The organism is Pedobacter sp. NJ-S-72 (genome assembly GCF_053890575.1).
Window position 1 is genome coordinate 787,209 of record NZ_CM132681.1, and the last position, 57,179, is coordinate 844,387.

Annotated in this window: 66 protein-coding genes and 6 pseudogenes (1 of these 72 only partly in view); 46 read left to right on the forward strand and 26 right to left on the reverse strand. The window is 37.4% G+C overall.

Annotated features, from left to right (window positions below; genetic code table 11):
* The first annotated feature begins 176 nt into the window (after nucleotides 1-176).
* From ACWYN3_RS05205 to ACWYN3_RS05255, 11 genes and pseudogenes are all read left to right on the forward strand, one after another.
* Nucleotides 177-641: a M16 family metallopeptidase gene (locus ACWYN3_RS05205; protein WP_456220190.1), complete on the forward strand. Its 465-nt coding sequence runs from the start codon at nucleotides 177-179 to the stop codon at nucleotides 639-641.
* 43 nt (nucleotides 642-684) lie between these two features.
* The gene (locus ACWYN3_RS05210) at nucleotides 685-1,137 is read left to right on the forward strand and encodes a M16 family metallopeptidase (protein WP_456220191.1); all 453 of its coding nucleotides are present in this window, start codon (nucleotides 685-687) and stop codon (nucleotides 1,135-1,137) included.
* On the forward strand, nucleotides 1,113-1,493 hold the full coding sequence (locus ACWYN3_RS05215) for a M16 family metallopeptidase (RefSeq protein ID WP_456220192.1): 381 nt from the start codon (nucleotides 1,113-1,115) through the stop codon (nucleotides 1,491-1,493). The genes ACWYN3_RS05210 and ACWYN3_RS05215 overlap by 25 nt, the downstream gene beginning before the upstream one ends.
* Nucleotides 1,494-1,624: 131 nt before the next feature.
* Nucleotides 1,625-2,626 carry a M16 family metallopeptidase gene (locus ACWYN3_RS05220; protein ID WP_456220193.1) on the forward strand — a complete coding sequence of 334 codons (1,002 nt, stop codon included), beginning with the start codon at nucleotides 1,625-1,627 and terminating at the stop codon, nucleotides 2,624-2,626.
* The gene (locus ACWYN3_RS05225; RefSeq protein WP_456220194.1) at nucleotides 2,619-2,969 is read left to right on the forward strand and encodes a hypothetical protein; all 351 of its coding nucleotides are present in this window, start codon (nucleotides 2,619-2,621) and stop codon (nucleotides 2,967-2,969) included. Before ACWYN3_RS05220 ends, ACWYN3_RS05225 begins: the two co-directional genes overlap by 8 nt.
* A 129-nt stretch (nucleotides 2,970-3,098) precedes the next feature.
* The gene (locus ACWYN3_RS05230; protein WP_456220195.1) at nucleotides 3,099-3,644 is read left to right on the forward strand and encodes an AraC family ligand binding domain-containing protein; all 546 of its coding nucleotides are present in this window, start codon (nucleotides 3,099-3,101) and stop codon (nucleotides 3,642-3,644) included.
* 8 nt (nucleotides 3,645-3,652) lie between these two features.
* A complete protein-coding gene (locus ACWYN3_RS05235; protein WP_456220196.1) occupies nucleotides 3,653-3,970 on the forward strand; it encodes a helix-turn-helix domain-containing protein in 318 nt (105 codons plus the stop codon).
* A gap of 71 nt (nucleotides 3,971-4,041) precedes the next feature.
* On the forward strand, nucleotides 4,042-4,620 hold the full coding sequence (locus ACWYN3_RS05240) for a hypothetical protein (protein ID WP_456220197.1): 579 nt from the start codon (nucleotides 4,042-4,044) through the stop codon (nucleotides 4,618-4,620).
* A 241-nt stretch (nucleotides 4,621-4,861) separates the two neighbouring features.
* Nucleotides 4,862-5,283, forward strand: a pseudogene (locus ACWYN3_RS05245) (DUF1572 family protein); the annotation flags it as partial.
* Between the two features lie 15 nt (nucleotides 5,284-5,298).
* Nucleotides 5,299-5,439: a hypothetical protein gene (locus ACWYN3_RS05250; protein WP_456223353.1), complete on the forward strand. Its 141-nt coding sequence runs from the start codon at nucleotides 5,299-5,301 to the stop codon at nucleotides 5,437-5,439.
* A 277-nt stretch (nucleotides 5,440-5,716) separates the two neighbouring features.
* Entirely contained in the window at nucleotides 5,717-6,601 is an 885-nt protein-coding gene (locus ACWYN3_RS05255) for an AraC family transcriptional regulator (protein ID WP_456220198.1), read from the forward strand.
* Between the two features lie 108 nt (nucleotides 6,602-6,709).
* Here ACWYN3_RS05255 and ACWYN3_RS05260 read toward each other — a convergent pair whose 3' ends face one another.
* The gene (locus ACWYN3_RS05260) at nucleotides 6,710-7,840 is read right to left on the reverse strand and encodes a peptide-N-glycosidase F-related protein (protein WP_456220199.1); all 1,131 of its coding nucleotides are present in this window, start codon (nucleotides 7,838-7,840) and stop codon (nucleotides 6,710-6,712) included.
* Nucleotides 7,841-7,974: 134 nt separating this feature from the next.
* Nucleotides 7,975-8,868, reverse strand: a complete 894-nt coding sequence (locus ACWYN3_RS05265) for a M57 family metalloprotease (RefSeq protein ID WP_456220200.1) — start codon at nucleotides 8,866-8,868, stop codon at nucleotides 7,975-7,977.
* Nucleotides 8,869-9,240: 372 nt separating this feature from the next.
* On the opposite strand from ACWYN3_RS05265, the gene ACWYN3_RS05270 reads away from it, so the two are divergent.
* The 5 genes and pseudogenes from ACWYN3_RS05270 to ACWYN3_RS05290 all read left to right on the forward strand — a co-directional run bounded on the left by ACWYN3_RS05270 (nucleotide 9,241) and on the right by ACWYN3_RS05290 (nucleotide 13,383).
* Complete coding sequence (locus ACWYN3_RS05270; protein WP_456220201.1) at nucleotides 9,241-10,644, forward strand: beta-N-acetylhexosaminidase; 1,404 nt, start codon at nucleotides 9,241-9,243, stop codon at nucleotides 10,642-10,644.
* A gap of 20 nt (nucleotides 10,645-10,664) precedes the next feature.
* A complete protein-coding gene (locus ACWYN3_RS05275) occupies nucleotides 10,665-11,168 on the forward strand; it encodes an FN3 associated domain-containing protein (RefSeq protein WP_456220202.1) in 504 nt (167 codons plus the stop codon).
* A gap of 325 nt (nucleotides 11,169-11,493) precedes the next feature.
* The gene (locus ACWYN3_RS05280) at nucleotides 11,494-11,688 is read left to right on the forward strand and encodes a hypothetical protein (RefSeq protein ID WP_456220203.1); all 195 of its coding nucleotides are present in this window, start codon (nucleotides 11,494-11,496) and stop codon (nucleotides 11,686-11,688) included.
* Nucleotides 11,681-12,198, forward strand: a pseudogene (locus ACWYN3_RS05285) (MASE3 domain-containing protein); the annotation flags it as partial. The gene ACWYN3_RS05280 and the pseudogene ACWYN3_RS05285, both read left to right, overlap by 8 nt.
* 81 nt (nucleotides 12,199-12,279) lie before the next feature.
* Nucleotides 12,280-13,383, forward strand: coding sequence for an ATP-binding protein (locus ACWYN3_RS05290; RefSeq protein WP_456222890.1), 1,104 nt, complete (start codon nucleotides 12,280-12,282; stop codon nucleotides 13,381-13,383).
* Nucleotides 13,384-13,417: 34 nt separating this feature from the next.
* Here ACWYN3_RS05290 and ACWYN3_RS05295 read toward each other — a convergent pair.
* Nucleotides 13,418-14,177 (reverse strand): annotated as a pseudogene (locus ACWYN3_RS05295) (N-acetylmuramoyl-L-alanine amidase family protein).
* Between the two features lie 251 nt (nucleotides 14,178-14,428).
* On the opposite strand from ACWYN3_RS05295, the gene ACWYN3_RS05300 reads away from it, so the two are divergent.
* Nucleotides 14,429-14,956 carry a molybdopterin-dependent oxidoreductase gene (locus tag ACWYN3_RS05300; protein WP_456220204.1) on the forward strand — a complete coding sequence of 176 codons (528 nt, stop codon included), beginning with the start codon at nucleotides 14,429-14,431 and terminating at the stop codon, nucleotides 14,954-14,956.
* A gap of 194 nt (nucleotides 14,957-15,150) precedes the next feature.
* On the forward strand, nucleotides 15,151-15,606 hold the full coding sequence (locus ACWYN3_RS05305; protein ID WP_456220205.1) for an ExbD/TolR family protein: 456 nt from the start codon (nucleotides 15,151-15,153) through the stop codon (nucleotides 15,604-15,606).
* Nucleotides 15,607-15,754: 148 nt separating this feature from the next.
* Here ACWYN3_RS05305 and ACWYN3_RS05310 read toward each other — a convergent pair whose 3' ends face one another.
* From ACWYN3_RS05310 to ACWYN3_RS05320, 3 genes are read right to left on the reverse strand one after another with little or no spacing between them, the layout of a single operon-like run.
* The gene (locus ACWYN3_RS05310) at nucleotides 15,755-16,129 is read right to left on the reverse strand and encodes an EamA family transporter (protein WP_456220206.1); all 375 of its coding nucleotides are present in this window, start codon (nucleotides 16,127-16,129) and stop codon (nucleotides 15,755-15,757) included.
* Complete coding sequence (locus ACWYN3_RS05315; RefSeq protein WP_456220207.1) at nucleotides 16,018-16,722, reverse strand: EamA family transporter; 705 nt, start codon at nucleotides 16,720-16,722, stop codon at nucleotides 16,018-16,020. Before ACWYN3_RS05315 ends, ACWYN3_RS05310 begins: the two co-directional genes overlap by 112 nt.
* Nucleotides 16,719-17,210: an Lrp/AsnC family transcriptional regulator gene (locus ACWYN3_RS05320; protein ID WP_456220208.1), complete on the reverse strand. Its 492-nt coding sequence runs from the start codon at nucleotides 17,208-17,210 to the stop codon at nucleotides 16,719-16,721. The genes ACWYN3_RS05315 and ACWYN3_RS05320 overlap by 4 nt, the downstream gene beginning before the upstream one ends.
* Before the next feature lie 160 nt (nucleotides 17,211-17,370).
* Here ACWYN3_RS05320 and ACWYN3_RS05325 point away from each other — a divergent pair, with 160 nt between their 5' ends.
* Nucleotides 17,371-18,156, forward strand: a complete 786-nt coding sequence (locus ACWYN3_RS05325; protein WP_456220209.1) for a PhzF family phenazine biosynthesis protein — start codon at nucleotides 17,371-17,373, stop codon at nucleotides 18,154-18,156.
* Between the two features lie 6 nt (nucleotides 18,157-18,162).
* On the opposite strand, the pseudogene ACWYN3_RS05330 reads toward ACWYN3_RS05325, so the two are convergent.
* Nucleotides 18,163-20,645: pseudogene (locus ACWYN3_RS05330) on the reverse strand (TonB-dependent receptor domain-containing protein).
* A 201-nt stretch (nucleotides 20,646-20,846) separates the two neighbouring features.
* Here ACWYN3_RS05330 and sph point away from each other — a divergent pair.
* Complete coding sequence (gene sph / locus ACWYN3_RS05335) at nucleotides 20,847-22,481, forward strand: sphingomyelin phosphodiesterase (protein ID WP_456220210.1); 1,635 nt, start codon at nucleotides 20,847-20,849, stop codon at nucleotides 22,479-22,481.
* Nucleotides 22,482-22,588: 107 nt separating this feature from the next.
* On the opposite strand, the gene ACWYN3_RS05340 is transcribed toward sph, so the two are convergent.
* Nucleotides 22,589-23,128, reverse strand: a complete 540-nt coding sequence (locus ACWYN3_RS05340) for a hypothetical protein (protein WP_456220211.1) — start codon at nucleotides 23,126-23,128, stop codon at nucleotides 22,589-22,591.
* A gap of 93 nt (nucleotides 23,129-23,221) precedes the next feature.
* Nucleotides 23,222-23,889, reverse strand: a pseudogene (locus ACWYN3_RS05345) (HAD family hydrolase).
* Between the two features lie 76 nt (nucleotides 23,890-23,965).
* Here ACWYN3_RS05345 and ACWYN3_RS05350 point away from each other — a divergent pair.
* From ACWYN3_RS05350 to ACWYN3_RS05360, 3 genes are read left to right on the forward strand one after another with little or no spacing between them, the layout of a single operon-like run.
* Nucleotides 23,966-24,241 (forward strand): hypothetical protein, encoded by a 276-nt coding sequence (locus ACWYN3_RS05350; protein WP_456220212.1) that lies wholly within the window; start codon nucleotides 23,966-23,968, stop codon nucleotides 24,239-24,241.
* Entirely contained in the window at nucleotides 24,157-24,573 is a 417-nt protein-coding gene (locus ACWYN3_RS05355) for an RNA polymerase sigma factor (protein ID WP_456220213.1), read from the forward strand. The genes ACWYN3_RS05350 and ACWYN3_RS05355 overlap by 85 nt, the downstream gene beginning before the upstream one ends.
* Nucleotides 24,574-24,577: 4 nt before the next feature.
* The gene (locus tag ACWYN3_RS05360) at nucleotides 24,578-25,198 is read left to right on the forward strand and encodes a hypothetical protein (protein ID WP_456220214.1); all 621 of its coding nucleotides are present in this window, start codon (nucleotides 24,578-24,580) and stop codon (nucleotides 25,196-25,198) included.
* Nucleotides 25,199-25,257: 59 nt separating this feature from the next.
* Here ACWYN3_RS05360 and ACWYN3_RS05365 read toward each other — a convergent pair whose 3' ends face one another.
* From ACWYN3_RS05365 to ACWYN3_RS05405, 9 genes are all read right to left on the reverse strand, one after another.
* Complete coding sequence (locus ACWYN3_RS05365; protein ID WP_456220215.1) at nucleotides 25,258-28,143, reverse strand: TonB-dependent receptor; 2,886 nt, start codon at nucleotides 28,141-28,143, stop codon at nucleotides 25,258-25,260.
* 505 nt (nucleotides 28,144-28,648) lie between these two features.
* A complete protein-coding gene (locus ACWYN3_RS05370) occupies nucleotides 28,649-29,107 on the reverse strand; it encodes a thiol-activated cytolysin family protein (RefSeq protein WP_456222891.1) in 459 nt (152 codons plus the stop codon).
* A gap of 23 nt (nucleotides 29,108-29,130) precedes the next feature.
* Nucleotides 29,131-29,625, reverse strand: a complete 495-nt coding sequence (locus ACWYN3_RS05375; protein WP_456220216.1) for a hypothetical protein — start codon at nucleotides 29,623-29,625, stop codon at nucleotides 29,131-29,133.
* Between the two features lie 29 nt (nucleotides 29,626-29,654).
* On the reverse strand, nucleotides 29,655-29,843 hold the full coding sequence (locus tag ACWYN3_RS05380; RefSeq protein ID WP_456220217.1) for a hypothetical protein: 189 nt from the start codon (nucleotides 29,841-29,843) through the stop codon (nucleotides 29,655-29,657).
* Nucleotides 29,844-30,071: 228 nt separating this feature from the next.
* Nucleotides 30,072-30,128, reverse strand: coding sequence for a hypothetical protein (locus ACWYN3_RS05385; protein ID WP_456222892.1), 57 nt, complete (start codon nucleotides 30,126-30,128; stop codon nucleotides 30,072-30,074).
* Entirely contained in the window at nucleotides 30,103-31,176 is a 1,074-nt protein-coding gene (locus ACWYN3_RS05390; RefSeq protein ID WP_456222893.1) for a RagB/SusD family nutrient uptake outer membrane protein, read from the reverse strand. The genes ACWYN3_RS05385 and ACWYN3_RS05390 overlap by 26 nt, the downstream gene beginning before the upstream one ends.
* On the reverse strand, nucleotides 31,152-31,421 hold the full coding sequence (locus ACWYN3_RS05395) for a hypothetical protein (RefSeq protein ID WP_456220218.1): 270 nt from the start codon (nucleotides 31,419-31,421) through the stop codon (nucleotides 31,152-31,154). The genes ACWYN3_RS05390 and ACWYN3_RS05395 overlap by 25 nt, the downstream gene beginning before the upstream one ends.
* Before the next feature lie 208 nt (nucleotides 31,422-31,629).
* On the reverse strand, nucleotides 31,630-34,176 hold the full coding sequence (locus tag ACWYN3_RS05400) for a SusC/RagA family TonB-linked outer membrane protein (protein ID WP_456222894.1): 2,547 nt from the start codon (nucleotides 34,174-34,176) through the stop codon (nucleotides 31,630-31,632).
* A gap of 90 nt (nucleotides 34,177-34,266) precedes the next feature.
* On the reverse strand, nucleotides 34,267-34,500 hold the full coding sequence (locus tag ACWYN3_RS05405; protein WP_456220219.1) for a carboxypeptidase-like regulatory domain-containing protein: 234 nt from the start codon (nucleotides 34,498-34,500) through the stop codon (nucleotides 34,267-34,269).
* Nucleotides 34,501-34,937: 437 nt separating this feature from the next.
* On the opposite strand from ACWYN3_RS05405, the gene ACWYN3_RS05410 reads away from it, so the two are divergent.
* Nucleotides 34,938-36,014, forward strand: a complete 1,077-nt coding sequence (locus ACWYN3_RS05410) for a serine hydrolase domain-containing protein (RefSeq protein ID WP_456220220.1) — start codon at nucleotides 34,938-34,940, stop codon at nucleotides 36,012-36,014.
* 24 nt (nucleotides 36,015-36,038) lie between these two features.
* Here ACWYN3_RS05410 and ACWYN3_RS05415 read toward each other — a convergent pair whose 3' ends face one another.
* Complete coding sequence (locus tag ACWYN3_RS05415; protein ID WP_456220221.1) at nucleotides 36,039-36,662, reverse strand: CatA-like O-acetyltransferase; 624 nt, start codon at nucleotides 36,660-36,662, stop codon at nucleotides 36,039-36,041.
* Nucleotides 36,663-36,720: 58 nt separating this feature from the next.
* Nucleotides 36,721-37,422, reverse strand: coding sequence for an HAD family hydrolase (locus ACWYN3_RS05420; protein WP_456220222.1), 702 nt, complete (start codon nucleotides 37,420-37,422; stop codon nucleotides 36,721-36,723).
* 74 nt (nucleotides 37,423-37,496) lie between these two features.
* On the opposite strand from ACWYN3_RS05420, the gene ACWYN3_RS05425 reads away from it, so the two are divergent.
* The gene (locus tag ACWYN3_RS05425) at nucleotides 37,497-38,066 is read left to right on the forward strand and encodes a Crp/Fnr family transcriptional regulator (protein WP_456220223.1); all 570 of its coding nucleotides are present in this window, start codon (nucleotides 37,497-37,499) and stop codon (nucleotides 38,064-38,066) included.
* Between the two features lie 2 nt (nucleotides 38,067-38,068).
* Here ACWYN3_RS05425 and ACWYN3_RS05430 read toward each other — a convergent pair whose 3' ends face one another.
* Both ACWYN3_RS05430 and ACWYN3_RS05435 read right to left on the reverse strand, forming a co-directional pair.
* Entirely contained in the window at nucleotides 38,069-39,139 is a 1,071-nt protein-coding gene (locus ACWYN3_RS05430) for a hypothetical protein (RefSeq protein WP_456220224.1), read from the reverse strand.
* A gap of 64 nt (nucleotides 39,140-39,203) precedes the next feature.
* Nucleotides 39,204-40,607, reverse strand: a complete 1,404-nt coding sequence (locus ACWYN3_RS05435) for an alpha-amylase (RefSeq protein WP_456220225.1) — start codon at nucleotides 40,605-40,607, stop codon at nucleotides 39,204-39,206.
* Between the two features lie 327 nt (nucleotides 40,608-40,934).
* Between ACWYN3_RS05435 and ACWYN3_RS05440 the strand changes: the two genes are divergently transcribed.
* The 7 genes from ACWYN3_RS05440 to ACWYN3_RS05470 all read left to right on the forward strand — a co-directional run bounded on the left by ACWYN3_RS05440 (nucleotide 40,935) and on the right by ACWYN3_RS05470 (nucleotide 43,476).
* Entirely contained in the window at nucleotides 40,935-41,210 is a 276-nt protein-coding gene (locus ACWYN3_RS05440) for a hypothetical protein (protein ID WP_456220226.1), read from the forward strand.
* Nucleotides 41,158-41,445, forward strand: a complete 288-nt coding sequence (locus ACWYN3_RS05445; protein WP_456220227.1) for a hypothetical protein — start codon at nucleotides 41,158-41,160, stop codon at nucleotides 41,443-41,445. The genes ACWYN3_RS05440 and ACWYN3_RS05445 overlap by 53 nt, the downstream gene beginning before the upstream one ends.
* A 2-nt stretch (nucleotides 41,446-41,447) precedes the next feature.
* Nucleotides 41,448-41,708 (forward strand): ankyrin repeat domain-containing protein, encoded by a 261-nt coding sequence (locus ACWYN3_RS05450; protein ID WP_456220228.1) that lies wholly within the window; start codon nucleotides 41,448-41,450, stop codon nucleotides 41,706-41,708.
* A 17-nt stretch (nucleotides 41,709-41,725) separates the two neighbouring features.
* Nucleotides 41,726-42,211, forward strand: a complete 486-nt coding sequence (locus tag ACWYN3_RS05455; protein ID WP_456222895.1) for an ankyrin repeat domain-containing protein — start codon at nucleotides 41,726-41,728, stop codon at nucleotides 42,209-42,211.
* Nucleotides 42,212-42,283: 72 nt separating this feature from the next.
* Entirely contained in the window at nucleotides 42,284-42,709 is a 426-nt protein-coding gene (locus ACWYN3_RS05460; RefSeq protein ID WP_456220229.1) for an ankyrin repeat domain-containing protein, read from the forward strand.
* A gap of 2 nt (nucleotides 42,710-42,711) precedes the next feature.
* Complete coding sequence (locus ACWYN3_RS05465) at nucleotides 42,712-43,095, forward strand: DUF6891 domain-containing protein (RefSeq protein WP_456220230.1); 384 nt, start codon at nucleotides 42,712-42,714, stop codon at nucleotides 43,093-43,095.
* A gap of 234 nt (nucleotides 43,096-43,329) precedes the next feature.
* A complete protein-coding gene (locus tag ACWYN3_RS05470; RefSeq protein ID WP_456220231.1) occupies nucleotides 43,330-43,476 on the forward strand; it encodes a hypothetical protein in 147 nt (48 codons plus the stop codon).
* A 67-nt stretch (nucleotides 43,477-43,543) separates the two neighbouring features.
* Here ACWYN3_RS05470 and ACWYN3_RS05475 read toward each other — a convergent pair whose 3' ends face one another.
* On the reverse strand, nucleotides 43,544-43,726 hold the full coding sequence (locus tag ACWYN3_RS05475) for a DUF6496 domain-containing protein (protein WP_456220232.1): 183 nt from the start codon (nucleotides 43,724-43,726) through the stop codon (nucleotides 43,544-43,546).
* A 237-nt stretch (nucleotides 43,727-43,963) separates the two neighbouring features.
* On the opposite strand from ACWYN3_RS05475, the gene ACWYN3_RS05480 reads away from it, so the two are divergent.
* From ACWYN3_RS05480 to ACWYN3_RS05545, 14 genes and pseudogenes are all read left to right on the forward strand, one after another.
* Complete coding sequence (locus ACWYN3_RS05480) at nucleotides 43,964-44,734, forward strand: ROK family transcriptional regulator (RefSeq protein ID WP_456220233.1); 771 nt, start codon at nucleotides 43,964-43,966, stop codon at nucleotides 44,732-44,734.
* 1 nt (nucleotide 44,735) lies between these two features.
* Nucleotides 44,736-45,149: an ROK family protein gene (locus ACWYN3_RS05485; RefSeq protein ID WP_456220234.1), complete on the forward strand. Its 414-nt coding sequence runs from the start codon at nucleotides 44,736-44,738 to the stop codon at nucleotides 45,147-45,149.
* A gap of 84 nt (nucleotides 45,150-45,233) precedes the next feature.
* Entirely contained in the window at nucleotides 45,234-45,800 is a 567-nt protein-coding gene (locus ACWYN3_RS05490) for a carboxypeptidase-like regulatory domain-containing protein (RefSeq protein WP_456220235.1), read from the forward strand.
* A complete protein-coding gene (locus tag ACWYN3_RS05495; protein WP_456222896.1) occupies nucleotides 45,781-47,241 on the forward strand; it encodes a TonB-dependent receptor plug domain-containing protein in 1,461 nt (486 codons plus the stop codon). Before ACWYN3_RS05490 ends, ACWYN3_RS05495 begins: the two co-directional genes overlap by 20 nt.
* Before the next feature lie 26 nt (nucleotides 47,242-47,267).
* Complete coding sequence (locus ACWYN3_RS05500; RefSeq protein WP_456220236.1) at nucleotides 47,268-47,726, forward strand: TonB-dependent receptor domain-containing protein; 459 nt, start codon at nucleotides 47,268-47,270, stop codon at nucleotides 47,724-47,726.
* Complete coding sequence (locus tag ACWYN3_RS05505) at nucleotides 47,726-48,502, forward strand: hypothetical protein (RefSeq protein ID WP_456220237.1); 777 nt, start codon at nucleotides 47,726-47,728, stop codon at nucleotides 48,500-48,502. Before ACWYN3_RS05500 ends, ACWYN3_RS05505 begins: the two co-directional genes overlap by 1 nt.
* Before the next feature lie 19 nt (nucleotides 48,503-48,521).
* Nucleotides 48,522-49,454, forward strand: coding sequence for a SusD/RagB family nutrient-binding outer membrane lipoprotein (locus ACWYN3_RS05510; RefSeq protein ID WP_456220238.1), 933 nt, complete (start codon nucleotides 48,522-48,524; stop codon nucleotides 49,452-49,454).
* Nucleotides 49,423-49,731 (forward strand): SusD/RagB family nutrient-binding outer membrane lipoprotein, encoded by a 309-nt coding sequence (locus ACWYN3_RS05515; RefSeq protein WP_456220239.1) that lies wholly within the window; start codon nucleotides 49,423-49,425, stop codon nucleotides 49,729-49,731. The genes ACWYN3_RS05510 and ACWYN3_RS05515 overlap by 32 nt, the downstream gene beginning before the upstream one ends.
* A complete protein-coding gene (locus ACWYN3_RS05520; RefSeq protein WP_456220240.1) occupies nucleotides 49,686-50,120 on the forward strand; it encodes a SusD/RagB family nutrient-binding outer membrane lipoprotein in 435 nt (144 codons plus the stop codon). Before ACWYN3_RS05515 ends, ACWYN3_RS05520 begins: the two co-directional genes overlap by 46 nt.
* Nucleotides 50,121-50,239: 119 nt before the next feature.
* Entirely contained in the window at nucleotides 50,240-50,728 is a 489-nt protein-coding gene (locus ACWYN3_RS05525; protein ID WP_456220241.1) for an alpha-L-fucosidase, read from the forward strand.
* Entirely contained in the window at nucleotides 50,725-51,648 is a 924-nt protein-coding gene (locus ACWYN3_RS05530) for an alpha-L-fucosidase (protein WP_456220242.1), read from the forward strand. The genes ACWYN3_RS05525 and ACWYN3_RS05530 overlap by 4 nt, the downstream gene beginning before the upstream one ends.
* A gap of 62 nt (nucleotides 51,649-51,710) precedes the next feature.
* Complete coding sequence (locus ACWYN3_RS05535; RefSeq protein ID WP_456220243.1) at nucleotides 51,711-53,111, forward strand: glycoside hydrolase family 3 protein; 1,401 nt, start codon at nucleotides 51,711-51,713, stop codon at nucleotides 53,109-53,111.
* Between the two features lie 99 nt (nucleotides 53,112-53,210).
* Complete coding sequence (locus ACWYN3_RS05540; protein ID WP_456220244.1) at nucleotides 53,211-53,768, forward strand: PA14 domain-containing protein; 558 nt, start codon at nucleotides 53,211-53,213, stop codon at nucleotides 53,766-53,768.
* Between the two features lie 10 nt (nucleotides 53,769-53,778).
* A pseudogene (locus ACWYN3_RS05545) lies at nucleotides 53,779-54,383 on the forward strand (fibronectin type III-like domain-contianing protein).
* Between the two features lie 97 nt (nucleotides 54,384-54,480).
* Here the strand turns inward: ACWYN3_RS05545 and ACWYN3_RS05550 are convergent.
* The 3 genes in view from ACWYN3_RS05550 to ACWYN3_RS05560 are tightly spaced (at most 2 nt apart) and all read right to left on the reverse strand, a layout consistent with a single transcriptional unit that may run on beyond the window.
* Entirely contained in the window at nucleotides 54,481-55,239 is a 759-nt protein-coding gene (locus tag ACWYN3_RS05550; protein WP_456222897.1) for a S41 family peptidase, read from the reverse strand.
* Entirely contained in the window at nucleotides 55,140-56,036 is an 897-nt protein-coding gene (locus tag ACWYN3_RS05555; RefSeq protein WP_456220245.1) for a hypothetical protein, read from the reverse strand. Before ACWYN3_RS05555 ends, ACWYN3_RS05550 begins: the two co-directional genes overlap by 100 nt.
* Before the next feature lie 2 nt (nucleotides 56,037-56,038).
* Nucleotides 56,039-57,179, reverse strand: partial view of a thiol-activated cytolysin family protein gene (locus tag ACWYN3_RS05560; protein ID WP_456220246.1) — the 3' portion only. The gene runs 404 nt beyond the window's last position; the window shows 1,141 of its 1,545 coding nt (coding positions 405-1,545); its start codon lies beyond the right edge, outside the window; the stop codon is at nucleotides 56,039-56,041.

Below are 57,179 nucleotides of genomic sequence, written 5' to 3' on the forward strand. Positions count from 1 at the left end.
ATAATTATTGTAATTTTAAGCTATTACCGGAGTCATAGAACTAATTTATTCAATTGTTCTACTCCCTTGGGCTCTTTCACCTGTTTTAAATATAAATGGGACGACGAAATGACTGGTGTTGAAAAAAAATTGACTAAAAAAATAATATAAAAAAAAACATCGAATTAAATTAAGGTATGAAGCAAAAATTATTATTAACAATGGCCATTTCGGGTTTGTTCCTGAGTGCTTCGGCACAAAAGGTGAAATTCACCGAGTATGATATGGACAATGGCCTGCATGTTATTCTGCATCAGGATAAAACAGCACCTGTAGTTGCGGTATCGGTAATGTACCATGTAGGTTCAAAAGATGAGGAAACACAAAGAACTGGTTTTGCGCATTTCTTTGAGCACCTTTTATTTGAAGGCAGCGACAATATGAAACGCGGCGAGTTCATGAAAATTGTAAGTAGTAATGGAGGTCAGAACAATGCCAATACCTCGCAGGACAGAACATTTTATTACGAAGTATTTCCTTCCAATCAGTTAGAACTTGGTTTATGGCTGGAAAGTGAACGTATGTTACATCCAAAGATTGATGAAGCTGGTGTTAAAACGCAAAATGAGGTTGTAAAAAGAAGAGAAAAGATTACGTATTGACAATTCTCCTTATGGGAAATTCACAGAAAAGATATTTACCCGTTTGTTTGAAGGACATCCATACCGCTGGCAGCCAATTGGCTCTATGGAACATTTGGATGCAGCAAAGCTGAGTGAATTCATCGCTTTCTTTAAAAAATATTATGTTCCGAACAATGCCGTATTAACAATTGCTGGTGACCTGGATATCGAAAAAACAAAGTCTTTAGTTAAGAAATATTTTGATGAAGTTCCAAAAGGTGCTCCGGTTGTAAAGTCAGTTTATGAGCCACGACCGATTGAAAAGGAAATCATTGATACTGCTTATGATGCAAATATCCAGATCCCTGCGATATTCGCGGCTTACCGTGTTCCGGGTATGAAAAGCCATGACAGTAAAGTTTTAGGAATGATCAGCACATTACTTTCTGGTGGCGGAAGTTCAAGATTAAGTACTAAAATGGTTGATGAGAAGAAAACAGCGCTTCAGGTGTGGCAGCTTTCAACTATAGTTTAGAAGATTACGGAGCTTATATCACCTTAGCTTTACCAAATAACAATACACCATTAAATGATCTTTTAAAAGATATTGATGCTGAAGTTACACGTTTACAGACCGATCTGATCAGTGAATCAGAACTGACTAAACTACAGAACCAGTTTGAAAACAGCTACGTCAGTGCGAACAGTAAAATGATTGGCCTTGCTGAAAATCTTGCCAATGGATATACTTTTCACAATAAGGACACCAACGATATCAACGAAAAATTAGATAAAGTAAGGTCCATAACCCGTGAAGAAATCAGAGAAGTAGCACGTAAATATTTGAATAAAGATCAGCGTATTGTTCTTTACTACTTACCTAAGAAATAGTATAATTCTAATCAAGATTAAAATTAAGAAATGAAGAAGATATTCATATTTGCCATTGCAGCACTGTTTGTACAGGTTGCCGTAGCGCAAAAATTAGACAGAAGCCAGAAACCGAACCAGGTCCTGCACCTGTGCTTACCTTTGCTGATCCTGTTGTTTATAAACTTCCTAACGGAATTACAGTTCTGGTAGTTGAAAACCACAAACTGCCAAAGGTATCTGCTACTTTTAGTATAGATGCAGGGCCGGTTACTGAAGGTTCGAAAGCTGGAGTCATATCCCTTTTAAGTGGATTAATGAATGAAGGAACAACTACTAAATCTAAAATTCAGTTTGATGAAGCTGTTGATCAGTTAGGTGCAAATGTAGGGGTTTCTGCTGGTGGTGGAAGTACTTCTGCGCTGACCCGTTATTTTGACAATGCTTTTATTTTAATGGCTGACGCTTTACGTCATCCGGCTTTTCCGGAGGCTTCATTTGAGAAATTAAGATCGCAGGCCATTACAGGATTGAAATCCAGTGAACGTAGTGCTAAATCTATTTCCGGACGCGTTGTAAATGCGCTTGCTTATGGTGTTAATCATCCTTCTGGCGAATTTGAAACTGAAAAAAGTATCAATTCAATTACTTTAAGTGATGTGAAAGCAGCTTATGGCCAATATGTTACGCCATCCAGAGGATATCTTACTTTTGTTGGAGACATTAAACCTGAGACAGCAAAAGCATTAGCGATTAAAGCATTAGGCGATTGGAAAGGTGCTTCTTTAACCCTTCCAGTATTGGCAAAAGTGAATAATCCGGCTAAAACAGAGGTTGACGTCATTGATGTGCCAAATGCGGTGCAATCGGAAATTACGGTGACTAACCTGATTGATCTGCCATTAAACAGTCCTGATTATCATGCTGTTTTACTGGCTAACGAAATCCTGGGTGGTGGAGCAGATGCTAAACTTTTCAGAAACCTGAGAGAGAAACACGGATTTACTTATGGTGCTTATTCATCAACAGGTGCGGGCCGTTTCCAATCAGAATTCCGCGCTAATGCCGCAGTAAGAAATGAAAAGGTTGATAGTGCCGTAGTAGAATTTTTGAATGAAATCAAAGTGATGCGTACAGAAAAAGTAAGTGAGTGATGCTGATCTCCAGAATGCCAAGAACCTGTATAATGGATCTTTTGCATTAGGCTTGGAAAATCCTGCACGCATGGCCAGTTTCGCCAGTAATATTCTAATCAACAATCTTCCAAAAGACTTTTACCGTACTTATCTTCAAAAGATAAATGCTGTTACAGCAGATGATATCCTGCGTGTCAGCAAGAAATATTTTGGTTATGATGATGCACGTATTGTAATCGTTGGTAAACAAGAACAGTTTGTTCCGGGCTTAACAAAAATGGGATTTGTTGTCAAATCATATGATAAGTATGCAGCTCCGGTAACGGCAGCCCCTGCAACAGTCAAAAAGACAGCTGAATAAGCTGGTTTTTTAATTGGCTAAAAGCCCTGATTTATAGCTGAACTGTGATTTTTGGTTATAAATCAGGGCTTTTTTATTATCCAGCCAGAATTTATCATCTTTGAACACAGGAATTCTATAATTTTAATTTTGAAAAGAGTAAAGAGCAAGCGGACCACCATACCTATTCATAAACTCCAGGAACGTACAGCACTGGGGATACAGCTCCGTTATTTTACTGGTTTTCAGAAAGAAGACCTGAAACACCTTGGTGCACATAGAGATGATCATTACATTTTTATTCTGCAAAAACAAGGAAAGAGTAATCTAAATCTGGACTTTAGAAATATAACTGTTGAAGGCAGTGCTGTTTTTTTTATTTTACCGGGACAAGTACATTATGTGCCTGAATCACAGCAAACAGCTGGCTGGTTTATGGCTATAGATTCCTCTTTGGTAGAAAAAAGCTATAACCAGGTTTTTGAAGAACAGGCACTTCATCAGCAAAGTCTGGAAGTCGGCCCGGAAAAGCTCGATCAGTTAGTGAAGTGTATGGAGCTTTTATCAGGTATGTTTGACGATTCTGATCAGCCATCAATGCCCAGTACACTAATTCACTCTTTAGCTTCTGTGTATGTTGGTTTATTTGCAGATCTTTATAGTCCAGTGCACCAGAAAAAGATAAACAAAACTTAAGACCGGAAGTGATTACGAGAGAATTCAGGGCAATGTTATGCCGTCAATTTAAAACCATCAAAAATCCAAGCCAGTATGCTGATGCACTTTCGTTATCCTTATCTTATTTAAATGAGGTGGTTAAAGCGGTAACTGGTTCTCCAGTGAGTTACTGGATTCACCATGAAGTGATTCTGGAAGCTAAAAGGATGTTGTATTACAGTGATTTAAGTGTAAAACAAATTGCTTTTTCGCTGGGCTATGATGATCATGCTTATTTTTCAAGACTTTTTACCAAAGTATCGGGTATTTCAGCCGTCAAATTCCGGAAAGACTACCGCGAATAATCCAATTCAAACCTTGGATAGTCTCTTGAATGGGCTTTTGTTTTATCGTTGTTTTGTATAAAATAAAGCTTATGAATATTATCAAAAAGAAATTCTTGTCAATCTTTGAAAACCAGGTTTTAAAACAAGGCTGTGTTTTGGAAGTAAGAGCATGGGATCCTGCCACTTTTTTTGAAGTTGATTTACATCTTCCAGGGGTGGACATGGAAAAATGGACAAGTGTGCAACACATGAAAGTTAAAGTTTCTGAATATACCTACCGTGATTATACACCTGCATTATGGGATGCTGAAACTCATACTTGTACACTTTGCCTCAGTTCTGATCATGACGGACCCGGTAGTAAATGGGTGTCATCCTTAAAAAGAGGGGATACTGTTTCTTATATCGGCATCGGGTCTACTTTTCACAAACCAGTTGCTGACAGCAAATTATTATGTTTAGGGGATAGCAGCAGCATCGGTCATTTTCTTGCTTTGAAGCAGCTGGCCTTAGGTATAGGGGAGGTCTACGGAGCGATAAGTTTTAATATGGAATCGCATGCAAGGGAATTCTCAAATTATTTTGACACTTACTTGCAGCCAATACCAGAGAAGAAATGGGATATCTCTCTTTTATCCTGGCTGGATCAACAGGAGTTAAGTAAATGAGACTATTTATATTGCTGGTCATATTCCAACGGCTATGCAGCTTCGTAAACACTTAAGACAACGTGATGATTTTAATGGAAGTATTAAACTTCAGGGATTCTGGCACTAAAAAAAATGGTTAAAGAAATAAGATCAGACATTTTATTAGGGCTCTGGTGCCTGGCTGTAGCCATAGATTGCCTGGTAATTCTGATATATATGATGTAAATTAGTGTAATCATTATATATAATGAGATGGATTATGATAAATAACTATCTGGAAAGTGTATTCAAACAGTTTGAATACTATAAAATACTTGGAGAGAAGACTTTTGATCAGGTTACCGATACACATCTTTTTTATCAATATAATGAAGATAGTAACAGTATAGCTACTATTGTAAAGCATATTGCCGGTAACATGTTATCCCGCTGGACGGATTTTTTAACTACCGATGGTGAAAAAGAATGGCGTGACAGGGAAGCTGAGTTTGATAACAATTTGAATAGCGTGCAGAACTACTGAGTAGATGGAATGAAGGCTGGGCTTGTTTATTTAGCGCATTAAATTCGATTAAAGAAGGTAATTTTGAACAAATCATTTATATTAGAAATCAAGGCCACTCTATTACTGAGGCCATTAACAGACAGCTGGCTCATTATCCATATCACATAGGCCAGATCGTTTTTATTGGAAAAATGTTAGCAGGTAAAGACTGGAATTCTTTATCAATACCCCGCGGGGATTCTCAGAAGTTTAACGGAGAGAAGTTCTCTCAGCCAAAAACTAAAGCACATTTTACAGATGAATTTTTAAAGAAAGGAAAAGATCAGGATTGAGAATTTCCATTTGAATCCTGAAATCACACCTGTTGCTGATTTTGTGGTAAGATTATCTGCCATGTCTGGTATATTATTGCGGAAGTTAATTCCTGATAAAATAATTTAATTCTGGTTATTAGAAAATTTATTTAGTATGAATTTACTCTATTGCTTTTGTAGGGTAGGGTAAGTAATTATAGCTAGCTTTTTTAGACTATAATTACCTCTCAAAAAACTGTTAACTAGTGCTTTGGCTAAATCAAAGTACTAAATGCACTACCATGCAAAACAACAAATGAGAGCTCAACTACTTAAAATTCCAACCCCGACTGTTAATTCTTTCAATATCCGGAGAGATACAGTCCCGCATGTCAACAACCATTGGCATTACCATCGTGAAATAGAATTGATCTATTTCAAAAATGGTTCAGGCACCCAATTTATTGGGGATAGCACTATCCCATTTAAATCAGGTAACATCGTTCTGGTGGGCAGTCATCTGCCTCATTACTGGAAACTCGATGATGCTTATTTTTCTTCCGATAATAAGATGAATACTGACGTGATTGTCATTCATTTTTGTGAAGATTTTCTTGGGGAATGTTTTTTGAACCTTCCTGAAAATAAGATCATCCGGAAAATTCTTCAGGAATCTAAAAAAGGAATCCAGGTCCAGGATAATAACAGCCCCGCAAATAGTGCTGTGCTGATGGAGCAGATATTTCTTAGTGCAGGCACAAAACGACTAATCTTGCTGCTCGAAATTTTAGCGGTCATTGGGAATGATCTTAAAGGATCTACTTTGTTGTCTGCTGATTTTCTGAATAATACTTCAATAAAGGACAATAGCCCGATTAGTAATATTTATAATTATATCCTCCTTAATTTTAATAAAAAGATAAGTATTGCAGAACTGGCCGATTTTGCAAATATCAGTGTGCCTTCATTTAGCAGGTATTTTAAAACCCATATTGGAATGACCTATAAACAGTTTTTATTGGATGTCCGTGTCGGGCAAGCCTGCAAACTGCTTATTGAAGGCCATATGAATGTGAAGCAAATAAGATATGAATGCGGTTTTCAAAATGTAGTCAGCTTTCATAAGCAATTCAAAGAGGTGACGGGGAAAAGTCCATTGGAGTATCAGAAATTTTATTTGCAACCGGTGGCGGAATTATAGTCAGGCTATTAAATTATAAATATAAAAGATGTTGCCTAAAATGAAGAGTCCCCAAATTTGCCTGAATTTTGGTGGTTCTTCATTTTAGGCAACATCTTTTATTAAATATTATTTTTCTCCCTGAAGATATACAGATAGCGGAATATATCCCTGCTTGTCTTTGAAAACAGCATCAGGAACTTCTATTTTAAAAGTATGCGTACCAGCAGTCAGGTTTCCAAGATCAATAACACGGATAGGAATAGCATCACCAGGGCACCAGTTACTAAACGATGCCCACTGAGCTTCAGTTTTTGGTGAAGATCCGTAAATGCCGTTACCTTGAGTATTGGCCGGGCGATAGGGTTCACATGATTTGCCACCTGGTTTATAAGTTAATTTTTGTGTATTATCAAAATATACAAAATGATCACGTCTGTTATATTCTTCTCCACCAGAATTGGCGCCATGATTAGAAGTAATCAAATATAATTTAGCAGCTTTAACAGCACTGGCCAGGTTAACTGTAATTGATTTGACTGTTTTACCAGCTACATCAGTGTTATCATAATTGTTTATGTTTTGATTGAATGACATTGGCTCTAAGGCAACTGCGGGGGCAGTGGCAGTAGTGCTGCTGTTAGTGCTGATCAAATCAACAGTCCCGAAGAAAACGTCGTTCCTGCCTGCACATCCGGCTATTTCCTTATTGGCAGCATAAGGGACACCAAATACACTTAGTTCAAGGTATATATCATAATCAGCATTGATTGCAGGATCTTTTAAGATCGCGGCTACATTATTCACACTGAATAAATAAGGGACCTCATCTGGTTTCTTATTTTTATTCATAAAAGGGGTGATGAAACGGCCTATTTCCAGATGCTTGGCTTCAGCGTCGTTGTAAGCCGTGTTTTTCTTAACTAAGGCAAGCGCTGCATAAGCAATACGGTCATAATTATCACAAGAAGCCTTAATGGTAACTTTCATTTGTAAAACATTACCCAGGCTTTCCAGTTGTGCCGGACTTAGTTTTTTTACATATTTTGAATTACTCACTCTTGTAACACCTTCTGGCACAGGCTCTGAAACTGTTGCGGCATAACCATCATAGAATAATATCTGGTCGAAGATTCTTAATGTACCACCTGTAGCAGCGTCAGTCCCGGTTGTTTTTCCACCGGAAGGGACAATGTCGTTCTGCTTACAAGAAGAAAAGAGGATAGAAATACAACAAATTGCGAATAGTAAATTTTTCATAAGGGTATATGTTTTGATAAGGTTTGATTACAGAAATTGATAGTTTTGCTATTGTGGTGTTTTGTTAAAAAGAAGATGTCTTGAAAAAGACATCTTCTTAGTCAACCAATAGATATTAATTATTTGGGTTTTTATTATTTTACAGGATACAAATCTTTGATAGCTATAATATCGCTATTTGTAAAAGGACGGTTTGTTCCATCAGAACAAGCCAGCATCCATGATCCGGGTTCGCCGCCTTCAGGAGTACCAGGAATATGGATAGCACCTATACCAGCTCCGCCATCACCTTCATTAGCCGCACGGAAATAATCTAAAAATGACTGGTAACCACAGCTATAGCGTCTATCTGCATAATCAGTATGTCTGAATCCAATTGCATGACCTATTTCGTGTGCGACTACGGTAGCAAGCAGGTTATTGTCTTTGTAATCTTTATCATAAACTGTGTTGCTCAATTTAATAGGTGTAGCAGGTTTTCCGTCAGCTGATGGGAATCCGGCAGACTGGCCCAATATTCTCGGATCATCAAATTTCTGACCGGCGATAAGGATATCCTCTTTAACCACAGAGCTGGAATCCAATAAGGTAAAGATGACTTTAAGACCCAGAGCATTGTAGCGTTTTACGGCTTCGGTCGTTGCTTTTGTAAATACGGACTGAGCAGTACCAGCACTAACTTTTAATTTAATTGTGTCCAGTGTTACTTTATAAACAGTTTTATATTGTTCTGTTTTTGGACCATTACCTGAGAGTCCGGCAACAAAAACCTTTTGAACCTGCAAATCATTCGGAGTCAGGAAAATATCCCCTTCAACGATATAACCGCCTTGTGTTTTAAAGGCATTTGTCGGTGAAAATCCCGCGTGGGCTATTGCATCTTGCTCTCCCTTAGATAATTCTGAGGTTGAATTCTGTCCTGCTGGCGGAACATCATTGTTGCTCTTTTTACAGCTGATCACTACAGCTACGGTCATTAAAAGAGCGATGGAGATTGTTTTTGGGTTTAATAAGATGTTGTTTTTCATGTTTTTAGATAGGTTTTTTAGGTTGACTTAAACAATAATAATTAATCAATGTGATGAAAAACGGAAAAAACAGCATTGCGTATAAAAGGCGTATTCTTTTGTAATGAAAACACACAATATCTGTTTCAGGGTTGTTTATTCGATTTAGTATCTGTTTGAGAAATTTATTTTTTTTTACGCAAACGGTTTAACTATGCAATGCAAACGTTTGCGTAGCTTGCCTTAAAAAACACCATTGTTTTCTGCCTGATGATTGATTACTATTGTGTTAACCAAATGATAGCTATAATGAATAGAATAAATAAATTGATAATGGTTTGCTTCTTATTATTGAGTTCTTTATCAATATCGGCGCAATTTAATATCATACCATTGCCTGGAAGTATTAAAGAAAACGGAGATACATTTACGGTTACAAATCAAACTAAAATCTATTATGAGAAAGGACTGAAGCAACAGGCCGAACTTCTTTCTGCTGCTTTATCACCAGCTACGGGATTCGATTTTGAAATCTCTGAAGGCAAAAACACATTGAAAAATGTCATTCTGTTAAAGTTAGCCGCACAGAAGTCCCCGAATAATGAAAGTTATAAGTTAAGCGTTAAGAACGATCAGATCATCATTGAAGGTAATACATCTGCTGGCGTATTTTACGGCACTCGAACTTTATTGCAAATGCTTCCTGCCGGGATTTATAATAAGGAACGCCAAAAAGCAGCGGCATGGAAAATTAAAGGTGCAACTATTGAAGATGCACCTTTGTACCCGTGGCGCGGAATGATGCTGGATGTTGCCCGGTATTTTTTTGAAAAAGAATACGTACTCAGGTTCATTGATATGATGGCGATGTATAAAATGAATACACTTCACCTCCATCTGGTAGATGATGCAGGATGGCGCATAGAGATTAAAAAATATCCAAAACTAACTTCAATTGGTGGATGGCGCGGTGAAGGAGCAAATCGTGTCGGAGGATATTATACACAAGCAGATATTAAAGAAATGGTTGCTTATGCTACCGCCAGAAATGTCGATATTATCCCTGAAATTGAACTTCCTGCACATGCACTTGCATCCATTGCCGCATATCCATATTTATCTTGCACCGGAGAGCAGTATATCGTACAGACACAACATTCCATCAGTCATGAAATATACTGCGTAGGGCAGGAGTCCACCTTTGATTTTCTGCAGGATGTATTTGCGGAAACTTTCGCTCTTTTTCCTTCAAAATATGTCCACATTGGCGGAGATGATGAAGCCAATTACGACAGATGGAAAGCGTGCCCTCATTGTCAGAAAAGGAAAGCGGATCTGGGGCTGAAAACCGAGAAAGAATTACAGGTCTATTTCAACAAACGTGTACAGAAAATGGTTAAGAAATATGGAAAAACCATAGTAGGCTGGGATGAAATCATTGAAGATGGATTAGAAGATAAAGCAGTCGGTATGATCTGGCACGATCAGCAAAAAGCCTTTAAAGCCTCGCAGGCAGGTCACTATTCAGTGATGTCATTAACAGGTTATTGCTATTTTGATGTTGCGGAGAGCAGTATTCCAGGTGAACTCAAAGCTGCAACATGGCTACCTCCAATTTCATTGGAAAAAGTATATCAGCTCAACCCAATGCTGAAAGGGCTGGATGAAAAATACCGTCCACTGATATTGGGTGCGAGTGCAACGCTATGGTCTGATCAGTTTATTCATGGAACTGTACTTCAGGAGCTCCCCCTGATTAATGAAAACAGGTCGGAGAAAAATTTTTCGACTATTTAACATTTCCCCGTTTATCGGCATTGGCCGAAGTTTGCTGGACACCTTTGGAAAAACAAAGCTGGACAAGTTTTGAAAAACGGATGAGCAGTCATTATAAGCGTTACGACAATGCAGGATTTGGTTATCGCGTACCGCAGCCTAAACTGGTTAGTCAGGAGAAAAGTGGAAATATGTATGTGTTAAAGCTTGAAAACGTAGTTGAAGGTGCTCAAATCAGGTATACTACTGATGGGACTTATCCAAATGTTTTCTCAGCAGTATATACTCAGCCTGTTCAAGTTGAAAAACTGACAGATTTTAAGGCTATTACAGTAGTAAACCGCAGCATATATTCGTTGCCGTTTTACTTCCCTGAGAAATATGAGAAATTCCAGAAACATGGACAATTTATTGCCGAGTGGAAACCAACCGCTATAAAAGGAAAAGATTATACAACTTTTGAAATGAATGGATCAGGAAAAATTACTGCAAATGGTGAGTACTGCTGCTTTCTTTCTGGTATACTGAAGGTGAATCGCGTTTAGTTATAAAAACAATTGAAGTCTATAAAAATGGCGTTAAAATAGCCGAAGATATTCACAATGGATATACGGGCAAAGAACAGAAAGATAATAGTTATAAGTTTAAAATAAGCGATTATGAAACAGGAGCAGCCTTTACGATCAGGGCTATTGTTCGTGGCGAGATAAGCAATGATTCAAACGGAGCTGTTTTTGTCAGAAAACTATAATATGACAGCAGATATTTTTTGTTTATGTTTTTTATCAAAAAGGATAATCAGTTTTGTTCTTTTTTATGAAAACAATTAGCTTAAATTTATGTAAGTAAAAATATCTAACCAGTTGTAAGTTGAAAGCTTATCTGCATAGTTTTATCAAAGCTAATTACAGAACCATTTTTACAGTGGCTTTGCTGGTATTGATATTTAAGGTAAGTGTGAAGCAAAATTTCCTGTTATTCCATACTATTGTAGAGTTATCATCTATTGTTTGTTATTGCATTTGCTGTTTTCATAGTTACCTGGAATACCAGGAAGATGCTTGATAATAATTATCTGTATTTCGTAGGGATGGCCTATATCTTTATAGGGGCGCTTGATTTGCTGCATACCATTACTTATCCCGGTATGAATATTATTCCGGGAACTATTTATTATACTAATCAATTTTGGATAGCGACGAGGTTCCTGGAGGCTTTTAGCCTGATTATGGGGTTTTGGTTTTTGAAAAGGAAAAAAATACTGAATGGTGATATTACAATTTTATCTTATTGTATTGTAAGTCTGCTGATTATATTGTCAATTCTATACTGGCAGATATTTCCAATATGTTACATCGAAGGAAAAGGGCAGACCTCTTTCAAGATAACTACAGAATATGTGATTATAGGCATGCTTTTCTTCGCAGGGTTTTTGCTTTACAGTTCGAAAAATAGCTTTATTCCATCAGTATTCCGGCTTTTAATGCTATCGTTGTTTTTTGCCATTTAAGTGAATTCTGTTTTACATTATACGTTACAATTTTTAGCTTTCCAACTGAAATCGGACATTATGCAAAGCTGATTTCCTTCTTTCTAATCTATAAAGCCAATGTCGAAACAGGATTCACCAGACCTGCAGAAGTCATTTTTAAAGATTTGAAAGATAATGGAGAGAAGTACAGAACGCTCACAGAAAATCTTCCGGAGCTGATCTTTCGGTTTGACAGGAGCTTCAGGTGTTTATATGCTAATCATGCGTTAGCAAATTTTCTACTACATAAACATGAATTTTATACTGGTAAAAAATTAAGCCATCTGGGATTTCCGGCATCTTTTGAAAATTTGCTGATTAAAATGTTAATAGAAGTGAAGCAAACAAAAGCGACCCTGGAGATTAATTTTGATCTGAATGAAGATAATTATGATAATTCTTTCTCTATACAGGTCATTCCTGAATATGGGATTGAACATCATATGGATACCTATCTGGTCATTTGCTATGATATAACCGATTTAAGGGTTACGGAAAAGAGATTACAGGAGTTAAATGCTACAAAGGATAAGTTCTTTTCCATAATTGCGCATGATCTGAGAAATCCTTTTACTTCTTTGATCTCTTTCAGTGAGCTGATCTATAAGAATGCAAACAGGTTGAGTACTGAAAAAATTGAAAGTCTGGCCTTTAGAATGAATGATTCTGCTAAGCAGGCCTATACTTTGCTGGAAAATCTGTTACACTGGTCTAAAATGCAGACCGGAATATTGCAGCCTGACCCGCAGGAGCTTAGTGTGGAAGATTTGTTAGCTGAGATAAAAAGGGTTTCCTCTTCTATCGCAATAGCGAAAGGAATAGAGATTAAAATTGAAGAGACCTGTTCAGGTAAAATTGTTGCTGACCAGCAAATGATGAATACGGTACTGAGAAATATCATCGCCAATGCGATAAAATTTAGCCATGCAAACAGCACTATTATACTCAAGGCACATTACCGTCAGGATACTATATTGTTTTCTGTTACGGATTCAGGTATAGGTATTGAAAAGGAGAATATAGAACGGCTGTTTAAAATGGATAGCAGTTTCTCTACACCTGGCACACAGAATGAGATGGGAACAGGTCTTGGTTTAAGACTTTGCCGGGAATTCGTAGAAATAAGTGGTGGTCGTATCTGGCTGGAAAGTGAATTAGGTTTAGGTACAACCATTTATTTCACTATTCCATCATTAAATAGTGTTCCTGCCGGAAAGAATAATAATTAAATGATAAAGGCCTCTTTTTAGAGGCCTTTATCATTTAATTTGGAAACAATTGCTTCTTATATTCCTGAATCGCATTTTTGATATTCTGAACTATTTCCTGTCTGCCGCTTAAAGAGTTGATGTACTCTTCTTCTTCCGGATTACTGATAAAACCTATTTCAGTTAACACCGCAGGCATACCTGCTCTTGCCAATACGGCAAGACTTTGTTCTTTTACCCCACGGTTAACGCGGCCAGCTTTGATATATTGCTGCTGAATGAATTAAAGTAGCAAGTTTAATACTTTGAATACGGTAAGCATTTTTCATAAGAGAAAGTACAATAAAACTCTCCGGATCATTAGGGTTATATCCATCGTAATTGTCCTTGTAATCCTTCTCTAATAAGATTACGGCATTTTCCCTGGCAGCTGTCTCCTGTTCGCCTAATCTTCCTGAACCAGAAACAAAGGTTTCAACACCAGAAGTTTCTGTTCTGCCCCTCATGCTTGAAGGCATTGAATTACAATGGATAGAGATAAACAGATCAGCATGTGCCTTATTTGCTATATCAATCCGTTCATAAAGAGGAATAAACACATCTTCAGTACGTGTGTAAATAACCTTAGTATTCTCAATTTCTTTCTCAATAGTTTGTCCCAGCAGCATCGCAACATCTAAAGCAACATCTTTTTCTTTAGAAAACAGCCCTCTTGTAGACCCGTCTCTTCCTCCATGACCAGCATCAAGAACGATGATCATAGGCTTAAGAGGTTGTGCCGGCTTAATTTGCTGGATAGGGGTGGTTGGTTGTATTTGTTGTACTTGCTGAGGCGTTTGTGCGTATATATAAGAAGAACTAAGCAGGAAAAGAACAGTAAAAGCAGTTCTGAAGGCTGTTTTGTTTTTAATGTTTTCAGACATTATTTTTTGCAGGTTTATTTTAATGGTTGTGTTAATCTCCCGAAGGGTTTAATTTACAAATTTACAAAGATAACGTGGAATTTCTAAACTTAGTTCGAATTCATTAACAGATTTGTATAATTTGCACTTATTAAATTTACGTCATGAAGAAACAACTGTTCGCCTTTCTATTTGCTCTTGGTTTAATGTGGGCTCCGGGTTTAACAAAGGCACAAGACATTGCACAAGTAAAAATCAACAGAAAAGCAGCATTGGTCAGAATTGGGGGCGAAGTAACACAGCCATTCACACTTAGTGACGCCCAGTTCAGTGCATTCAAAAAAAATACTGTCAATAGAAAAGACAAAGATGGGAACAATCATGTGTATTCGGGAGCCGTTTTGTCTGATATCCTGTTAAAAGCCGGAGCAGCTTTAGGAAAAGATCTAAGAGGGGGGAACCTTAATAAGTGCCTGCTGGTTGAGGCTATAGATGGTTATCAGGTAGCTTTTGCTTTGGCAGAATTAGACCAGGCATTTACAGACCGGATTATTATCCTTGCCAATGAAATGGATGGAAAACCATTACCAGCAGCAGATGGACCGTTCAGAATAATCGTTCAGGACGAAAAGAAACCTGCAAGATGTATCAAACAGGTTGTTGGTATGTATGTTAAAAGCACTGTTCGGTAATCCGGTTAATAAGGATTAAGGAGAGTTATATTTTTAGATGATGCCCCGGTATGGAAACCGGCTTTAAGTTGCATCATCTATTAAAATCACCTTAACCCATTCGCTCAGGGCGATATTAAACCAAACGATTATGGCCGAATTAAACACCTCCTCCCGAAACAGAAAAGGCACTCCAAAAGTTTGATCTGACCGCAATGGTAGACTTGGCCTTTTTACTAATTACCTTTTTTATGCTGACCACTACGCTTTCTAAGCCAGTGGCGATGGATATTGCCAAACCAGATGAGAGTAATCTGACTGCTGCTCTTGAGCTGGCAGCCACCCGAACCATGACGATTTTATTAGGCAAAGACAATAAAGTTGCCTGGTACATGGGGGTTGCTGGTGAGAGCAGGCCAAAAATTGAAGGGTTCAGTGAAATCAGGCATTCTATTCTGAACAATAAAACGAATGTAGCCTTTCACAATGCTAATGATCCGGGAAAATCACTGGTAGTCATTATCAAACCTACATCAGGTGCTACCTATAAAAACTTTGTAGACATTATGGATGAATTAGCTGTTACTAAGATCACTAATGCACCCGCAATTGATGATGATCATATTACTGATGCAGAGAAGGACTTTATGAAACAAAACAAAATTCTATAAAATTGTCACGTTTTGGTTCCCTTTTTGTCTTCACGGTAATAATCTTAAAAATTTACTCATAAAACCCATAAAAGATCATTAGGTTCTGCTCAGGAAATCTTTAGTTAATCAGCAATGCTGAGGGATATTCCCTCAGCATTGCTGATGTTTATTTATTTTCAGTACATAATACCGGTGCAGCTGCGATTACCTTATCTTTTCTATATTTAACAAGGTTGATCAACAGTACACTTCCAAGAATTACAAATAGTCCAACAATCTGGATCAAGCTTACCTTTTCATTTGTAAAACAGACACTTAATAAAATTGCTACCACAGGGTTGACGTAAGCATAAGTACTTACCTGTGTTGCCGGACGGACTTTCAGTAACCATACATAAGCACTAAATGCGGCAATAGAACCAAATATAATCAGGTAAATAATAGACAGCCAGGCATCAAGAGGTACACTGTTCCAGTGAAAATGGTTGTATTCAGAACTAAGTATGCTACCTGGAATGAATGCAATAGCAGCAGCAAGCATTTGCCATGCTGTGTATTTACAGATACAGAACTGTCTGGTGCTGAATGATATTTTGAGTATAATGATCCTCCTGCCCAGGCGACAGGTCCAAGAACCAGTAGTGCCATGCCCAATATTTGATTATTACTTTGCTGAGTATTTACGGCCTGAATGACTTGCTCTGAAAACAATAATATAACGCCTATAAAGCCAATAATCAGCCCTGCAATTGTCGATTTACTGTTTAAATTCTCTTTCCATTTAGGTTTATCCAATATAACAAACCAAATTGCAGCTGATGCGACCATAATTGCTACCAGACCGCTGGGAATGAATTGTTCTACCCAGATCACTGTTCCGTTGGCAACACCAAGCATCAGGATACCACTTACAACGGCATATTTAATGTTTTTCCAGTCGAATATTCTCTCCCCATTAAACTTACACCAGGTCATTAGCAGGGTGCCTGCAACGATAAAGCGGAAAGTTCCAAGAATAAATGGCGGGAAACCTGCAAGTGCTTTCTGAATAAAAAAGTAAGTGGATCCCCATACAATATATACGATAGCAAAGGCAAGATAGACGAGGAGCGGAGAAGCGGTTTTGTTTGTCATGGCGTTTTTTTATTTTCAGGGATTACTAATTGTTGCTGTTCTTTTACAGTTTCCAGAACGATAGTGGTACGGATAGATACAATTGTTGTGATTTTACTGAAAGAGGTTCTCATTAATTCCATTAAGGAAGCAGAATCGGCTGTTCTGACTTTAACTAAATAACAGTCTTCACCAGCTATAATATGTACTTCCTGTACTTCTTCGATCTTGGAAAGTTCAAGAGCGGTAGTCGTACAGCCAAGACTATGGGATGCTTTCATAGAAATGAATGCCAGTAATTTTAAACCTACAGCTGCGGGATTAATTCTCGTCGTATACTGCTGGATGACTTTCTTTTGTTCCAGTTTTTTTACCCGTTCCAAAACAGCTGAAGGGGCCATCTCAAGTTCCTTTGCCATATGGACGTTAGAGATTCTGGAATTATCCTGCATTAACCTTAATATCGCAAGATCGATGTGATCTAAATTAATGTTGTTTTCGACTATCATTCTATAAATATATGATAAATCAGAATTATATTCATATTTATTTAAAATAAAATATATTAAATTCGGAATGTGTATTTGATAACTCTTTTATTAATGCGTTTGTCCTGAAATAATTATTATACTTATATTGGGCAAGCAGCAGCCCAATAATAAAAAAATAATGAAATTAGACCTTTTTCAAATTGATAGTTTTACTAATCAGATTTTTCATGGAAACCCGGCATGTATTGTTCCGCTGCAAACCTGGTTACCAGATAGCTTACTTTTGAAAATCGCGAAAGAAAATGCTGTAGCAGAAACTGCCTTTTTCATTGATCAGGGTGATAAAATTCATTTGAGATGGTTTACACCAGAGATCGAAATGGATCTATGCGGACATGCTACACTTGCAGCAGCCCATGCGCTTAAACAAATCCTGGGCTATACTAAAGACACGATCATATTTGATACACTTAGCGGCGATTTAATAGTCACTGTTAAAGACGAACTATATCAGCTGAACTTTCCTTCCAGAAAACCAGTAGAAGCCCAGCTTCCTGAAATCATTAAAAATGCATTGAATATTCAACCAATGCTAACTTTAAAATCCAGAGATTTTGTGCTTGTTTATGAAAGCGAAAATGATATCAGGAATATAGAGATTGACAGACAGCTGTTTGATCAGATCAATCTTGATCCGGGTGGGGTAGTAGTTACTGCAAGGGGAACGAATTGCGATTTTGTTTCCCGGTTTTTCACTCCTCAATCTTCTATATTGGAAGATCCTGTGACTGGTTCATCCCATTGCTCATTAATTCCTTACTGGTCTGAGCAACTTGGCAAAAAAGAAATGAAGGCAGTTCAGTTATCAGAAAGAACCGGAGAGCTATTATGTATTGATAATGGTGACAGGGTGATCATTGGCGGAAATGCCAGGACTTTCTCTACAGGCTCTTTTGTGGACTGATTAATTTTAGTTACCTACTCTTTTTTCTTCAGATTGAATACTGTTTTTCCGGTTACGGGAAGCACCAGATAATCCAAATTGATAGGTGAAAGTCAGATTAATCTGCTGTGTATCGTTAATATTTGAAGAGATAATTTGTGCGTGATTTAGCCCGATATTACGCTTAATGTCCCAGGTATGAAAAATGTCATTTGCGATTAAACCCAATGTGCCTTTGTTCTTAAGTATTTTTTTCTGTACCCCGGCATTAAATCTTCCAAGAGGTAAAAATACACCTTGTCCATAGGTTATTTTTGTTCGGTACGATCCACTTATTTCTGCATTCCAGCCCTTGCCTAATTTAAATTGATTGCTCCCGTTAATTTTGAATGTGGATAGACTGTTATTTAAATATTCTTTGTTCAGGATTATACCTTTATAAGCTGAATGAGAAAGTTCACTATAAATATTCAACAACCACCAGCTAGTAAAGGGGATAGAGGAATTTATATAAATGCCATAAGTTTTAACCTCAGGAATGTTTACATTGGTTGCAATTAAGGCAGCTTGTTCTAAGCTGTAATGCTGAGAGATCATATTATTTATTGAACTATAAGTTACACCTGCTATCACGATGCTCTTATAATTATAAGCCAGTTCTAAACTCGTAGATGTTTCTGGTACTAATAAAGGATTTCCATAACTCAAAGAGTATTTGTCAAAGAAAAAAATAGAATAGTTCAGATCTGCATAATTTGGTCTGGTTATCCGTCTGCCAGCCGAAAATGTAAGCAGATTATTTGAATTTGTGTCTACTTTGTAAGTTAAATAGGCAGTTGGGAACAGGTCATTATAATTAAATTTTTGATGTGGAGTAGTTGAAGATACAGACGTATTTCCCCGACTGGTTTCTGCATTTGTATTTTCAAAACGTAATCCAGCCTGAAAAGAGAACCTTTTGAATAAGCCCCTTTGATAGCTTGCGTAAGCAGCGTTTATATTTCTTTATATCCAAAAGTATTATTTAAGCTATCAATTGAATAATTTGTGCCATTTAGCCTGTTCGCGTATGCACCGCTGCTATTGCGTGTGGAGAATACTATTTGTGCACCCATTGATAATTTTCCTCCCCATAGAGGATTGTCATAATCAACTTTAGTTCCATATACTTTAGTCTTGAATTTATTATCAGAAATTAGCGTGTAGTTATTGTTCAGAGCTGTTTGGCCAGTGATCAGGGTATTACTTTGTAAATTCTGATTCGTTTTGTCATTATAATTTAAATAATCAAAATTGAAATTTATTTCTCTGGATGGGTTTGAGAACTGATGGCGGAAGTTTAAGTTTAGCGTATTATTCGTGGTAAGCTCCATCATATCACTAGCAGTGGTAATTGTAGAATCTGATAAGCCATTTTTGATAAAATTGACGTTGTAAGCTCCCTTTTCTTTGTATTTAGTACTAAAGCCACTATATAAGAATCCCAATGTTGTATTTTTATTTAAGTCATAATCGAAGCCAGCTTTGTAAAGTATATTCTTTCTGGTATTCTTCTCATAATTGTATTGTAACATGTCAAAATCAGGAGTATCATCCGGGAAATTGAAATACCGGTCACGGTGTACTTTGAAGTAATTGGTTGTAGCCGAATAACCAGTACTGCCGAATATATTTAATCTGTTAATTTTGTAATTCAAATTAATACTGTTGTTGGATTTAGCATAAATACCCTGTCCATAATTTAATGTCAAATTTGCATTCAATCCATTATTTGCAAGCTTTTTAGTTTTAATATTAATAATCCCACCGGTACCTTCTGCATTATATCTTGCAGGGGGATTAGGCATAATCTCAATCTTATCAACTGTACCAGATGGGAGCGATTTCAGATAACCCATTAAATCTTTACCGCTTATATAAGCCGGCTTATCATCAATATAGACTGTAACCCCTGGTTTTCCGCGTAAACTTATTCCATCATCAGTTACCTCAATACCCGGAGAATTACTGAGAACTTCGAGAGTATTTGTACCCGAATTAGCCATTAATGAGCCAACGTTAATCACTAGTCTGTCTATTTTTTGTTCAATCAATGGTTTAGGAGCAGCTTGAATAGCTACTTCCTTTAGTTGAGTCGCTTTTACCTGGAAATAGATGGGAGGTAAAATCGTATTGCTATGATTAACTATTAATTTATTACTTACGATTTGTCTTTTTCCTGCATAAGAAATGGTTAAAGTATAATTGCCCTTCATTATCCTGGAGAATTTAAACACGCCATCCTGATTACTGATTGCAGCAAGGTATTTGGTACTGTCTGCCAGATTTTTCAATACAGCTGTTGCCCCTTCAATTGGTAAAAAACTACGGTGGTCTTTAATTAGCCCTTTGATTATTCCTCCTTCAGCATCATTCGTCCTGTTATGGATTGCATTTGTTGCCGGACTTTGTGAAAAGGATAACTTAACAAAGCAGAAAGATAATAGTAATAGGATTGGTAATCTAATCATAATATAGAGTACTTACTTAAAGATGTATTTGAATTCACTGATTAGTTGCTTATTAATTAATTTCTAAGTTATAATTAATTAACAGAAATTAATGTGAAATATTTAATCAATGTAATTTTGATGATTTGATAATGTTTAGTTAATTCCATTTGACTGTGTTTGAGGTAGTTTTGAATTGAAAAACCAGCTGACATCTTACCAATGAAAACGCAATTAAAAATGATCAACAAAATTATTACCCAGGCTAAATGGCTTGTTATTATCGCCATATTATTGCTCAATGCCTCCTGCAGAAAGGAAATTGTTTTGTCAGAAGAGAAGTCTTCAAAGGCTTTGTCAGCTATTAACCAGATCAATAATGATCCTAATGGTGTAGCATCAATCAAAGTCCTGACACATAATCTGTTCCTTTTGCCAGATGTAATCGTTTCATCAACCACACAATGGTCGCAGGCTGCTCGTGGAGCTGTAATTGGATCTGCAAGCTATCTGAAAGACTATGATGTGTTATTATTAGAAGAGTGTTTTGATAACAATGCAAGTAAAGCATTAAAAGATAACCTGACTCCTGGGTTCCCTTACCAGACTCCAGTACTTGGCAGGTCTAAAACCGGATGGGATAAAACAAGTGGATCATGGCGTGAATTATTACAGGGCGGAGGGACTAATGGGGGTGTGATGATTGCCAGTAAATGGCCAATAGAAAAAATGATGCAGCATGTTTATCCTGCTGGTTGTGATGCCGACGCATTTGCACTTAAAGGATTTGTATATGCTGTGATCGTTAAAGATGGTAAACGGATTCATTTTGTTGCCAGTCATACACAATCAACTCAGCCATCTTGTGGAGGCAATGACGTTTCAGTACGTAAAACTCAGTTTGAAACTATGAAAGCATATGTAGATAGTTTACATATTCCAAAAAATGAAATGGTGATTTTTGGAGGTGATTTTAATGTCATTAAAGGGACGCCAGAATATAGTGCAATGCTGAAATATCTTAATGTCGGAGAACCACATTATGCAGGTGTTCCCTATACATGGGATACAAAAACCAATGTAATGGCATCCTATCACTATCCTTATCCTGCAAATAACAGGGAATATATTGATTATGTTTTTGTATCAAAAGATCATTTAGTGCCTGCAAAATGGCAGAATCTGGCCATTGATCCTGTGAGCTCATCTTTAATGAGTTATACAAATCTATTAGGTGAAAAAAGCTATTGGACAGATTACTCAGACCATTATCCTGTTGCCGCTTTTATCAATGCTGATGCGACAGTCCCAACCAGTAGCATAAAATACAGGAAATATGATAATGTATCATTCCAGTCTGTGAAAACCGGTAAATACATTAATTATAACCTTGCTAAACCTAATGACTGGCTGACGGTAAACGGAATCACATCAAAAGAGTTGTCCGCTCATTTTAACCTCGTCAATATTGATCGTCCGGACAATTACAATGAGCTGGTTAATGGTAAAATTCGGGTAGAATTGAGCGAAAGACTGAATAACTTCTGGTACTGGAATATTCTTAATGGTGGAGACTATTATTATTATCCAAAGAATGGGACTGCGTTAAAGTCTCTGGAACTGGAGATTGTGAAAAAGATGAATGGTAATTCAGCGAATCTGGAAGACGGAGATACAGTTGTATTTAAAGATTATAATTCTTATAATTTTAATAAGCGCTATTATTTGCAGGTAAACAATGTAAATGGGGTAGACAAAATTTATCTGAACGGAACCTCAATTGGTGATCGTGAAAAATTTGTAGTGAAACTGAATACTGATGCTGCGCTGAATTGGGGAGGTCAATTGATTTACTAATTTCATACGAAAGCCTGTTAAAATAAATTAACAGGCTTTCGTGTATTGATCAGATCTTTAATAATGGGTGCCGGACACTAAATCTCAGGAGAAAATACTAATAAAAACTAGTCTTTGCCTCTGCCATTTCCGTTATTTCCTTTTCCATTGCCACGTCCGTTGTTGTCATCGCCATGGTCTTTCCATTTACCGTTGCCGTTACCATGATCATCGTTTTTCCACTTATCTTTTCCTTTATCATTTGAATTGTATTTCTTCGCTTGTCCAGGAGGCATTCCGTGTGGATGTCCTTTAACCACATAATATCTTGGATCATCACTGTATTTAATAGCTTTTTGGGTACGTACTTTTTTGTATTTCGCATACTTTACTCTATCGTTATCAAAATTACGGTAAGGGTTACTTGAATTGACAACTACTTTATACCCATTGTACAAATCATAACCACTATATCTTGAAGGTAATGAAGAAGAGAAAATCCACCTGTTTCCTTCGCGATAAGAAAACTGTTTTTTAGGTACATTATAATAACTTTCAATATCAGGCAGGTAATAATTATCTACATGATCATAACCTACCGGCCCCCATAAAGGCTGTGATCCGATATTAATGTTTACATTAATTTGTGCTGCCGCGTGATATGGCAAAAAGCCGATAACTCAGCAGCAGCAGACTAAGTAATAATAGCTTTTTCATTTTTGTGATTTTAAATCTACAGTTCGAAAAATGATGCCATGTTTTTATGCTTTAAGAAACAATGCTTTAATTTTATCATATGATAATTCTGTGTAATTATCTATATATAAATTACACTTTGGCAACTCTTCTGCGCTGTGTGAGCTCAAAACACCTACTACGCGCATTCCTGCATTAAGTGCGGCTGATATGCCAGAAAAGGAGTCCTCAAAGACCAGGCACTGTTCGGGTGAAACGCCCAGGTTTTTTGCAGAGGTAAGATATACTTCAGGATCAGGCTTGTGTTTTTTAACATCCTCACTAGCCATTATAGAGCCTAGTTTTTCACGGATAGGCACTTCGCTTAAAATCAAATCCAGATTAGCACAAGGAGCAGAGGTAGCTACACCCAATTTGACTCCATTGCTTTTCAGATCAGCAATGAACCCCAGTATACCTTCAATTGGTTCAATGTGTGGTGCATATATTTCCCCCGGAAAAGACTTTCCTTCTCCTCCTCCATTTGAAATAACTCTTCACCTGCAATAGGTCTTTTTAAAAAATGAGATAGGATATAGCTATTACTTTTTCCAAACATATGCTCAGCAAAGTCTTCATCAGTAGGATTTAGGTTCCGGGATGAGAAAAACTCACGAAAAGCCAGAGAGTGATATGGATTGGTATGACAGATAACTCCATCCATGTCAAAAATGACTGCAATTTCTTTATTCATCCTGCAAAGTTAAGATGATTTTATTATCGATAAATACCTTGTCAATTTTTGTTTAAACATTTTAATTTCCGGAACTGTGACATTTTGCTGTTTCCAGCGATTAATTGCTGGATTAAGAATTAACTTTAATAGTAGTATAGGCACAGCCATGAATACAGTCAGCCAGCAGGAAGCTTTTCTATCTATCATTGAGAAGAACAAAGGGATCATCTATAAGATTGCCAATTCATTTAATAAAGATGAAGAGGAAGAGGAAAAAAAAGACTTGTGCAGGAAATTACCCTGCAATTATGGCGAGCCTATCCAGGTTACAATCAACAAAGCAAACTTTCAACCTGGATGTATCGTGTAGCTCTAAATGTAGCGATTAGCTTTTACAGAAGAGAGAAAAAGAAAAATGACCTGATTATACCCGATTCGGGGACGATGATTGAGTTTATTGGTGAAGAAGAACAGAGAGATAATCAGTTTGAGCTGATGCTGCTCCAGCAGTTTATTAATGAATTAAAAGAGCTGGACAGGGCCTTGATGTTACTTTATCTGGAAGAAAAGAGTCAGAAGGAAATGTCCGAAATATTAGGTTTATCAGAATCAAATATTGGCACTAAAATCAACAGGATCAAAGAGAAATTAAAACAAAGATTCTCGAAAATTAACAAAAATGGATCTGAAATTAACAGTTAACATAATGGAAGAGCAGGATATTAAACAATTGTGGCAGAGCTACGATAGAAAACTAGAAAAATCATTAGCATTAAATTATAGGATAATAAGAGAAATGCAGACTGATAAAGCGGTTGCTAAAATTAACTTATTTCAAAGAAACCAGGTATTGGGTGTCATATTTGGGATACTGTGGATTGCTATTTTAGGATTTTTAGTATATTATGGACGGAGTAATCCTTATTTCACTATCTCAATAGGGCTAATTATGCTGTTCAATATTTTTGCTGTTGCGGCTTATATCAGGCATCTTGCTTTACTTGATCAGATTAATATTGCAGATAGTATTACCCAGGCTCAGCAAAAACTGAGCAGGATACAAGCTTCATTAAACAATGTAGGAAGGATATTAATTCTACAAGCCCCGCTTTACTGTACATTTTATTATTCAGATGAGATGGTTGCCCATGCAGGTACACTATTCTGGGGGATTCAACTCGTTGTCGTTACCTTTTTCGTTGTTGTATCTGTTTATCTGTACAGAACTTTAACCATGAAAAATATGCACAGGAAATGGGTAAGACGTATTATGGAAAGGAAAGTTTGGGGGGAAAACTTTAATGAAAGCAATGGAGTTTGTCAATGAAATAGAAGAATATAAAATGGAAAAGGCTGATTAACCTTTTCCATTTTACAAGATCTGATTTAGAAAGTACAGGCAAGTTTAGCATATACATATCGGCCGCTAAAGCCAAACTGACTCACCGCTCTTGGATATAAAAACCTTCCGTTTGATGTATTATCAAGACTGCCTGAATAATTCTGAGTAGAAATGCCACTTAAATTGTTCTGATTGTTCCTTGGATCGATATACAATTTATCAGGATATACATCAAAAAGATTATTTGCTCCTATAGTTAAGGTCACCGTTTTATTTGCTGCATAACTTACTGAGAAGTCCGAAACCCATTTTGGCGTAAATGTCTGATCCAGTTGTACAGGCAGATTATTCGCTGCAACATTTGGATCTATTGCATTCAGATAAGTTACTTCTCCAAAACGAACTGTTCTGGCTACAAAACTCAATTTGTCGATAGTTAAGTTCGCAGTAATATTAAGTTTGTTTTTTGGAACAGAACTCTCATAGCGTGAACGTTCCAAACGGTCAAATAATTTGGCTTTCAAAGTCGGGTCACTTTCTATTTTGTCTGATCCGTTAATGCTCCTTACAATTGTTTTATTCAGATTACCAGCTATGCTCAATAATAAATTGCTTTTGGTACCTAAATAAAATTTATTGGTCAGCACTACATCTAAACCAGCCGTATTTGTGGTAATTGCATTTGTAAAAAACTGCACGCTATTAACCTGTGCATTTGGATCTACGGTATTTAAGATCTGGTTCACTACACCAGTTGGAATTAATACGCCTGCACTTGTTCTCTCCCGTGCATATTGACTCGAAAAAACAATACGATCTTTAATGTCAATGTTATAAGCGTCAATAGTGAAAGTAAAAGTCTTCGCAATTTTTCCTGCAAGACCTAAGCTTCCAGATCTGGATATCTCAGGTTTTAATGAACCTACACCAAATTGAGAAACGATCGCATTGTCATTGTTAACCGTTAGTACCTGTGTTGGGTTACCGGCCACAAACTGTGTACTCTCGTTGTTGAAATAACGCTGGTGTAAAGATGGAGCTCTAAAGCCTGTTGCATAGGCCCCACGCAGCGAAATGTCTCCGAATAATTTTACTTTACCAGTGAATTTATAAGAGAAATTAGAGCCGAAATCACTGTAATTCTCATAACGTCCAGCAGCTTCCAATAAGACTCTTGGGCCAAATTCGGCTTCAAAATCTGCATATGCACTCACATTGTGTCTTGATTTATCAATTGCATTACTGGGTTTAAAACCAGGAAATACTTGTGCACCTGCCGCAGTAAATGAAGTGCCAACCATTCTTCCCGGAATACCGGCAGAAGGCTGACCATAAGAATAGGATAGTTCATCACCAGCTTTAATCTGATAATTATCAATTCTGAACTCCCCGCCAAAAGCAGTATTCAATGAAGTAATGAATCCACCATCAAATTCATGTTTCTTATTCAAATCCAGGTTACTTGTGTTTTGTCTGAACAACAATTCACCTGCATAAAATGAAGTCGGGCTTGTGCCTAGCGGGAGGGAAGCATTTACCGTATTATTGATATTGAATTTAATATTGTTCTCGCCACTGGTATTACTGATATCATAATCCCAGGTTCCTATTTTACCTTTTGAACCAATAGAGAATGAAAGATCATTGATTTTGGTATCTATAAATGGAAGAAATCCATTGGGGAATAAAGTCAGGTCAATCTGAGTGGTTTGCGTTGGTAAACGAAAGAATCCGGCGGCACTACCAGTTTTATGCGTATATCCTGCTGCAAAATACAGATTAGATTTTTGGGTGAAATTATACTGTCCGTTTAAAAAGAAACCTGCATTTTTTGAGTCAGAATTACCCACACGCATGTTGTTTCTGTCCAGTCCATTCGCTGTCGCTCTGGCATCATCAGCAGCTTTTAAATTTGCATATCTGGCTTCAAATGCAGCCTCAGTTTCTAAAGCTCCTTTTGTTGGTGCAGCAGAATATAAAAGCGGACGTGTATCTAAACCACCGCGATTGGTATAATCACGTTTGATATACTGACCTGCAAAATTGATAAAGCCTTTATCATTGTTGAATGCCCATCCTTTACTGAAATCAGCCTGAAATGTACGGCCATCACTAAAATTAGTTCCCAGAGCTTTAGAATCTGACTGCCCGAAGGAAGTAGAAAAACTATATGGAGTTATCTTTTTAAGCACGATATTGATCACACCAGCAATTGCATCAGAACCATACTGGGCTGCGGCACCATCGCGCAAGACCTCAATACGCTCAATTGCGGACACAGGAATTGAGTTTAAGTCAGTTCCTACCGAACCACGTCCAAATGTACCATTGATGTTGACCAGTGCTGTAGTATGTCTGCGTTTTCCATTGACTAAAACGAGTACCTGATCGGGGCCTAGACCACGTAAAGAAGCAGGGTCAATGTGGTCCGTACCATCAGCGACTGTTTGTCTGTTTGAGCTAAAAGACGGAGCTACATAGTTTAAAATCTGTGTCAGATCTACTTGTGCAAAGGTTTTGACATCTTTACTGGTAATCAAGTCTACAGGAACCACACTTTCGATGTTTGTTCTTGGGACGGATGATCTGGAGCCAATAACCACAACATTCTGTAATAACGTTTTAGTGTCCAGCAATGCAAAATCCATTGTTTTTGCATTGCTGTCCATCTGGATCTCAGTTTCAGTGTTTTGATAACCTGTAAAAGATACGCGAAGTTTATAAGCGCCTGTTTTTGGAAATTTTATCGCATATTTTCCATTGGAATCTGTAGAAGTGCCCAGTTTTAAGCCGATCACCTGAATGGTGGCACCCGGAATGGCCAGTCCGGCAGAATCAGTGACTTTTCCTTTTAATACTTGTGCAAATAAATGGCTCGAAAGCACGGAGAAGAAGAAGATTAGTGTGATTTTTGGTAAGATTTTCATCATAGTCTGGTTTGTTTAGACTGTAATCTAACGAAAATATTACAATAAATTCTTTGTTACAATGCGAAACCTCCATAAAAAAGGGATTAAGATACGATCTCATTTATACGACCGTATCTTAATCCCTTTGTAAATGCAATTATATAGATCGTTTAACGACTAACAGTTCTATTTTAGAAGGGAATAAAATTGGTTCGGGACAACATCATTAATGCGTAAAAACACATTGTTTATGATTAATTCATTTCCTTGATCTGTATTGTAATGTGGCTCGCTGCCATATATTCTGGTCATAGTGAAACCCTCTCTGGGACTACCGGTTCGTTCAGTTCTTAAATACTTCGTATTTGCGTAAATGGGAATACCGTTTTGAAGTTTTATAGGAATAGTTCCTCTTTCATCTGCAAAGAAGGTTAAATGCAGGTCATGACAAGGACAACTCGCTGGCCTCGGGTTTTTCTCCACGAAATCAGCTTTAACATAAAACGGCTTAATTGGCACATCAATTTTAAAGTTTGTTTTTCAATGGTTTATTATCTGGTAATACATTCATCTTGAAGGATATAGGTACACCTGGAGTCTGAGGGGCAAATGTAGAACCTCTTTTTATATAAGCAGAAAGCTCATCATAAGAAAAAATACTTTTAACTGCTTCCGCTCCGTTTACTCCTACAAAGTAAATCTTCATAGATGAATTGTTGATCACGCCCTGTTCGGCTGAAGTAAGATTTGATCCTCCGGAAACTAAGCCACCAAGAACATTAAATGCTTTTTCATAAGTACTTTTAATAGTCTCACTGCTTTCATCGCTTTCTATAGCCAAAACGCCTATTGATCCGTATGTAATACTGCTGATGTAAGTTGGCCAAATTCCACCCAGTGCGTTTATGTTTAAATTAGTATACAGTTCCCCGGGTTCTGGTGTGTCCATAAGAAGCGAAAAGTTTTTTTGTGTAAACTTAATCACAAGCCCATGTTTTTTGTTAATCTTCAATACTTCATTGTTGGATGATGAATAGAGAGAAAAAAGATTGCGCCAACCTTTGCATTGGTACCAAAAACCATTTTTAATTCATCATAGTAGGAAAACTCCTGCATTCCAAAGCTAAAAGTCGCCTTTTGCAGCGTATTCATGCCATTCGCTAAGAGTAGTTTACTATAAAATTCTGATGTTCTTAGTTCGGTAGGGTTATACGTTCCCGTGACCTCTTTTAGGGGTAAAGAAATAGAAGCACTAATAGGTCTGGATTCATATTCCCCTAAACGTTCAGATAATGGGATCATCTCAAGAGTGGAAATAGTATTTCCTTTAATCAGTGATCCAAGATAGAAATTATCTTGTTGCCCCAGCCACTCAGGTAACATGGAAAATTCATCTGCATAGCCTGTAAAAGTCATGCCTACCTGATCTCCAGTCCACTGTGTTACAGGATTAAGGTGGACGGACATAATTGTGTTGGGGCGGTCAATTGGGTCGAAACCCATAACGCCAGTCGTGCTGGTTTTTTCAGAATTCAATGTAATTTAGTACTTAAAATGCCACGGAATGTCGTGATGGTAGCATTATTAATACTTATCTCTCCGGCATTAGGCGATTTTAAACCGCCATATTTATCCGTGTTTTCGAGAGCTGTATAGTCCTTTTTTGAACAACCAAGCAAAACAATAATTAATAATAAGAAACTAAGGGTAGATGTTCTCATTTTAGAATAGGATTTAAATAGGTAAGATTAATAGGTTTAGTTTATTGCTTATAAAGCTAAAAAAAAAAAGCATATCAAATCTAGTGTTTTTTATTATAATGAACTATAATTGAGCTTGGAAGCAAAGAAGAGATAACTGGAATGGTGGATTTTCGTGAAAAGACTTCTGAGGGGGATTTGGTTGAACAAGATACGATCCTATTTATAGGATCGTATCTTGATTCAGAATTAATAACCCGGATTTTGTGTTACATCAGGATCAGAAAGTATATCTGAGTAAGGAATAGGAAATAACCAATAATTTGTATTGTGGTAAGCCGAGTACTTTACCTGCTTGTTTTGTCCTGACAAGGTCAAACCAGCGATGTGCTTCAAAAGCAAATTCAACACTATTCTCATCGGCAATTGCCTGTAATATATCTGTCTGTGTACCAGAGGTGACAGGAGAAACACCAGCTCTTTTACGGATAATATTCAGGTCGGCCAGCGCTCCATCCAGATCGTTCAGATGTGCTTTTGCTTCTGCCCTGATCAGGTAAAGTTCAGAGATCCGGATGAGATAAGAAGGGTCAATATTTGCACCGGCAGTATTATATAATGCTCCGTAAATACTATTTCCAGTACCACCGATAAGGCTTATCCTTGAGCCTCCAATTGCGGGGTCATTAATTTTGCTGATCAGAGAAGCGGAAGGTTTCAATTGATATGAACCACCTAAAGCACTTGGGTACCATAAAGACCAGTAATTATTTTGATCGTTTGCCGAAAAAGTCAATTCAAAAACTGATTCAGTACTTAAAAAGGGTGCGGTGAAAAATGATTTAAAATTGTTAACCAGTGTGAATTTGGGATTGCCAATTACCTGTGAAGCATAGGTTACTGCGTCAGCCCAGTTTTCGCGGTATAGATTTAACCTTGCACGTAATGCCTTTGCTGTACTTTTTTGCGCTCTGTTCCTGGTATTTGAATCGTCTTCAGGCAATAACTGTTCTGCCTGAACCAAATCAGCCAATACCTGATCGTAAGTTTGAACTAATGTACTTCTTTTAACACCTCTTATTCCATTGATATCGACAGTAGGTTTAAGTTGTAATTGTACACCTCCCCAGCCTCTGGCTAAATCAAAATAACCCAGTGCTCTGATGAAATAAGCTTCTCCAAGGATTTTATTTTTCTCTGCCTGGTTCAACAATGGATCTGTAACAGCTGGTAAACCTGCTATTACACTATTTGCTGAATTGATAGTACGGTATATCTTTTGATAAACCGATACTGTAATTACGTTATCAGTAGGGATTGCATTCTGATCTAATTGCAGATACTCACACTTAATGTACCGTTAAAAACCACGTTATCTGCCGTAATGGTACCTAAAGTAATGTAATCTGAGCTGTAGTAACTTTGTAATCCATCATAAGCACCTAGAATAGCTGCTCTTGCTGTTCCTGCATCCGTAATGGCCGTAGTTGAAGGTATAGCATTATTTGGTACTTCCTCCAGATATTTTTTGCATGAACCAAAAAGCAGTGGTAAAATCAGCAGATAAATTGCAGGGATATATTTATGTAGATATTTCATATTGATCGTTTTGAAAATTAAAATGTTACGCTTACACCTGCCTGGATCGTTCTTGGCTGTGGCACTGTAGCCCAGTCATAACCCGCAGTATTTTGGTTGCTGCTTTGTGAACTTACTTCCGGGTCTAACCCTTTGTATTTGGTGAAAGTGAGCAGATTTGTACCAGAGACATAGATTCTGGCTTTACTTACTCCCCATTTGTTAGTGATTAAAGCAGGAATGGTATAGCCCAGAGTGACAGAGTGACTTTCTTCAGCCTGATAAATGAGCCATCTTCAAGATAACGTGTACTTAGCCTTGCTACATTTCCACCATAGTTATTAGCAGAACCTCCGTTGGCTGTAGGGTCACCACTATAAGTAGTTAATCTTGGAATATCAGTGATATCACCCGGTTTTTGCCATCTGTCCAATTGTCTTGGATCAAATCCGATATTGTTCTGTGTACCGCCATGAACAAGGAAGAAATCATGCATGTTCATAATCTTGTTTCCTTGCTGAAAAAAAAAGAAGAAATTAAAATCAAAGTTTTTATAGGTTAACGTATTGGTTAATCCCCCTGTATATTTTGGAATAGCACTGCCAACAATTTGTCTGTCTGCGGTATTGATCTGGCCATCTTTATTTACATCGTTATAAACGGCATTACCAGTATTTGGATCAACATATAATTGTTTGTAGAGTTGAAAAGAATTTACAGCATAACCTTCTCTTAGAATTGAAATATTTCTTCCAGAAGCACCAAGGGAGATGTCAGAAGCCAATTTTTCAATACGGTTAGTATTTTGTGAAACATTAAAATCAGTTGTCCAGCTAAAATCCTTTGTCTCTATATTGACCGAATGAATGCTGAGTTCAAGTCCTTTATTTCTTATCGATCCGTAATTTTGAAGTTGCGAGATAAACCCTGAGCGGTAGGGTACAGGCACATCCAGTAATAAGTTGTAGGTGTATTTATTATAATAATCGAAGGTAAAACTCAGCCTGTTTTTCAAGATGGAGAATTCTGTACCTATATCTATCTGACGGGTGGTTTCCCATGTTAAATCGGGATTAGCTAATTGTGAAGGTGCTGTACCTGCATTCTCCAGATAGTTATAACCTGCATTCCATAAACCAAGGGCAGCATAATCACCAATTCCATTCTGGTTTCCTGACAGGCCTGCACTTGCTCTGAATTTCAGTTCATCAAAAATTCCCAGTTTAGAGATAAACTCTTCCTGACCTGCTCTCCAGGTTAGTCCACCGGAAGGGAAATATCCCCATTGTTTGTTTTTACCGAATTTAGAAGAAGCATCTGCCCGCAAACTTCCGTCGATGGTGTATTTTTGATTAAAAGTATAACTTGCTTTACCAAAAAATGATACTAACTTATTTTGTGATCGTTCGGATGAACCTGAACGGATAGCTGCTTCTTTAATTGCGGTTAATGCATTAGTCGCAAATCCGGTTCCTGTAGCGCTTGTGTTTTGTGAAAGGTTAGTACTTAGCGTATTTCCGATCAAAGCATTAATATTGTGTTTTTTATCTGCGCCAAATGATTTGATATAGGTTAGTACCTGTTCATTAGTCAGTACGAGGTTTTTACCTTCATAAGAAGAAGCAGAGCCATTGGATGCGATTCCGGCACTGATTAATGTGTTACTGTAATTATTCTCATAAACGCTGTTATTGTCTATGCTCCAGCTGCTTTTTAGTTTTAGTTCAGGTAGGATTGTATACTCAGCAAATAAATTACCTATCGTGCGCCATCCAACCGCAGAGTTATTCAGGTTTTCGATCAGGGCGATATGATTATCAAAACTTCCGTATCTGGCAAAAGTGCCGTCTTCATTGTATACAGGAAGATATGATCGTGGAAAGATAGCAGAGTTGATCACACCAGTAGCATCATTATCATTACTGCTGACGTTTCTGAATGTGCGGGTAAAATTGAAACTGGTTCCTGCTTTTAATTTGTCCGTTAGATTATTATCATAGTTAAACCGGCCTGTATATCTTTCAAAACCTGATGGTTTAACGATAGACTCTTGTTTCAAATAGCTTAATCCTGTGTAATAAGTACTTGTTGCAGTTCCTCCCTGTGCAGAAAGTTCATAGTTAGAGGTTCTGGCTGTTCTGAATAAATCACTGATTCTGTCATAAGTAGGCAGGGCAGAGGGATTTGGAAAAGGCAGTACAACGGTAGCAGGATCTGTTCCCCGGTCTTTAGCAGTATTGACAATAGCTTCATTTGCCAGTTCTGCCTGCCGTTGTGGCCCTGTTGCGGTTTTGAATTTCTTGTTTGCATTTGACCAGCCCTGATAAGTGCTCAAGTTAATTTTTGCTTTAGTATTTAGTTTTCCACGTTTAGTGGTGACAAGTACTACACCATTAGCACCCAGCGACCCATAAATAGCTGTCGAATTTGCATCCTTCAAAATCACGAGTGACTCAATATCTGCCGGATTAATGTCAGACAATGGATTAGAACCTGCCTGCTGGCCTAAACTGGTTGTAATCGGATCTTTACTGTTCACGAAAACTCCGTCAATTACATAAAGTGGCTCTACTGAGGCATTAATCGAGTTATTACCCCTGATCCGGAAAGTAATCCCTCCACCGGGTACACCATTGTCTGAGGATATCTGTACTCCGGTCGCTTTACCCTGTATCAGCTGGTTAAAGCTTGATCCGGCAACATCTTTTAGCTGATCGCCTTTGATGGTAGATATAGAGCCAGAAATGAACTTGCGTTCCTGTGTACCATAACCCAGTTACAACCACTTCGCTGAGTTGCTGTAAATCGGGTGCAAGCTGTACGGTAATCGTGTTTGTGCCTACTTTGATACTTTGTGAAAGATAACCTATATAGCTGAAATCAAGGTTTTTTTTTCGTCATCAGACAGGCTTATTGTAAACTCTCCCTGTGCGTTGGTGATGGTGCCGGAATTTTTGTTGTGTAAGCGTACGCTTACTCCAGGGACAGGCTGATGATCGGTTTGATCAACGACTTTACCGGTAATTGTTCTATTCTGCGCAAAAGTCGGAACAGACAGCAGAATCAACAGCGAAAGGAGTTGTAGTAATTTTAGTTTCATATTGAAAATTTGAAAAGATGGAGGCATAGTTTTCCCTTGTCCCCAAAATTGGAACGGTAAAAAAGGCCGGAAGAAAATAATTGATTAAGAGACGGTATGTATACCGGGATATGGCAAATTATGCCATGAGACAACATCGCATGGAAGGCATGCGGATAGCATAAATTAACTCGTTTGAATTAGAGTTGATCAGAGGCAATTGAGGTTCAGTTTTTTTTTTTGATACAGCATTCATCTTATAATTGGCATTTGTGTATGATGGGTCAAATATACAATGAATAAATTAAATACTACTACTTTGGTAGTATTTAATTTATCTGTTACAATTGATAATCCGGATTACCTGATAAGAGCCGGTTTTGAAAAGCTATTGAGAATAATAAGCTGATTTTGTAACTCATACTCCTAATCGTTGTCTCATATGAAAACTAATCTGCATGAGATATCTTTATTTAATCATTTATTTATTAAGCCTGAACTCAGATTTGTTTGCACAATCAGCCAGTCTACAGCATTTTATTGTCGATTATGCAAATGAACATCAGTTCAATGGTACTATTTTGGTAAAAGAAGATTCTAAATTGTTATATCATCAAAGTTTTGGTATAGCTGACCGCAGATTTAATATTCCCATAGTCAACGAGACTGAATATAAGGTCGCTTCAATTACTAAAGCTTTCACTGCTGCTGTTCTAATACTTCAACTCTCACAAGAGGGAAAATTAGATTTAAATCGGACTATAAAAACATATTTACCCGATTATAAAGGGGAGGCGGGAACAAAAGTTACGATTCATCAACTCCTGAACCACACATCCGGGATGCGTAATCTGGATACGCTGCATAGTATCAGCAGTGCTTTAAAAAATGGTTTGGGATACTATCAGAAATTTTATACACCCGATCAGATCGTGAATGATTTTTATAGTGATTCATTAGTGAATATTCCCGGTAAAAAGTTTGATTATAACAATGGTGAATATATTATTTTGGGTAAGGTCATCGAAGCAATTGATAAGAAATCGTATGAAGAGGTTTTAAAAGACCGGATTTTAAAACCTTTAAAGATGAATAATACAGGTATGCTAAGTCATCAGGACATAGTACCGAACCTGTCAAGCACTTATTTCTTCAGGAAAGATATCAATAGATTAGTTAGCGATTTACCTTATTTTATTGACGACTATTATGCTGCGGGTGCTATATATTCCAATGCTTCTGATTTAATCAGATTCTCTGATGCATTATTCGGCCTGAAATTGATTAATAAGCAAATGCTGGGATTAATGATTCATCCCGGATTAGATGATTATGGCTATGGTGTTTGGATCAGAGATATAAAAGGGGGTAATGATAAATACGCAAGAGTAGAACGATATGGAAGTATTATGGGGGCAAATGTATTGTTAATGCACTTTTTGAAGAAAAATGTTACGGTAATTATGCTAAGTAATACCAATTTAACAGACTTGGGTGATTATGCGTTAAAAGTAGGTAAGGAAGTGATCCATTAAAAAAGACTTTGGCTAATTGATGACCTATTGGTTCATCAATTTCTGAAATGTTTCTATAAACTTACCTACTTGAACACCATCCATTAAAGCATGGTGCACATGAACAGAAACACTTATTGTCCTTTTTGTTTCTGTTTCTACCATCTTGCCAAAAGATATTTTTGGTGAGCTGTCCTCAAAGGAGAAAGATCTTGCATGTGATATAGAAGTAAAATCTATCCAGGGCAGAGCAGAGTAATGAATGACATTTTCGCCAGATACAGCTGGAAAAAGTCCGGTGCTTTTTGATACCCGGTCTATTTCTTGCTCGGCGAGTTTATAAAACTGGTTGTAATCTTCATGAAAATCCATATAAGAGAAACCAAAAGTTCCATTAGGACGATTGATTGTTGGTGAAGCATTTACCTGATCATATATAATTACTTTGTCGCCCTTTATTCTGTATTTAAATTCTTCAATAGTATTGGCTGCTTTTAAAGATTGATATAAATAATAGAGAAAAAAGGATTTTCCGGATTTCTTCGCATGAAGATAAGCCTTCGTACAATCAATTTTTACGGTTATGCCAAAGAAAGGTTCTTCGAATTTCCTGAAAAAGTGAAAATGTTCTTTTCTGTTCCATTGTTTTATGTCTAGCTCTTTTTGCATGGTTCTATTTTATATGATGATATAGCTGTATATCATGATTTGGCTGATTATCCTTATGTTAGTTTTGTAATATCCTGATAATCTCAGTCATTGTATTTAATGGCATAAAATTCTGGTGTTCTAAAGTTTCGGCTATCTGTTCATGTGCCCAGGTTGTATGAAAGGGGATATGAGCTGCATAACCGCCTATTTCCAATACCGGAAGAATATCTGATTTAACAGAGTTGCCAAGCATTAAGAAATTCTCAGGATGGCAATCCAAATGTTTAATCAATTTTTGATAATCGCCAGTCTGCTTATCACTCATAATTTCAATATGATGAAAATAGTCCTGTAACCCTGATTTCTTCAATTTCCTTTCCTGATCAAGAAGATCTCCTTTAGTAGCCATTACTAATCTGTAATCTTTTTTCAGATGCTTTAAAACTTCTTCCACACCATCAAGTAGAACCACTGGCTTTTGTAAAAGCAAATGGCCCAGATCCATGATTTTATCTACCATCCCAATAGGAGCCCTGCCATCATTAGAAATACGGCTTAAGGTTTCTATCATGCACAGCATAAATCCTTTGACTCCATATCCATAGAGAGACAGATTATCCATTTCCGTTTTGAATAATTCTTTTGAGAGTTCATCATGCGGCATATATTCTTCCAGTAACTGGCAGAACGCAACTTCTGTTTCCAGGAAGTAAGGTTCATTGACCCAAAGGGTATCATCTGCATCGAAGGCTATTACCTGAATTTGATTTGTGATCATTACTTTTGTTTTGAATACCTGCAAAAATAAAAGATTATACCGCTACAAAAAGGACAATTGTCCCGCGTCTTTCTATGTTAAGAACCAATACCAATTTATTAGCCTTCATTGAAAAGCTTTATGCAGATCAGCCAAAGAAAGAGGATGTCATTCTGAGATCTTTCAGTACAGGAGAAAGAATACTGGAACAGGACGTTAAAATCGGCAAAGTATTTATTATCAGGGAAGGGGTGACTAAATGTTATCTGACTGAAGAAAATGATAAAGCTTATATATTTGAGTTTTTAGGCAAGGGTGAGATTATAGGTGAAATAGAGGCAATAAAAATGAAGGAATGTCTTTGTACTGTAGAAGCAATTAGCCCTGTAACTGCCTATTGTATGTCTGCGGTGTTTTTCCTTTCTTTAATTGATAACATTCTGGATATTAATAAAATATTGCTGCATGAACTGACAGACCGTCTGCTGAATACCAGTCGCAGATCTTCTTTTCAGCAGCTGTATTCTCTGGAATATGGTTTGTCTAAATTGCTACAGCTTCAGGAGAAAGAGAAAATCAGTCTTTCAAAGGATGATATGGCGGCTTATTTAGGCATTACAATCAGGAGCTTAAACAGAACAATGAAATTATTGAAGAAGGAATAAGTTTATGGTAGCTTGACTTTTACCAGTTCTATATTATTCTTAAACAAGGGTATCTTATCACTTAATTCAAATGCCTTATTAAATGATAGTACAGCCTTGTTATCAGAGTTCTTGAAATATTTTTTTTTAAAATGAATCAGAACCCTGTCCCCTTTATCAATGAGATCTTTTTGTTGTGAACCAGAGACTTTAACGACTTTAATATCTTTCTGATGAACGAATAAAGATTCGTTAGCATAAAGGAAATCCAGTTTGTCTTTATTAATCGTAACAGGGAATTCGGAATGGTTCACTATAAATATCTGAGCATTTAAAGTGTCATGCTCACAGTAACTACTTAATCTGAAATTTACACCTGAAACAGCAATTTCCTGATCACTGACAAATATAAATGGCGGTTGTTTAACTTTTTTCAAGGTCGAAAAATAGGCGCTCTGTTTACTTGTAAAATCAGATTTTGTATTCAATGAGTAACTAGTCGCAATGGTTTTATATTTATTGAGATAGGCGCTATAGTCAGATGGTGCCAGATTTGCCTTTATAATAGTATATAATGGAGGTACATTTCGATTAACTTTAGAAGTAATCAAAAGATTATAACTGGATTTAAAATATCCGTTTCTACCTGTTAGCTGGTATTCTCTGAGATCATTTAGGGGTTGAAATTTTAGCGAAACAGCTTTGTTTTCTCCTGGTTGCAAGATGATTGAACTCATACTCCCGGTTTTAGGTGTCGATCTAAGTCCTTCGGGGGTAGATATCTCAATTTCACTAATGGTAATTGGGTTGTCACCCGGGTTATTCAATTCCAGATCGGCTTGTAATTCCTGCGTTTTGATATTAGCAGTCAGATTTAAGCGGACTGACAACTGATCAAATTGCATGTCCGTTTGGTTGTAGTTTAAATCACCTTTAACTCTTTGTATCTGAGGATGATTATGGCAGGCAAATAACGTAGCTAATGAAATTAACAGGATAGGTATTCTGATTTTTAATAGCGTGGATGTTCTCATTTTTATTTGATAAGTATTAGGAAGAAGGGTTGAAGAAGCCTGATTACCACGGCTCTTCAACCCCTGGTTTATTAGTAGCTCATATGAATTTTATAAGCTCATGATGATTATTATATATATATGCTTATAAGCCAGTAACAGACCAGATAGCATATGCATGCGGAGGGGCTTGTATTAATACCCGTCCGTCAGCCGCTACTGTTTGTATCCAGTTGGATACTCCGGTATATTCTTTTATCTTTTGATTAGCCCAGTTAGAACTTACCCATTGCTGCTGCCAGTTATCTGTACCATTGAAATACACAATTAAACCAGGAATTGAACCATATCCATTTCTTTTGTCAATATATTGATCAGGAGCTGAATATAAATTGGTTGTTGTGCCTCCAGCCAGATTTTTATGAATCCAGATCAGATTATTCATCCTGTTTTTGTCCAGCAGGTTTTCATAATCCTTGTAAAAGATACATGGATATCCCTCATGGGTCATGATATAAGCATAAGAAGAATACTTGTTATATGTAATATCCGTATCATGGTTACTGACAAAAGTAACAGCCTTTGCTGCATTTTTTTTTAATAACATATCATCGTTAAGATGTGTCAGATCGTTACCGTCAAATGCACTGTGCATCGCGTAAAAACAGGCAAAGTCAAATGCTGAGGAAGTTTGCTCAGTTGCATCTACCCAGTTCTGTAAATTTGCAGCATTTCCATCCCATTCTTCTCCAACGGCAAAAACCGCAGCTGGCCCGCCAACACTATTTACAAAGTTTTTAACAACCCATGCACCATATCCTTTAACATAATCAAAACGAAACCCGTCGAAATGGATATTGTTCTTGTAAAATTTGGACATGCTGTAAGACGCATTATATATCCAGTTAGATACATTGGCTTTTTTATGGCAGAGATCAGGAAAGCCAGCAAATGCGCCTTCATCTGCACTTTCTATATCATTTGGATGGAAATCGCTGTACGTGCGGTTAAATTTTCCGGAAAGAGGTGTGTATTTAGTATATGTACTGGTACCTGTGTAGGGATTAGCCTCTGAATTTCCTCCGCTACAATGATTAAGTACCATATCTGCATATACTTTTATATTATTGCTATGTGCAGTAGTTATCAATTTACTCAGGCTTGTTGAATCACCAAAACGGGTAATTGTTGTGCCCATTTGATTATAACTTCCGAAGTCGAAATAGTCATAAGGATCATAACCCATACTTGTGCCTCCGCCTTGTGCTTTAGTTGCCGGTGGTAACCAGATGGCTGCGATGCCTGCAGCTTTCCATGATGGTATTTTATCATTGATTACATTCCACCACGAGCCTTGCGGAACGTCCCAGTAAAAGGCTTGCATCATTACATCGCTACCAGAACCTGTAGCTGCGTCTACTGCGATTTGTTTAGTGATGGCGGGGGAGGGAGGATCTGCAATCCCGGTTTTTTTGCATGAAGTGAATGTAAAGAAAAGCCCCATAAAAAGGATAGTCTTCACCGATAGGTAAGATGTTTTTTTGTTCATACTATTTGGTTATTTATTTGGTTTATTGTTTTGTTAACGGGGGTATCTCCTGATGGGGTGTTAAAGTACGGGAACGTTCCCGTACTAATACAAGCATTAATCCAAAAGACCCTTTAAAACTACTATTATTTATCTGATTTTATATACAGGAGATGATTTTTTGTTACTATAATCAAAGCCATTGTTTATTGATAAGATTGAATATCATGGGGTTAATTTATAACAAGCTTAAACTGTGAATTTTCTTAACTAAGAATTATATCTTTATTAAACAGGGGGGTAATTAATAAAATATTTGGTCGTTAAGAATTTATAAGTCGTATTGATATGAATAACTGGGAAGAATTTGAAAAAAAGTACAATTTTGAAGAGACAGTCTTTGAATTGACAAACGAATCTCTTGATATGATAACAAAGTCTGAAGATTTTAAAGACGAGATATTTGGTGCATTTGCATTCAATTGTGTGAGTGGCGATATTTCTTTAAGTTTTGACTCAAGTACAGGTGTTGATTTACGCAAAGAAGGTTATTATCCACCGGATTGGACAAATGAGCTTATGGAGTCTGACCTGGAAGAAATTGAGAACTCTCTGGGGAAATAAATATGCGGATACCCAGAATGCTTTTAATGAGGTTATTGATAGTCATGACTCTGATTTTATTGATGAATTTGAAGCAGGTTATCTCAATAGCTTAAGAAGGGTAATGGTGAAACTTGAAAATAGTAAAGCATTCGATAAAATAAAGATATTAAAGAACTTTTGGACTTTAGTTACGCAGGTAGATGCAGATACAGAACAAGAAGAAAAGTTATTAGACGAGGTTAGAAATAAATAATAATGACGAAAATTACTGAAACATCAGCATTGCATTCTGCTTGTTATAATCAGGACACCACATTGGTACAGCAGCTTTTATTAACTACAAGACCAGCCGTACTTAATAAAAAACTCGTTGACTATGAAAACCCGGTTCAGGGTACACCATTACAAATTGTTTGTAAAAACGGAAACCTCAATATTGTAAAACTATTAATTGAGGCAGGTGCCGATAAAGAAATTAAAGACGTTGCCCGGCAATCTCCTTATCAGTTGCGGTAAGTAATGGACATTATGATATTATTGATTACTTCATAGAAATAGGGGCAGACATCCACTCTAAAGGTCCCAGTAATTTACAGCCAATTCATTTTGCCTGTGTTTATGGAAGCCGGAAGATCATAGAATTACTTTTGTTAAAAGGAGCTGATATAAATTTAGTTGATAGCCTGAAAAGTTCCCTGCTTGATTTTACGACAAATCTTGAAGGCGGGAATTTAGACGCAGCAAAAACATTAGTGGAAAATGGGATTGATAAAAAGTATTTCCCGGCTGCTTTTAAATGGGCATGCTGGAGGAATAATCCGGCTATAGCAAAATATTTAATGGCTTGCGGTACAGACTATAAGGATGAGACTACACCTAAATCAGAGTTGTTATTCTGGATTTGTGGTTTAGGGCATAGTGAAATAGTCCTGTTATTATTGGAGCTCGGAGTAGATTTTAAGACAAAAGTGAAATTCAAAGGGAGAATGATGTCTTATGTCACGGTAGTAGTCCTTTAGACAGAGCGATTGCAACAGGTCAGACTGGAATTGTAAAATTGATAACTGATTTTCATTTATAACCTATAGAGAATGGCTAATAAAAACATATTTGAGGCAGCAAGACAAGGTGATATCTCTTTATTAAAAAAGATATTATTAACAAAACCAGATTTAGCAGAATTTAATGATTACGGTTTTACTGCTTTGCATTGCGCAGCTATGGGAACTAATCTTGTAGACGATGAAATAATGATGGAGCTTTTAAAGCTTTTAGTTGAAGCGGGAAGCCCACTGGAGATTCTTTCACTTGATGGAAGAACTCCTTTATATCTGTGTGCAGAATTCAGCTCTTCATTAAAACCTGTTCAATTTCTTATCGATGCCGGGGCAAACCCTGATGTATATGCTGGTAATCATATTGTTGAAAATGCACGTTTACCTGAAGTGCAGGAATTATTAGCAGAATTAACCGGAGTAGCTATTCCTGTGGAACCAGAACCAGGCCACCTGCTTTGAAAATGAACTCTGCTGCGTGGAAAAAAGCGAAAATAGTTCTTGATATTGTTTTTATGGAGTTAGCAGATGCCGGTATAATCGCTTTGCAAGATGCTGGCAGTACACAGTCAGATGGTTTTGATGATTGTACTGAAGAATTTCATAAAAATACAGATCAGGATTCAATCGTTGGATTTTGTTTTTATACCAGGCAAGATCTTAACCGCGCAAAAAGAACCAGTGAGCTGTCACTTGCAGTTTGGGGTGCTAAAGAAGGCAAAGCAAAGGATACTGAAAAGGTTGCAGGTATAGTTGTAAGTGCTTTTGAAAAAGCAGGTGTTAATGTGGGCTGGAATGGCAGTGACTCGATACGTCCTTCATTATATTTGCACAGTTTTTCTGAATAGATTTATTGTCTGTAGATTTTAAAAACCTTTTAATCAGCCTGATGTTTAATACTTTCACTCATAAAGGGGTAGAAAGATTAGCATATGGAGCCATTTAATATTAGAAATTGAATACTACGACAGAGATGTCACTTTAACTATATTACCTGAATCTGATCATAAAGGTTACTATAAGATAATTTATTCTGGAGGAATACTTGGAGCCTTGTATTTTTTGATGGAGAGGATTGGGTAATGGTTCAACCAGAAGATGTTATCGCAGGAGACCTGCCTCTGTATGAGCCTGATCTCAAAGAATATCATATCAGACTTAAGTTTACTGAATACCTGGCTGAACAGATAGGACATGAAATTGATTTGTATTTCGATCAGCAAATATGATGAATGTGTTCTATACGGAACGCACCGGAGAGATTTTATCCTGCCTGAAAAATAAGGCAGGATAACTCTAAGACTTCTTTTTAGGGACTTTCGCACCCTCTTTTCTTGTTTCTGATAGACCGATAGCTATTGCCTGTTTTTTAGACGTAACTTTCTTTCCACTACCTGATTTCAATTTTCCTTCTTTCATTTCATGCATGGTGGCTTCTACCTTTTTTTCTGAAGTTTTTTTTTTCGAATATTTGGCCATAATCTTAAAATTTAACTCAATGATTTAAGAATTGTTTTTTTGATGAATTCTAATTCTAACAAACTAATAATCAGATGGTTTTCTGGAAATAAAATATGCGATTTATCACAACCATAATCAGGAAATGAAAGAATATTTTTAAGCTTGTATACTTATTAAAAAAAATAATAAGTTTTGCAGAAGTTTAAAATTAAATTATTAAGTTTGGTATAACCAACTAAACTATTCCATTAAATTATGAAGAACAGGGGACTCCTGCGAGTTGATATTATTAAGCAGCTTTATTATAAAAATCCGCTTTCTCTTACCGAACTAAGTAAACTGACTCATAAAAGTTTGCCGTTGGTAACTAAGGTAGTGAATGAGCTGGTTGAAGAAGGATATGTGCAGGAGCAAGGTCTTGGCCGTTCAACTGGTGGTCGAAGAGCGTCTTTATTTCTTTTGAATCTCGAAAAACAAAGATATGTCGTTTCTGTGGCGACGACAGATCAGTTTACAGCCCGCATGATTATTTATGATCTGGCTAACAATATTATCCATCCTGTGGAAATGATGGAGCTTGAACTTACAGATGATCAGGAAGCAGTTGATAAGCTGGTTTCTTTTATCCATCATCATATTGAGCTTTCTGGTATTGATAAGAAAAAACTTTTGGGAGTTGGTATTGGTATGCCCGGTTTTATTATTGCTGAAGAAGGGGTGAACTACTCTCATTTAAAAACGAATGATGGTACACATTTGGGTAAATACCTGCGAGATAAATTAAAGCTACCGGTATATATAGATAACGATTCACGCCTGATTGCAAATGCTGAACTTCATTTTGGAGCGGCAGTGGGTATGAAGGACGTCATGGTTGTTAATATTGGCTGGGGTACTGGTCTGGGCATGATCATTAATGGTCAGCTCTACCGCGGAAACAGTGGTTATGCTGGTGAATTTAGCCATATCCCATTGTCAAATACCGGGACCTATATGCTCTTGTGCAGGCAGACGTGGATGTCTTGAAGTGGAAACTTCTTTACTCGTGATGACTCAAAGAGCAAAAGCAGAAATAGACGCTGGTGCTGCTACAAGTATGACCGAACTTTTTAAAGATAAAAGCAGGAATATTGGAGAACTGTTTTTGGATGCTGCACGCAATCACGATCCTGTAGCTGTTTCCATCCTTTCTGATGCCGCATTTCATATTGGAAAAGGTGTAGCGACATTAATCCATATTATGAACCCGGAATGTATTGTACTCAGTGGACGCGGTGCTGCTGCGGGTAAAATTCTCCTTCCGCCAATTCAGCAGGCCATCAATGAATTTTGTATCCCAAGAATCGCAGCTCAAACCTCTGTAGTACTTTCGGAATTAGCAGCGGATGCGGAATTATTAGCATCTGCAAGCTTAGTTATTGAAAATAGTCTCTTTAAATAATATTACATAAATTTTCTTTTGAATTCAAGTTAATACCCAAAATAAATAAAACTAAATCGAATTACTAACCTAAACACACCAAACATGAGAAAAATTTACTTAAAGTATTTAAGTGTTTTTCTGTTAACTCTGTTGACAGTCAACGCTTTTGCACAGAAGACTCTTACCGGGACGGTAAGAGATGCTTCGGGCCCCGTTCCGGGGGTTAGTGTTTCCCTGAAAGGAAGCTACAAAGTTACCCAGACAGATGGGGCCGGAAAATTTTCTATTGCCGTAGGTACAAATGATATCTTATCATTTTCTGCGGTAGGTTATGCCAAACAGGAAATTTCTGTTGGCAATCAAACGTTGTTGAATGTTACAATGAAAGAAAGTGAAAATAGTCTGAATGAGGTTGTTGTAACTACAGCATTAGGTATCAAGCGACAGGAAAAATCGTTAGGTTATGCGGTAAGTACAGTAAGCGCTAAACAACTAACTGAAGCTGGAAATACAAACTTTGCATCGGCTTTATATGGTAAAGCCGCAGGTGTGAAAATTACCACAGCACCAGGTGGTCCGAGTAGTGTGTGTAAACGTACAAATCCGAGGAATCAATTCAATCAATTACAATCAGCAGCCTTTATATGTTGTGGATGGTGTGATGATTAGAAATGATGGGCAAAATGATGCTAAAGGTGCCAATAACAATGATTATTGGGGCGATCAGCGCATCAGAGGAAATGGTGTTTTAGATGTCAATCCAGCGGATATTGAAAGTCTGACTATCTTAAAAGGTGCGAGTGCATCAGCATTGTATGGTTCGGATGCGTCTAGTGGAGTAATTGTTATCACTACAAAAAAAGGGTCAAAAGACAGAGGACTGGGAATTGATTTTAATTATCAGGCTTCTATTGATAAGGTAGCATTTCTCCCTAATTTTCAGAATGTTTATGGCCCGGGTTATGACAGAGCAACTAATTTAGCAAATGCAGGCCGTGAAGATGGCTGGATTGCTGATGCAACTTCTCCAACTGGATTAAGACCTTACTTTAGATCTTATGCAAATTTTGGGCCTAAGATGGAAGGTCAGCAGGTTAAATGGTGGGATGGTTCAATCCGTTCTTATTCTCCGCAACCTGATAACTATAAAGATGTATATCAAACAGGTTATACTTCGAATGCGAATGTGGCGATCTCGAATCAAACTGAGGCCATTAATTATCGCTTTTCTGCATCACGTCTTGATTACAGAGGGACACAGCCAGGTAATACAGGTTCGAAGAATTCATTTAACTTAAACTCTACTGTTAAGCTTGGATCAAAGGTATCCGCAGATGTAATTGTGAGTTATGTGAACACCATAACAAAAAACAGACCCTATCAGCTTGGACAAGTTTTGGGGTCATTTGGTGGTTTCTTCAGCCGTGCTGAAGATATGAACTTAATGAAAGAAAAATTCCAGACCAGCAATGGATATAAATATGCACAATTTAATCAACTGGATCGTCCTGAACCATTTCTTTATAATATCAGAGCAACGAATTTACTGGACTTCTACTGGCAGCAATTAAAAAACGAATATGTTGAAAATGAGAACCGTTTACTTTCAAGTTTCACTTTAAACTGGGATGTTGCTAAAAACTTAAAGTTCAGAGGACGTATTGGTAATGATTATACTGGACTGAGATCTGAAAATAATCAGTTTACTGAAGTGCCGATAGGATTAAATGGTAATACGAGTACAGGTGGATATACTACAACACAGGGACAGTATGGGATTTTGTACGGAGATGCCTTGCTAACTTACTCGAATAAAATTGGTAAAGACCTGAATTTGTCAGTAAGTGGTGGTTATCAGGCTAGAAATGAGACCTACAAAGATCAGAAATCGAATACGAAAGATGGATTAGTTTCAGAAAACTGGTTTGCAATAACTAACTCTTATGGTATTGCCGAAACTTCTGATACAAGAAAAAAACAATTAAAATATGCTTATTTAGGAATCTTAAATTTAGGCTATAAAGATTTCTTGTTTTTAGAAGGTACTGCACGTAAGGAATATGCTTCTACATTGCCTCCAAGAATAATCAATATAATTACTATTCATTAAATGGTGGTTTTGTTTTTAGTGACGTTGTGAAATTGCCGAAATTCTGGAACTACGGTAAACTAAGAGCTTCTTACGGAGTGGTTGGTAATGCCCCACCTCCATATGAAGCAAATATTGTCTATACACAATCCTCTCTTCAAACTATAAACGGATCAGTTCCATCATTGGTGACATCTAGTGCTTATGGAAATAATACGCTAATGCCAGAAATGAAATATGAAACTGAATTTGGTTTTGAAACCCGCTTTTTAGACGGACGTTTGGGGCTGGACGTAAGTTATTATAGTAACTATATTAAAGATCAGATTTTGCCTTTACAGGTGAGTAATGCTAACGGTGCAAAAAGCCAGATTGTGAATGTTGGAAGAGTTGGAAATAAAGGATGGGAAGTAGCATTAAATGGAACCCCGATAAAAGGCAACAAATTCCGTTGGGATACCCGTTTGAATTTTTCATCTAATAAATCAAAGTTAATTTTTCATTAATGGAGGGAATGCCTGATTTGACTTTCTATTCTTCAGATCAGGCTACCGCTAAGATTATGGCTAAAGCCGGAGAAGATTTGGGTAATATTTACATCCGTCCAAGAGCAACTGATTCAAAAGGTAATTATGTAATTAATGATGATGGACTGTATGTAATGGACAATAGTACCTATACTAAAGCTGGAAACATTATGCCGAAAATAGTGGGCGGTATTTCTAATACGTTTAGCTATGACAACTTCTCACTGACTTTCACTATTGATGGTCGTTTTGGAGGGAAAATGGTTGCACCAAATCTTAAATTTATGCGTGGAGCAGGTATGCTGGAGAACTCTATGGAATTCAGAGATGCAGCCCATGGCGGATTAACTTTTACAAGTAATGGTAAAACGTATGATGACGGTGTATTGTTACAAGGTGTAAATCAAACGACTGGTCAGCCAAATACAAAAATTATTTCTGCAGCAGAATATTACATGAATACCTATAACTGGGGTGAGGGTACTTTAGCAGAAGGGGAGCTTTTCAATAACAGCTATATTAAAATGAGAGAAGCTGTACTGAGTTATAAATTACCTGCTTCATTTACCAGTAAGCTTAAGATTAATAACTTGAGAGTGTCACTTACGGGCCGTAATCTATTCTACATCTGGCGTACGCTGAAAGATCTGGATCCAGAGGCTCCACTAGGAAGCAGGTGGTGGTCACAAGGGGCAGATGTGGGCTCGACAGCTGCATCAAGAAGTTATGGTTTTTCTATAAGCGCGAATTTCTAATCGCATTAATCCAGATATTATGAAAAAATTAATTATAAATATAAGTTTTGTCTTAGTTGCAGTAACGACATTGGTTAGTTGCAAAAAGGCTGTTGATGAGAAATTCTATAATCCGGAAAAGTCCCAGAATGCAAGCCTTTCCGGACTTTTTACAGCCATGTTGAATAATGACAGGGTTGCAGCTAAATATTGGAATGTACGTACTTTTTTATGCCAGATGATGCCGGGCGTGTATGCACAGACTTCTTATTTTCCAAATGCGAATTCTGTTTATCAGCAAAGTGATGGTTATTCTCAAAACTATTGGGATGATTTCTATGCTACAGGTGGAAACGGAAGTGGAAGTATAACACAGTATCGTTCTATGGAAACAAAGTTCAGCACGCTTTCGGATGCTGAAAAAGTTAGTCAGGGAGCGCTTATGCAGGCTGCTAAAGTAGTTTTAATCGAACAGGCTGCGAAAATGGTAGATTTATGGGGTGATATTCCTTATTCTGAAGCCGGGAGTCTGGAGAAAAGCAGTACTTTAGTAAATCCTAAATTTGACGAGCAAAAGGCGCTGTATACTAGTTTTATCAGTGATTTAGCTAATGCTGCTGCTTATTTTAAAGCAAACCCTACCAATAAGGATTTTGCTAAAGCTGATATTTTGCTGAAAGGTGATGTTAATCTATGGACTCGTTATGCAAACTCTTTACGTTTAAGATTGCTGATGCGTATTTCAAAAGTAGATGAAGGAACAGCAAGAACTGCGGTATTGGATATGTTAAACAATGCAGCAGCTAATCCATTGATAGATGGTGGAAATAGTGCTTTATACAATCCTGGTACATCTGATGTTTTATTGCAGCCGCAAACCAACAGTACAAGCGATTTAAGTGCCGCTTTTTATGGAAGGCAGCTGGTACGCTACAGATTATATGCTGAACACAGTGATGTTGCCTGCGAATGATCCGCGTATTCCAGTAATTTATGATAAATACGGTAGAACAGTGAATGGTAAATTTGTACCAAACGCAACTTATAAAGCAATGCCTGTTACCATGAGTGGATCAGACCAGGAGGCGAAATTTGCAGACTATGCGGTACTTGATTCGGCAACTTTCCTTTTTAACCAGAAATTACCAGGTATTGTGATCACTGCTTCTGAAGTTAATCTTTTGAAAGCCGAGGCATTTGAAAGATGGGGAAGTTCAGCCAGTGCTCAGACTGCTATGAAAATGCTTTAAGACAGTCAGTTGCTTTCTATTATTTTCTGAATAATTTAAATAAGGGTGGTGGATATGTTAACCTTCCAGCTCCTTCATCTGCTGATGTTGAAGCATGGGTGAGTTCATCCTCTGCAGCTTATACAGGCTCTCAGGCAAATAAACTGGCGAGTATCTATACACAGAAATGGGTGCATTTTGGTGTTCTTCAGTCTACAGAGGCCTGGTCTGAATACAGAAGAACAGGATTCCCTGTTTTAACTTTCCCTTCAGATGGTAAATTGTCAGGTTATGATACTCCTCCAACCAGGCTAATCTATCCTTCACAAGAGAAAATCCTGAATTCCGTAAACTATGAGGCCGTTCAGGCAAAGGATACGCGTAAAACCAAGATCTTCTGGCAACAGTAATCTTATTTTAATTCATATCATGTCCCGGTTAGATTTTTAGCCGGGACATTTTTATATTCAGGGAATGAAATCTGTTAAAAAAATAAGTATCCTAAAAACGAAAAATTATAATTGCGGCTTTGCTGGTTTGTGCTTTCACCAAATTAATAGCACAGGAAAATGGTGTTCATCCACAATCGACGGTTTACGAATGGCCGTCTGATCCGCAGGTGAAACAAAAACTTGCTCAATGGCAGGATAAAAAATTTGGTATGATTGTACACTGGGGTTTATATGCTGTTCCTGGTATGATTGAATCCTGGTCAATTTGTTCTGAGGATTGGATAGACCGCGATAGTACTAAGAATTATGAAGATTATAAAAAATGGTACTGGGACTTAAGTAAAAGTTTTAATCCTGTAAAGTTTAATCCTGAACAATGGGCCAGGGCCGGTAAAAGTGCTGGGATGAAATATCTTGTTTTTACGACTAAACACCATGATGGCTTTGCCATGTTTGATACGCAGGAATCTGATTTTAGTATTGCTAAAGGCCCATTTGCTGATAATCCAAAGGCTGATGTAGCAAAATATGTTTTTGAAGCTTTTAGAAAAGAGGATTTATTATGATTGGTGCATATTTCTCTAAACCAGACTGGCATTCCCAGTATTACTGGTGGTCTAAATATGCTACCCCTGACCGCAACAATAACTATGATATTAAAAAGAATCCATGGAGATGGAATAAGTTCAAAGACTTTACTTTTAATCAGATCGAAGAGCTGATGACGCATTATGGAGGTATTGATATTTTATGGCTTGATGGGGGGTGGGTAAGGCCTCTGGAAACGGTAAATGAAGAAGTACTTTCCTGGGGCGCAACTATTCCAAAATGGAGTCAGGATATTGATATGCCAAAAATCGCCCGTATGGCAAGAAAAGCGCAGCCTGGCCTATTGATGGTAGACAGAACAGTACACGGGAAATATGAGAACTATCAGACACCAGAACAAAAGATACCTGATACACAGTTAGACCATCCGTGGGAAAGCTGTATGACATTGGGTGGAGCATGGGGTTTTGTGAATAAGGATCAATACAAATCTGCCAGTGTTGTGATTCATAAACTAGTAGAAATAGTAGCTAAAGGTGGAAGTTTGCTTTTGGGTATCGGGCCTGATCCGGATGGTACATTACCGAAAGAGGTAGTTACCAAATTAAATGACATTGGTAAATGGACCTCCAAAAATGGTAAGGCTATTTACAATACCAGGATTACTAAAAACTATCATAGCGGACAAACCTGGTTTACTCAGAGCAAAGATGGAAAAACGCTGTATGCTATCTATTGCAGGAATGTGGGTGAGAATCCGGCCGGCACCATTAGCTGGACAGGGAATTTGCCTAAAAAAGGCACAGATGTTATTCTGGTTTCTAGCGGCAAAAAAATAAAGTGGAATAGCTCCAATGGAAAAACCACGGTAGAATTACCTGGTGATCTTATGGGTGCTGAGGCTGCTCTTGCTTTTTCGTTTACACCAGCTAATTAGTTTTATCCTTAAAAATTATTGATGAAATATACAATTACTAAAAATATTTTACTGACGATTTTTTGTTAGCTGTACCCTGCGGTGCTGTGGCTGCAAATGATACGACCAGTATAGCAAAGAAAAAAACTAGTGTTGCCCTTTATAAAAATCCTGCTGCGCCGATTGAAAAAAGAGTGAGCGATTTGCTTTCCAGAATGACTCCTGAAGAAAAATTCTGGCAGCTTTTTATGATTCCTGGTGATCTGGATGGGGTAGACAAAAATCGCTACAAAAACGGTATTTTCGGATTACAGGTTAGCGCGGTTTCTCAGGGAGGTGGCGGAGCAGGACAGATGCTGAGTTACAATACCAAGGAAAATGCTTATACGCTGGCGAAGAAAATTAATGCCATACAACGGTATTTTGTCAAAGAAACGCGTTTGGGTATACCCATTATTGCATTTGATGAAGCACTGCATGGATTGGTCAGACAGGGTGCTACTGCTTTTCCGCAGTCTATTGGTCTGGCTGCTAGCTTTAATACAGAAATGATGGGACAGGTTGCCGGAGCAATTGCTCAGGAAACCAAGGTAAGAGGGATACGTGATATTTTGACTCCAGTGATCAACATAGCCTCTGACGTGCGTTGGGGACGTACAGAAGAAACATATGGAGAAGATCCTTTTCTTTCTTCTGTAATGGGATTGGCATTTGTCCGCGCATTTGAGAATCAGAACATCATCACCACACCAAAGCATTTTGTTGCAAATGTTGGGGATGGCGGGCGTGATAGTTATCCGGTTCACTATGACGAACGTTTATTGGAAGAAATCTATTTTCCACCTTTTAAAGCAACTATTCAGCAAGGTAAAAGCCGGTCACTGATGACCGCTTACAACACCTTAAATGGTACTCCTGCAACTTCCAATGCATATTTGCTGACTCAAAAGCTGAAAAATGAATGGGGTTTTAAAGGTTTTGTGATTTCTGATGCCGGGGCAGTTGGTGGTGCAAATGTTTTGCATTATACTGCTGCTAATTATGCTGATGCGACTAGTCAGGCTATTATTGCAGGTCTGGATGTGATCTTTCAAACAGAATATGAGCATTATAAACTGTTTATCCCACCATTTTTGAATGGGTCAATTCCGCAGAAACGAATTGATGATGCTGTTTCAAGAGTTTTAAGAGCCAAATTTGAACTGGGGCTTTTTGAAAAACCCTATGTTTCTGAGGAGGATGCTCAGGTAGCTTTAAATGATAAAAGCAATAAGGGAATAGCGAAACAGGCTGCTTTGGAGTCATTTGTGCTGTTAAAAAATGAAACATCCGTTTTACCGCTTAAAAATGTTAAAAATATATTAGTCGTTGGCGAAGATGCAATTGAATCCCGTTTAGGAGGTTATAGCGGGACTGGTAATGGGAAGGTTAATATTGTAGAGGGCTTGAAAAAAAAAAACGAGCAGGGGAACAGGTTAATGTGACTTACAGTAAAGGGAGCAGTCGCAGTCCTGTTGTATATTTGCCAATTGCTCAGCAATTCTTAAAAGCGGATACAGCTCACGGTCTTTTTGCTGAATATTTTGATAATCTTACTTTTAAGCGGAAATCCGGTATTTACTCAAATTGATAAGGGGGTAGATTTTATGTGGACGCTTTCCTCTCCGGATAAACGTCTGGCTAAAGATCAGTATGCAATCAGGTGGAAAGGGGATATTAAAGCTCCTAATTCTGGAACTTACAAGATTGGTTTGGAAGGGAATGATGGCTACCGCCTTTACCTGGACGGGAAGCTATTAATTGATCAATGGGAGAAAAGATCATATCATACTCAATTAGTATCTTTTTCTTTTGATCAGGATAAAACCTATCCAATCCGTGTAGAATTTAAGGAACCTAAAGGGAATGCACATATTAAATTGATCTGGAACTATGGCGTGTTAGACAATCAGGATAAAGAGTTATCAGAAGCAGTTAAATTAGCTGGAAATGCTGATGTAATTGTTGTTGCTGCGGGAATAAAAGAAGGCGAATTTCAGGATCGCGCATTGTTAAACCTTCCGGGAAATCAGGAACAACTTATCCGGGCGATGGAAAATCATCAGGAAAGCCAGCCAGTTTTTTTTATTGGTTGGCGGTAGTGCGATCACTATGGACAATTGGTTCAATGATGCTGCTGGGGTTTTGAATATCTGGTATCCTGGTGAAGAAGGCGGTAATGCAGTTGCGGAAACCTTATTTGGTGATTATAATCCAGGAGGTCGTTTACCAATTACTTATCCTGTCCATGAATCACAATTGCCATTAGTATACAATCATAAACCAACAGGCAGGGGAGATGATTATAATAATTTGAGTGGCGAACTCTTTTTTCCTTTTGGTTTTGGCCTGAGTTATACAAAGTTTGAATATAAAAATTTGAAACTGAGCAAAAAGGAAATCTCAAAAACTCAGTCTGTAACAGCTAGTTTTACTTTACAAAATACAGGAAGTTATGATGGTGACGAAGTTGTGCAATTGTATATCCGTGATTTGTTGAGCAGCGTTGCCAGACCTGTTTTAGAATTGAAAGGTTTTAAACGGGTTAACTTAAAAGCAGGAAAGTGAAGCAAGTCTCATTTGAAATTACACCTCAAATGTTAGAGATGCTGAATGCTGAGATGAAAACTGTGATAGAGCCTGGCGATTTTAGAATAATGATTGGGTCTTCAAGTAAAGAATTAGTATTGAAAGATACTTTAAAGGTGGTTAAATAATTATTAAAAATCCTACTATTCATTTAGCGAAAACGGGGCTGCAATTAAGATTGCAACCCCGTTTTTTTTTTTTTTATACAATATCTCTTTGATTTTTTTAAATTTTCTTTATCCTGATATGAGCTCTCTCTTTTATTAATCCTGGCAGAATAACTGCATTAGCTTTTATTTCAACGCTATTAAAGTTAATACTTGCTTCTTTTCTGAATGATTCCTGTCTTGCAAATTTTGCCGGAAAAATTAAGCTCAGTGAGGCTTTTAAACCAGGTTCATTAGTGTCACCAAAATTAAATCTGGCATCATCATCAGCACTCAGATCTGTTATCATTCCGTCAAAGTAATTTCCTTCATTTCTAGCATTTAAGTTTTGGAACATCGAATAATAAACCGTGTTTTTGCTGATTTTAAGACCGAAGAAACCAATAGGTTTGCCATAGGTTTTAACCTGTTGGTTACCATTGCCAGAAACGCCAACCAGCTTCACATCAAGATAAGGTTTAAGACAGTTGATCAACAATTCACTTGCTGAAGCAGTTTCAGAGCTGACTATGAAAATAACTCTTTTCAAAGAACGCACACCTGTTGTTTTATCGAAGTAATAGGTGTTCGCGTTTAAAGAGTAATCACCATCGGCCATGGTTGCAGGGCGGTTATCAATATAGTACAAAGGATGTCCGTTATCATCAGCTAAAACCTGATTTTTTAGTAATCCAGCTCTATTGTTCTGCATCATAGCATTATACTTTTCTTTACGCATTATCTGTTTATCAAAGGCAGCTGGAATAACCAGGTTGGCAAAATAATCAGCAGTTGATATATATCCGCCCGGATTGTAGCGTAAATCGATAATCTCAATTCATCAATATTTTCATTTGCGAACCGGTTAAATACCCCGTTAAGTTGTCGATCCTCTCCATTTGGACTGGTAAATCTCAAATAGGAAAGATAACCTGTCTTTACCCCGTTGTAATTGAAGATCGTGTCTTTACCTACCGGATCAGCAACAAATTGTTGCCTTTGCAGTGTATAAGTCTTTTCAGGTTGCAGCTCAGATTTTTCAATGGTTATTCCTATTTGAGAACTGCTCAGTATAGTATTAAGATAATGGTAAAAAAGTGATTTAGTTTCTACGGGGTTGTTATTGATTTTAACAACTCTCATTCCTCGCTGAAGGCCTGATTTTGCAGCCGGTGAACCCGAAATGACATATTCTATCCGGATATCATCTTCTTTAACAGCAACAAATGTGACTCCAAAACCAACATTCAGATTGCCATCAGCAACTTTATTTTCAGGTACATTTTCAGTACCAATTATCGCTGAGTATTTTGAAACTTTCGGGTTTTGAGTGTTTGAAACAAAAGGTTTTTGTGTTTCCGGATTTATAGCATACTGGCTGATGTCAAATAATTCCTGATCAAGACTATGATAACCCCTGGGATTGAAAGCCTGATAAGAAGGTAATTGTTCGTTCCAGAAATAAACTTCCTTAGCGTAAGAAAAAACAGAATCCCTGGCGAGTAAATCGCCAGGGTTTTCTTGTTCAATAGGTAAGGATTCAGATTTCTTACAACTGGTAAAAGCCAGCAGGATAAAAAAGACACCAATCTTTAGCACAAAGTTATTAAAGCCTGTCCTGTTAATTTGTATCATAGTTAAGGTTTTATAACAATATAAGAACCGTCAGCAGGGTCGGTTAACCTCATTGGAAAACTTGAAGAGGAAGAACGCAGTATCGACATTCTCGTTAAGTGAGAGGTATTATTCAACTGTTTTGCATCACCCTCTCTCACAAAGTTGAAACCCTCTCTGGGTGAACCTTCACGAACCATTCTGTAATTATTCATGTTGAAAGTTATCCTGGCTGGTGCTACAATCGGTATTCTTGCTCCTTCATCACCATAAAAATCCAGGTATGAGGCATACAAACTTCCTTCCTGTACGATATTGATCTTCGCATAAATTTTGTCAACCGGCGCATCAATCCTGAAATTATTATTGATCGTTTTATTGTCTTTCAAAGATTTCATTTTAAACGATATCGGTACTCCAGGTGTTTGTGCAGAAAAATCAGAACCCTTTTTAATGAATCCCAGCAATTCATCCACACTAACAATCCGTTTTACAGCCTCCGCACCATTCGGGCCAATAAAGTATATTTTCATCATGGAGTTGTTGATCGTAGCAATCTCGGCAGAATTCAGTTCAGATGTTCCTGAAACCAATCCTCCCAGTACGGAGAATGCTTTTTTGAAAGTACTGTTCACCTGTTGCTGGTTTTCTTCGCTTTCAATAACCAGTATACCTGTAGAGCCATAAGTGATGTTGCTGATATAAGCTGGCCAGTAACCCTCAACAACAGCATTTAAGTCCAGGTTCGCATAGAGTTCACCTGGTTCCGGAACATCCATGTCGAGAGAGAAGTTCTTCTGAACAAACTTGGCAACCAAACCCGATTTACCTGCAATTTTCATGACACCGTTGGTGCTTGTTGAGCCTGAGCCATAGAATAATGCGCTTACTTTCACATTAGAACCAAAAACAGTTCTTAACTCATCGTAATAAGTAAATTCCTGTAGACTATAACTATAAGCGGCCTTTTGAGCGTTAGCCATTCCGTTATCCTGAAGTAATTTACTGTAAAATTGCGAAGCTGATAGTTCATTAGGATTAAAGGTTCCGGAGACAGTTTTGCCCGGTAATGAAATAGACGCACTTATTGGTCTGGATTCATATTGACCCAATCGCTCAGACAATGGAGTCATATCAAGCGTAGAGATTGTATTTCCTTTAATC

Coding starts and splice junctions, on each gene's coding strand:
- ACWYN3_RS05205 (WP_456220190.1), top strand. CDS start 177: ATGAAGCAAAAATTATTATTAACAATGGCCATTTCGGGTTTGTTCCTG.
- ACWYN3_RS05240 (WP_456220197.1), top strand. CDS start 4,042: ATGAATATTATCAAAAAGAAATTCTTGTCAATCTTTGAAAACCAGGTT.
- ACWYN3_RS05250 (WP_456223353.1), top strand. CDS start 5,299: ATGTTAGCAGGTAAAGACTGGAATTCTTTATCAATACCCCGCGGGGAT.
- ACWYN3_RS05255 (WP_456220198.1), top strand. CDS start 5,717: ATGAGAGCTCAACTACTTAAAATTCCAACCCCGACTGTTAATTCTTTC.
- ACWYN3_RS05260 (WP_456220199.1), bottom strand. CDS start 7,840: ATGAAAAATTTACTATTCGCAATTTGTTGTATTTCTATCCTCTTTTCT.
- ACWYN3_RS05265 (WP_456220200.1), bottom strand. CDS start 8,868: ATGAAAAACAACATCTTATTAAACCCAAAAACAATCTCCATCGCTCTT.
- ACWYN3_RS05300 (WP_456220204.1), top strand. CDS start 14,429: ATGAAGAAACAACTGTTCGCCTTTCTATTTGCTCTTGGTTTAATGTGG.
- ACWYN3_RS05305 (WP_456220205.1), top strand. CDS start 15,151: ATGGTAGACTTGGCCTTTTTACTAATTACCTTTTTTATGCTGACCACT.
- ACWYN3_RS05310 (WP_456220206.1), bottom strand. CDS start 16,129: ATGCTTGCTGCTGCTATTGCATTCATTCCAGGTAGCATACTTAGTTCT.
- ACWYN3_RS05315 (WP_456220207.1), bottom strand. CDS start 16,722: ATGACAAACAAAACCGCTTCTCCGCTCCTCGTCTATCTTGCCTTTGCT.
- ACWYN3_RS05320 (WP_456220208.1), bottom strand. CDS start 17,210: ATGATAGTCGAAAACAACATTAATTTAGATCACATCGATCTTGCGATA.
- ACWYN3_RS05325 (WP_456220209.1), top strand. CDS start 17,371: ATGAAATTAGACCTTTTTCAAATTGATAGTTTTACTAATCAGATTTTT.
- sph (WP_456220210.1), top strand. CDS start 20,847: ATGAAAACGCAATTAAAAATGATCAACAAAATTATTACCCAGGCTAAA.
- ACWYN3_RS05360 (WP_456220214.1), top strand. CDS start 24,578: ATGGAAGAGCAGGATATTAAACAATTGTGGCAGAGCTACGATAGAAAA.
- ACWYN3_RS05365 (WP_456220215.1), bottom strand. CDS start 28,143: ATGATGAAAATCTTACCAAAAATCACACTAATCTTCTTCTTCTCCGTG.
- ACWYN3_RS05375 (WP_456220216.1), bottom strand. CDS start 29,625: ATGGGTTTCGACCCAATTGACCGCCCCAACACAATTATGTCCGTCCAC.
- ACWYN3_RS05380 (WP_456220217.1), bottom strand. CDS start 29,843: ATGAGAACATCTACCCTTAGTTTCTTATTATTAATTATTGTTTTGCTT.
- ACWYN3_RS05395 (WP_456220218.1), bottom strand. CDS start 31,421: ATGAAATATCTACATAAATATATCCCTGCAATTTATCTGCTGATTTTA.
- ACWYN3_RS05405 (WP_456220219.1), bottom strand. CDS start 34,500: ATGAAACTAAAATTACTACAACTCCTTTCGCTGTTGATTCTGCTGTCT.
- ACWYN3_RS05410 (WP_456220220.1), top strand. CDS start 34,938: ATGAGATATCTTTATTTAATCATTTATTTATTAAGCCTGAACTCAGAT.
- ACWYN3_RS05415 (WP_456220221.1), bottom strand. CDS start 36,662: ATGCAAAAAGAGCTAGACATAAAACAATGGAACAGAAAAGAACATTTT.
- ACWYN3_RS05420 (WP_456220222.1), bottom strand. CDS start 37,422: ATGATCACAAATCAAATTCAGGTAATAGCCTTCGATGCAGATGATACC.
- ACWYN3_RS05425 (WP_456220223.1), top strand. CDS start 37,497: ATGTTAAGAACCAATACCAATTTATTAGCCTTCATTGAAAAGCTTTAT.
- ACWYN3_RS05435 (WP_456220225.1), bottom strand. CDS start 40,607: ATGAACAAAAAAACATCTTACCTATCGGTGAAGACTATCCTTTTTATG.
- ACWYN3_RS05440 (WP_456220226.1), top strand. CDS start 40,935: ATGAATAACTGGGAAGAATTTGAAAAAAAGTACAATTTTGAAGAGACA.
- ACWYN3_RS05445 (WP_456220227.1), top strand. CDS start 41,158: ATGAGCTTATGGAGTCTGACCTGGAAGAAATTGAGAACTCTCTGGGGA.
- ACWYN3_RS05450 (WP_456220228.1), top strand. CDS start 41,448: ATGACGAAAATTACTGAAACATCAGCATTGCATTCTGCTTGTTATAAT.
- ACWYN3_RS05460 (WP_456220229.1), top strand. CDS start 42,284: ATGGCTAATAAAAACATATTTGAGGCAGCAAGACAAGGTGATATCTCT.
- ACWYN3_RS05465 (WP_456220230.1), top strand. CDS start 42,712: ATGAACTCTGCTGCGTGGAAAAAAGCGAAAATAGTTCTTGATATTGTT.
- ACWYN3_RS05470 (WP_456220231.1), top strand. CDS start 43,330: ATGGTTCAACCAGAAGATGTTATCGCAGGAGACCTGCCTCTGTATGAG.
- ACWYN3_RS05475 (WP_456220232.1), bottom strand. CDS start 43,726: ATGGCCAAATATTCGAAAAAAAAAACTTCAGAAAAAAAGGTAGAAGCC.
- ACWYN3_RS05480 (WP_456220233.1), top strand. CDS start 43,964: ATGAAGAACAGGGGACTCCTGCGAGTTGATATTATTAAGCAGCTTTAT.
- ACWYN3_RS05490 (WP_456220235.1), top strand. CDS start 45,234: ATGAGAAAAATTTACTTAAAGTATTTAAGTGTTTTTCTGTTAACTCTG.
- ACWYN3_RS05505 (WP_456220237.1), top strand. CDS start 47,726: ATGGAGGGAATGCCTGATTTGACTTTCTATTCTTCAGATCAGGCTACC.
- ACWYN3_RS05510 (WP_456220238.1), top strand. CDS start 48,522: ATGAAAAAATTAATTATAAATATAAGTTTTGTCTTAGTTGCAGTAACG.
- ACWYN3_RS05515 (WP_456220239.1), top strand. CDS start 49,423: ATGCTGAACACAGTGATGTTGCCTGCGAATGATCCGCGTATTCCAGTA.
- ACWYN3_RS05520 (WP_456220240.1), top strand. CDS start 49,686: ATGGGGAAGTTCAGCCAGTGCTCAGACTGCTATGAAAATGCTTTAAGA.
- ACWYN3_RS05530 (WP_456220242.1), top strand. CDS start 50,725: ATGATTGGTGCATATTTCTCTAAACCAGACTGGCATTCCCAGTATTAC.
- ACWYN3_RS05555 (WP_456220245.1), bottom strand. CDS start 56,036: ATGATACAAATTAACAGGACAGGCTTTAATAACTTTGTGCTAAAGATT.